This window comes from Streptomyces sp. NPDC046870 (assembly GCF_040704595.1).
In the GTDB taxonomy this organism is placed as follows: domain Bacteria; phylum Actinomycetota; class Actinomycetes; order Streptomycetales; family Streptomycetaceae; genus Streptomyces; species Streptomyces argyrophylli.
Genome location: NZ_JBEYXM010000009.1, coordinates 112,755 through 168,617, shown reverse-complemented (window position 1 = coordinate 168,617; position 55,863 = coordinate 112,755). Strand labels below are relative to the sequence as shown.

The 55,863-nt window shown below is 73.3% G+C and carries 51 protein-coding genes, 1 tRNA gene, 1 pseudogene and 1 riboswitch (2 of these 54 running past the window's edge); of the genes and pseudogenes, 22 read left to right on the top strand and 31 right to left on the bottom strand.

What is annotated here, in order from left to right:
* Positions 1–389: the 5' portion of a sigma-70 family RNA polymerase sigma factor gene (locus AB0946_RS21475; RefSeq protein WP_366762223.1), read on the bottom strand. The gene continues 250 nt to the left of window position 1, outside the view; 389 of the gene's 639 nt are visible here — the first part of the coding sequence; the start codon lies at positions 387–389; its stop codon lies beyond the left edge, outside the window.
* Positions 386–1,819, bottom strand: a complete 1,434-nt coding sequence (locus AB0946_RS21470; protein ID WP_366762222.1) for a S8/S53 family peptidase — start codon at positions 1,817–1,819, stop codon at positions 386–388. Before AB0946_RS21470 ends, AB0946_RS21475 begins: the two co-directional genes overlap by 4 nt.
* Before the next feature lie 76 nt (positions 1,820–1,895).
* Here AB0946_RS21470 and AB0946_RS21465 point away from each other — a divergent pair, with 76 nt between their 5' ends.
* The gene (locus AB0946_RS21465; RefSeq protein ID WP_366762221.1) at positions 1,896–4,508 is read left to right on the top strand and encodes a CHAT domain-containing tetratricopeptide repeat protein; all 2,613 of its coding nucleotides are present in this window, start codon (positions 1,896–1,898) and stop codon (positions 4,506–4,508) included.
* A 107-nt stretch (positions 4,509–4,615) separates the two neighbouring features.
* Here AB0946_RS21465 and AB0946_RS21460 read toward each other — a convergent pair whose 3' ends face one another.
* Positions 4,616–6,340 carry a LuxR C-terminal-related transcriptional regulator gene (locus tag AB0946_RS21460; RefSeq protein WP_366762220.1) on the bottom strand — a complete coding sequence of 575 codons (1,725 nt, stop codon included), beginning with the start codon at positions 6,338–6,340 and terminating at the stop codon, positions 4,616–4,618.
* Positions 6,341–6,434: 94 nt separating this feature from the next.
* Between AB0946_RS21460 and AB0946_RS21455 the strand changes: the two genes are divergently transcribed.
* Positions 6,435–7,520: a M12 family metallopeptidase gene (locus AB0946_RS21455; RefSeq protein ID WP_366762219.1), complete on the top strand. Its 1,086-nt coding sequence runs from the start codon at positions 6,435–6,437 to the stop codon at positions 7,518–7,520.
* Between the two features lie 311 nt (positions 7,521–7,831).
* Here AB0946_RS21455 and AB0946_RS21450 read toward each other — a convergent pair whose 3' ends face one another.
* The 10 genes from AB0946_RS21450 to AB0946_RS21405 all read right to left on the bottom strand — a co-directional run bounded on the left by AB0946_RS21450 (position 7,832) and on the right by AB0946_RS21405 (position 17,186).
* Positions 7,832–8,923 carry an LLM class flavin-dependent oxidoreductase gene (locus tag AB0946_RS21450; RefSeq protein WP_366762218.1) on the bottom strand — a complete coding sequence of 364 codons (1,092 nt, stop codon included), beginning with the start codon at positions 8,921–8,923 and terminating at the stop codon, positions 7,832–7,834.
* Complete coding sequence (locus AB0946_RS21445) at positions 8,920–10,314, bottom strand: NtaA/DmoA family FMN-dependent monooxygenase (RefSeq protein WP_366762217.1); 1,395 nt, start codon at positions 10,312–10,314, stop codon at positions 8,920–8,922. The genes AB0946_RS21450 and AB0946_RS21445 overlap by 4 nt, the downstream gene beginning before the upstream one ends.
* Positions 10,315–10,340: 26 nt before the next feature.
* Positions 10,341–11,543: an LLM class flavin-dependent oxidoreductase gene (locus AB0946_RS21440; RefSeq protein ID WP_366762216.1), complete on the bottom strand. Its 1,203-nt coding sequence runs from the start codon at positions 11,541–11,543 to the stop codon at positions 10,341–10,343.
* Between the two features lie 120 nt (positions 11,544–11,663).
* Complete coding sequence (locus AB0946_RS21435; protein ID WP_366762328.1) at positions 11,664–11,777, bottom strand: putative leader peptide; 114 nt, start codon at positions 11,775–11,777, stop codon at positions 11,664–11,666.
* A gap of 14 nt (positions 11,778–11,791) precedes the next feature.
* Positions 11,792–12,601 carry a GNAT family N-acetyltransferase gene (locus tag AB0946_RS21430; RefSeq protein WP_366762215.1) on the bottom strand — a complete coding sequence of 270 codons (810 nt, stop codon included), beginning with the start codon at positions 12,599–12,601 and terminating at the stop codon, positions 11,792–11,794.
* 47 nt (positions 12,602–12,648) lie between these two features.
* The gene (locus tag AB0946_RS21425) at positions 12,649–13,668 is read right to left on the bottom strand and encodes an ABC transporter substrate-binding protein (protein ID WP_366762214.1); all 1,020 of its coding nucleotides are present in this window, start codon (positions 13,666–13,668) and stop codon (positions 12,649–12,651) included.
* A gap of 112 nt (positions 13,669–13,780) precedes the next feature.
* Positions 13,781–14,572: an amino acid ABC transporter ATP-binding protein gene (locus tag AB0946_RS21420; protein ID WP_366762213.1), complete on the bottom strand. Its 792-nt coding sequence runs from the start codon at positions 14,570–14,572 to the stop codon at positions 13,781–13,783.
* Positions 14,569–15,552, bottom strand: a complete 984-nt coding sequence (locus AB0946_RS21415) for an amino acid ABC transporter permease (RefSeq protein ID WP_366762212.1) — start codon at positions 15,550–15,552, stop codon at positions 14,569–14,571. The genes AB0946_RS21420 and AB0946_RS21415 overlap by 4 nt, the downstream gene beginning before the upstream one ends.
* Positions 15,553–15,906: 354 nt before the next feature.
* A riboswitch (SAM riboswitch) is annotated at positions 15,907–16,017 on the bottom strand.
* Between the two features lie 77 nt (positions 16,018–16,094).
* Positions 16,095–16,982: a glutathione S-transferase C-terminal domain-containing protein gene (locus AB0946_RS21410; protein WP_366762211.1), complete on the bottom strand. Its 888-nt coding sequence runs from the start codon at positions 16,980–16,982 to the stop codon at positions 16,095–16,097.
* An 81-nt stretch (positions 16,983–17,063) separates the two neighbouring features.
* A complete protein-coding gene (locus AB0946_RS21405) occupies positions 17,064–17,186 on the bottom strand; it encodes a putative leader peptide (RefSeq protein WP_366762210.1) in 123 nt (40 codons plus the stop codon).
* 141 nt (positions 17,187–17,327) lie between these two features.
* On the opposite strand from AB0946_RS21405, the gene AB0946_RS21400 reads away from it, so the two are divergent.
* From AB0946_RS21400 to AB0946_RS21370, 7 genes are all read left to right on the top strand, one after another.
* Positions 17,328–18,488, top strand: coding sequence for an FAD-binding oxidoreductase (locus tag AB0946_RS21400; RefSeq protein WP_366762209.1), 1,161 nt, complete (start codon positions 17,328–17,330; stop codon positions 18,486–18,488).
* Entirely contained in the window at positions 18,485–18,787 is a 303-nt protein-coding gene (locus AB0946_RS21395; protein ID WP_366762208.1) for a (2Fe-2S)-binding protein, read from the top strand. Before AB0946_RS21400 ends, AB0946_RS21395 begins: the two co-directional genes overlap by 4 nt.
* Complete coding sequence (locus AB0946_RS21390) at positions 18,780–20,177, top strand: FAD-dependent oxidoreductase (protein WP_366762207.1); 1,398 nt, start codon at positions 18,780–18,782, stop codon at positions 20,175–20,177. Before AB0946_RS21395 ends, AB0946_RS21390 begins: the two co-directional genes overlap by 8 nt.
* Before the next feature lie 75 nt (positions 20,178–20,252).
* Positions 20,253–21,152, top strand: a complete 900-nt coding sequence (locus AB0946_RS21385; RefSeq protein WP_366762206.1) for a dihydrodipicolinate synthase family protein — start codon at positions 20,253–20,255, stop codon at positions 21,150–21,152.
* A gap of 13 nt (positions 21,153–21,165) precedes the next feature.
* The gene (locus AB0946_RS21380; RefSeq protein ID WP_366762205.1) at positions 21,166–22,167 is read left to right on the top strand and encodes a proline racemase family protein; all 1,002 of its coding nucleotides are present in this window, start codon (positions 21,166–21,168) and stop codon (positions 22,165–22,167) included.
* 22 nt (positions 22,168–22,189) lie between these two features.
* Positions 22,190–22,876, top strand: coding sequence for a GntR family transcriptional regulator (locus AB0946_RS21375; RefSeq protein ID WP_366762204.1), 687 nt, complete (start codon positions 22,190–22,192; stop codon positions 22,874–22,876).
* Positions 22,877–23,053: 177 nt separating this feature from the next.
* Entirely contained in the window at positions 23,054–24,487 is a 1,434-nt protein-coding gene (locus AB0946_RS21370) for an amino acid permease (RefSeq protein WP_366762203.1), read from the top strand.
* Positions 24,488–24,509: 22 nt separating this feature from the next.
* On the opposite strand, the gene AB0946_RS21365 is transcribed toward AB0946_RS21370, so the two are convergent.
* The 4 genes from AB0946_RS21365 to AB0946_RS21350 form a co-directional block, all read right to left on the bottom strand.
* Positions 24,510–25,727, bottom strand: a complete 1,218-nt coding sequence (locus AB0946_RS21365; RefSeq protein ID WP_366762202.1) for a histidine kinase — start codon at positions 25,725–25,727, stop codon at positions 24,510–24,512.
* Positions 25,728–25,761: 34 nt separating this feature from the next.
* The gene (locus tag AB0946_RS21360; protein ID WP_366762201.1) at positions 25,762–27,516 is read right to left on the bottom strand and encodes a cation acetate symporter; all 1,755 of its coding nucleotides are present in this window, start codon (positions 27,514–27,516) and stop codon (positions 25,762–25,764) included.
* Between the two features lie 49 nt (positions 27,517–27,565).
* Entirely contained in the window at positions 27,566–27,976 is a 411-nt protein-coding gene (locus AB0946_RS21355) for a hypothetical protein (protein WP_366762200.1), read from the bottom strand.
* 76 nt (positions 27,977–28,052) lie between these two features.
* Positions 28,053–28,832: a LytTR family DNA-binding domain-containing protein gene (locus AB0946_RS21350; protein WP_366762199.1), complete on the bottom strand. Its 780-nt coding sequence runs from the start codon at positions 28,830–28,832 to the stop codon at positions 28,053–28,055.
* A gap of 183 nt (positions 28,833–29,015) precedes the next feature.
* On the opposite strand from AB0946_RS21350, the gene AB0946_RS21345 reads away from it, so the two are divergent.
* Positions 29,016–29,468, top strand: coding sequence for a MerR family transcriptional regulator (locus AB0946_RS21345; RefSeq protein ID WP_366762198.1), 453 nt, complete (start codon positions 29,016–29,018; stop codon positions 29,466–29,468).
* Between the two features lie 13 nt (positions 29,469–29,481).
* Positions 29,482–30,549 carry an NAD-dependent epimerase/dehydratase family protein gene (locus AB0946_RS21340; RefSeq protein WP_366762197.1) on the top strand — a complete coding sequence of 356 codons (1,068 nt, stop codon included), beginning with the start codon at positions 29,482–29,484 and terminating at the stop codon, positions 30,547–30,549.
* 92 nt (positions 30,550–30,641) lie between these two features.
* On the opposite strand, the gene AB0946_RS21335 is transcribed toward AB0946_RS21340, so the two are convergent.
* Positions 30,642–30,715 (bottom strand) — tRNA-Pro (locus tag AB0946_RS21335).
* A 45-nt stretch (positions 30,716–30,760) separates the two neighbouring features.
* Positions 30,761–32,191, bottom strand: a complete 1,431-nt coding sequence (locus tag AB0946_RS21330; RefSeq protein ID WP_366762196.1) for an MFS transporter — start codon at positions 32,189–32,191, stop codon at positions 30,761–30,763.
* Between the two features lie 242 nt (positions 32,192–32,433).
* Between AB0946_RS21330 and AB0946_RS21325 the strand changes: the two genes are divergently transcribed.
* A complete protein-coding gene (locus tag AB0946_RS21325) occupies positions 32,434–33,012 on the top strand; it encodes a helix-turn-helix domain-containing protein (RefSeq protein WP_366762195.1) in 579 nt (192 codons plus the stop codon).
* Positions 33,013–33,022: 10 nt separating this feature from the next.
* Here AB0946_RS21325 and AB0946_RS21320 read toward each other — a convergent pair whose 3' ends face one another.
* Entirely contained in the window at positions 33,023–33,538 is a 516-nt protein-coding gene (locus AB0946_RS21320; protein WP_366762194.1) for a hypothetical protein, read from the bottom strand.
* Positions 33,539–33,668: 130 nt separating this feature from the next.
* Here AB0946_RS21320 and AB0946_RS21315 point away from each other — a divergent pair, with 130 nt between their 5' ends.
* A complete protein-coding gene (locus AB0946_RS21315) occupies positions 33,669–34,013 on the top strand; it encodes a cupin domain-containing protein (protein WP_366762193.1) in 345 nt (114 codons plus the stop codon).
* A gap of 24 nt (positions 34,014–34,037) precedes the next feature.
* Here the strand turns inward: AB0946_RS21315 and AB0946_RS21310 are convergent, their stop codons facing one another.
* Positions 34,038–35,045: a LacI family DNA-binding transcriptional regulator gene (locus AB0946_RS21310; RefSeq protein ID WP_366762192.1), complete on the bottom strand. Its 1,008-nt coding sequence runs from the start codon at positions 35,043–35,045 to the stop codon at positions 34,038–34,040.
* A gap of 127 nt (positions 35,046–35,172) precedes the next feature.
* Between AB0946_RS21310 and AB0946_RS21305 the strand changes: the two genes are divergently transcribed.
* Positions 35,173–36,333, top strand: coding sequence for a Gfo/Idh/MocA family oxidoreductase (locus AB0946_RS21305; RefSeq protein WP_366762191.1), 1,161 nt, complete (start codon positions 35,173–35,175; stop codon positions 36,331–36,333).
* Here the strand turns inward: AB0946_RS21305 and AB0946_RS21300 are convergent.
* Complete coding sequence (locus tag AB0946_RS21300) at positions 36,314–37,345, bottom strand: LacI family DNA-binding transcriptional regulator (RefSeq protein ID WP_366762190.1); 1,032 nt, start codon at positions 37,343–37,345, stop codon at positions 36,314–36,316. The genes AB0946_RS21305 and AB0946_RS21300 overlap by 20 nt on opposite strands.
* Positions 37,346–37,455: 110 nt before the next feature.
* Here AB0946_RS21300 and AB0946_RS21295 point away from each other — a divergent pair, with 110 nt between their 5' ends.
* From AB0946_RS21295 to AB0946_RS21285, 3 genes are all read left to right on the top strand, one after another.
* Positions 37,456–38,622, top strand: coding sequence for a phytanoyl-CoA dioxygenase family protein (locus AB0946_RS21295; RefSeq protein WP_366762189.1), 1,167 nt, complete (start codon positions 37,456–37,458; stop codon positions 38,620–38,622).
* Between the two features lie 8 nt (positions 38,623–38,630).
* Positions 38,631–39,407 carry an SDR family oxidoreductase gene (locus tag AB0946_RS21290; RefSeq protein ID WP_366762188.1) on the top strand — a complete coding sequence of 259 codons (777 nt, stop codon included), beginning with the start codon at positions 38,631–38,633 and terminating at the stop codon, positions 39,405–39,407.
* Positions 39,408–39,502: 95 nt separating this feature from the next.
* The gene (locus tag AB0946_RS21285) at positions 39,503–40,507 is read left to right on the top strand and encodes a Gfo/Idh/MocA family oxidoreductase (RefSeq protein WP_366762187.1); all 1,005 of its coding nucleotides are present in this window, start codon (positions 39,503–39,505) and stop codon (positions 40,505–40,507) included.
* A 49-nt stretch (positions 40,508–40,556) separates the two neighbouring features.
* Here the strand turns inward: AB0946_RS21285 and AB0946_RS21280 are convergent, their stop codons facing one another.
* The 5 genes from AB0946_RS21280 to AB0946_RS21260 form a co-directional block, all read right to left on the bottom strand.
* Complete coding sequence (locus AB0946_RS21280) at positions 40,557–40,751, bottom strand: hypothetical protein (protein WP_366762186.1); 195 nt, start codon at positions 40,749–40,751, stop codon at positions 40,557–40,559.
* 170 nt (positions 40,752–40,921) lie between these two features.
* Complete coding sequence (locus tag AB0946_RS21275) at positions 40,922–41,830, bottom strand: sugar phosphate isomerase/epimerase (RefSeq protein ID WP_366762185.1); 909 nt, start codon at positions 41,828–41,830, stop codon at positions 40,922–40,924.
* A gap of 2 nt (positions 41,831–41,832) precedes the next feature.
* Entirely contained in the window at positions 41,833–42,744 is a 912-nt protein-coding gene (locus AB0946_RS21270) for an ATP-binding cassette domain-containing protein (RefSeq protein ID WP_366762184.1), read from the bottom strand.
* A 3-nt stretch (positions 42,745–42,747) separates the two neighbouring features.
* Entirely contained in the window at positions 42,748–43,824 is a 1,077-nt protein-coding gene (locus AB0946_RS21265; RefSeq protein ID WP_366762183.1) for an ABC transporter permease, read from the bottom strand.
* Complete coding sequence (locus AB0946_RS21260) at positions 43,824–44,843, bottom strand: sugar ABC transporter substrate-binding protein (RefSeq protein ID WP_366762182.1); 1,020 nt, start codon at positions 44,841–44,843, stop codon at positions 43,824–43,826. Before AB0946_RS21260 ends, AB0946_RS21265 begins: the two co-directional genes overlap by 1 nt.
* A gap of 176 nt (positions 44,844–45,019) precedes the next feature.
* Between AB0946_RS21260 and AB0946_RS21255 the strand changes: the two genes are divergently transcribed.
* The 5 genes from AB0946_RS21255 (at position 45,020) to AB0946_RS21235 (ending at position 51,312) form a co-directional block, all read left to right on the top strand.
* Positions 45,020–45,811: a GntR family transcriptional regulator gene (locus tag AB0946_RS21255; RefSeq protein WP_366762181.1), complete on the top strand. Its 792-nt coding sequence runs from the start codon at positions 45,020–45,022 to the stop codon at positions 45,809–45,811.
* Positions 45,812–46,080: 269 nt separating this feature from the next.
* On the top strand, positions 46,081–47,394 hold the full coding sequence (locus AB0946_RS21250; RefSeq protein WP_366762180.1) for an extracellular solute-binding protein: 1,314 nt from the start codon (positions 46,081–46,083) through the stop codon (positions 47,392–47,394).
* Between the two features lie 8 nt (positions 47,395–47,402).
* On the top strand, positions 47,403–48,383 hold the full coding sequence (locus AB0946_RS21245; protein WP_366762179.1) for a sugar ABC transporter permease: 981 nt from the start codon (positions 47,403–47,405) through the stop codon (positions 48,381–48,383).
* Positions 48,380–49,267 carry a carbohydrate ABC transporter permease gene (locus tag AB0946_RS21240; RefSeq protein ID WP_014676266.1) on the top strand — a complete coding sequence of 296 codons (888 nt, stop codon included), beginning with the start codon at positions 48,380–48,382 and terminating at the stop codon, positions 49,265–49,267. The genes AB0946_RS21245 and AB0946_RS21240 overlap by 4 nt, the downstream gene beginning before the upstream one ends.
* 26 nt (positions 49,268–49,293) lie before the next feature.
* Positions 49,294–51,312 carry a beta-galactosidase gene (locus AB0946_RS21235; RefSeq protein ID WP_366762178.1) on the top strand — a complete coding sequence of 673 codons (2,019 nt, stop codon included), beginning with the start codon at positions 49,294–49,296 and terminating at the stop codon, positions 51,310–51,312.
* Positions 51,313–51,343: 31 nt separating this feature from the next.
* Here AB0946_RS21235 and AB0946_RS21230 read toward each other — a convergent pair.
* From AB0946_RS21230 to AB0946_RS21215, 4 genes and pseudogenes are all read right to left on the bottom strand, one after another.
* Positions 51,344–51,818: pseudogene (locus AB0946_RS21230) on the bottom strand (aldo/keto reductase); the annotation flags it as partial.
* Between the two features lie 213 nt (positions 51,819–52,031).
* The gene (locus AB0946_RS21225; protein ID WP_366762177.1) at positions 52,032–54,416 is read right to left on the bottom strand and encodes a glycoside hydrolase family 3 N-terminal domain-containing protein; all 2,385 of its coding nucleotides are present in this window, start codon (positions 54,414–54,416) and stop codon (positions 52,032–52,034) included.
* The gene (locus AB0946_RS21220; protein WP_366762176.1) at positions 54,413–55,231 is read right to left on the bottom strand and encodes a carbohydrate ABC transporter permease; all 819 of its coding nucleotides are present in this window, start codon (positions 55,229–55,231) and stop codon (positions 54,413–54,415) included. Before AB0946_RS21220 ends, AB0946_RS21225 begins: the two co-directional genes overlap by 4 nt.
* Positions 55,228–55,863: the 3' portion of a sugar ABC transporter permease gene (locus AB0946_RS21215; RefSeq protein ID WP_366762175.1), read on the bottom strand. Its footprint extends 321 nt past the window's final position; only the last 636 of its 957 coding nucleotides appear in the window; its start codon lies off the right edge, out of view — the gene reads right to left on this strand; it ends in the stop codon at positions 55,228–55,230. The genes AB0946_RS21220 and AB0946_RS21215 overlap by 4 nt, the downstream gene beginning before the upstream one ends.

Below are 55,863 nucleotides of genomic sequence, written 5' to 3'. Positions count from 1 at the left end.
GTCCGGTCCTCGCTGGCCCGGTCCAGCACCCGCGGATCGTCCGTCAGGGTCAGCCGCGCCAGGCCCTTGAGCACCTTCAGGCACTCGTGCCGGGCCGTACTGGCCAGCCAGGCACCGGCCTTGTCCGGTTCCCGGATGCGGCCGAGGTGCTGGGCGAAGCGGAACCAGGTGGTCTGGAAGACCTCGTGTCCGTCGGCGTCCGACAGCCGGTGTGCCCGCACCACCGACCACACCAGCGGACTCATCCCTTCCACCAGTGCCTTCCAGGCCGCGGCGTCCCCGTCGACGGCGGACTGGACCAACGCGCCGACCTCTGTTCGGTCCACGGCTCCACCCCTTGTGTACGGCCTGTCATCGTACGCCGCGGAGCGGAGCGTTCCGGCCGTCATGCGGGCAGCGCCGGGAGCACGACGGGGACGGGTCGCCAGGTGGGCGGCCGGAGCGCCGCGACCCGCACCCCGCGCACCTCGGCCCCCTCCGCGTCCGCCGCCAGCAGCCCGGCGCCGGCCGCGCGCGGGTCGCGTTCCCGGTACGCCGTCATCCGGGCGGCGACGAGCCCCGCGGCCACCGGGGTGGCGAAGGAGGTGCCGCTCCACTGCGCGAGGCCGTCGAACATCACCTGGTCCGGCTTGGCGCCGGTGCTCTCCCGTCCCTCGCTCAGCACACCGGTGTGGCGCGGGAACTGGCAGGTGCAGGCGTAGTCGGCGTCGCCGAACCGGCAGGCGTCGTAGGTGGAGTGCTGGTAGACGTACGGCACGGGCGCGGTGAAGCCGGTGAGGGCGCTGGTGAGGCGTTCACCGGGGGCGTGGACGCGCACCCAGGGGCCGTGGTTGGTGAAGCAGGCCCCGGACGCGCCGTCCGCGCGGAGGGCGCCGACCGAGAGCACGCAGTCGGCGAACTCGGGCAGGCCGGCGTAGGCGGCGGGCCAGAACGGGACGTCACTGCCGTTGTTGCCCGCGGCGGCCACCAGCAGGGTGCGCTGCTCCCGCAGTTCCGCCATGAACGCGTCCAGGCCGATCAGACCGTCGGTGTCCGTGCTGGGCGTGCCCGCGGAGAGGCTGATGATGTCCGGCCAGCCGCCCCGGTCGACCGCGTCGAAGAGCAGGGCGCCGAACTCCGACTCCAGGACGGCGCCGGCGTCGTTGAGCGTGCCGCGCACGGTGATGTCGGTGTTGGGGGCGACGGCCGCGAGGACCCCGGCGATGAACGTGCCGTGGCCGACGTACTGGCGCAGCACACCGTCGGCGTCGGTCTCGGTCAGCTGGGCGTCGCCCGTGGTGTGGGCGAGCAGCGGGTAGGAGCGGTGGTCGTGCACCAACCCGGTGTCGATCACGAGGACGCCGACCGCCGTGGCCGGGTCGTGGCTTCCCTCGGCGGGCGCGGGGTTGGCGGTCTCCGTGCGCGGGACGGGCACGGGTTCGTCGCCGGGGCAGGCGTTGACGTTCCCCGCGATGTGCACCACGTGGTTGCGGCCGGCCAGCCGGCGGCCCTGGCGGTCCTCGGCCTCCCGCACCGCGCGCAGGGCGTGCGGGACGCTGTCCTCGCCCTCGGCCGGGTCGCCGACCCGGATGCGGGTGACACCGGTGCGGCCGGCCCGCGGACCCACGCGGCGCACGTGGTCGGGGACGAGCCCCCGGGTCTCGGTGAAGTGCGTGCGCACGGCGTCCTCGACGAACTGGGCCTCCTCGCCGTCCCGGACGAGGACGACGCCCTTCTCGTAGAAGTACCCGGCGGAGTCGTCCGGCCCCATGGTGAGGGGGACGTCCGGCAGGGAGCGCTGGATGTGGTGGAACTGCTCGTGGAATCGGTGTGGTGCCATGTGGTGTCCTCCCCCTCAAGACGGTGTCCGACAGTGAGAGCCGCGGGACCGCCGTCTGATACAACAGGCCACTACCATGCGAGACGTGACAGCGGGAAGCGAGCCGGTTCTCGAGCTGCTGCCCATGGTGTTCGCCGATCCGGGCGAGGCCCGGGCACGTGCCGAACACGTCCTGCGCGCCGCTCCGTCACCGCTCCACGGGAGCGTCGCCCACCAGGTGCTCGGCATCTGGCAGCGGGACTTCGGGGATCTGCGGATCGCGCTGAGGCATCTGCGGCGGGCCCGGGACCTGGCCGCGCGGGCCGAGTCGGCCGACCGGGAGGCCGATGTGCTCGCGACCCTCGGGGTCGCACTGGTGCACGCGGGGCGCACGCGGCAGGGGCTCGCGTCCTTCGAGCGGGGGGTCGCCCGGGGCAGCGGGCACACCCGGGCGCGGGTGCTGTACCGGCGGGCCTACGTGTGGTGGGTGCTGGGGCACCACCGCGAGGCCCTGGAGGACGTACGACGGGCCCTTCCCGTCCTACGGCAGCTCGCCGACGACATCTGGACGGCGCGGGCGCTGACCCTGCGGGCCACCGTGCACCTGGCGCTGGGCGCCGTGGACCGGGCCGTCGCCGACTTCACGGCGGCGGAGCGGCTGTGGGACACCACCGGCCAGGAACACGACAAGGCCGACGCGGTGGAGAGCCGGGGCCTGGCCGCGTTCCGCTCCGGGGACATCCCGGCGGCGCTGCGGCTGCTGGACGAGGCCGAGGAGCGCTACGCCAAGCTGGGCACCCCGACGTACAACCTGTCGATCCGGCGCTGCGAGGTGCTGATGGCGGCGGGGCTCGCCCCGGAGGCGCTGGCCGAGGCGGACGCGGCGATCGCGCTGCTGGACCGGATCGGCGGGCAGTCGACCCGCAAGGCCGAGCTGCTGCTGGCCGCCGCGCGAGCCGCCCGTTCGGCCGGGGAGGCGCAGACCGCGATAGCCCGCGCGGCCGTGGCCGTACGGCTGTTCGCGGCGCAGCGCCGCACGTGGTGGGAGACGCACGCCCGGCTGGTGCTGATCGAGGCGCGGGTGGCGGCCGGGCGCCGGTCGGGGCGGATGGTCGCGGACGCGGCGGCGGTCGCCGAGCGGCTGGCCTCCTTCGGCTCCCCGGCCGCACCCGAGGCCTCCCTGCTCGCGGGCCGGATCGCGCTGGCGCTGGGCTGGACGGCGGACGCGGAACGGCACCTGGCGGTCGCCGCCCGCAGCCGGCACGGCGGGCCGCCGCCGGCCCGGATGACGGGCTGGGCGGCGCAGGCGCTGCGGGCGCGCGCGGCCGGCTCCCGGCGCGGTGTGCTGGAGGCGTGCCGGCGCGGCCTGGACGTGCTGGACGACCACCGGATGACGCTGGGCGCCTCCGAGCTGCGCGCCCACGCGACCGCGCAGGGTGCCGAACTGGCCGCGCTGGCGCAGGAGGTGAGCCTCGCCGAGGGCAGTCCGCGGCGGCTGCTGGGGTGGAGCGAGCGGTGGCGGGCGACCGTGCTGTCCGCGCCGCCGACCCGGCCGCCGGACGATCCGGCGCTGCTGAGCGGGCTGACCGCCTACCGGGAGATCGCGGCCCGCGCGGAGGCGGCCCGGATGGAGGGCCGTCCGGTGCCGGCGCTGGAGCGCGAACAGCGGCGCCTGGAGAGGGAGATCCGCTCGCGCACCCGGCACATCGGCGGGGCCGCCGCCGACGCGGGCGACCGTCTCGACGTGGGCCGGCTGCTGGACCGGCTCGGTGACGGGCGGCTGGTCGAACTGGCGGTGGTCGACGGCCGGGTGCACGTCCTGCTGTGCGGGCAGGGGAAGGTGCGCCGGTTCGCCGGTGGCTCGCTGGCGGAGGCGGTGGCCGAGGCCGAGCATGTGCAGGCCGGGCTGCGGCGACTCGCGCACCCGGGTGCCGAGGCGCGGCTCCCTGTGGTGGAGGCGGCCGGCCGGCGCCTGGAAGAGCTGCTGCTGGCCGGGGCGGCACGGCACCTCGGGCCGGGCCCGGTGGTGATCGTGCCGCCGGGCGCGCTGCACCGGGTGCCGTGGGCGCTGCTGCCCGCGCTGCGGGAGCGGGTGCTCAGCGTGTCGCCGTCGGCGGGGAGCTGGCTGCGCGCACGGGAGACGGCGCCGCCGCCGGACGGCCGGCCCGTGCTGGTGCGTGGCCCCGGGCTCGCGACGGGCGGCGCGGAGGTGCCCGAACTGGCGGACCGGTACGGCACGGCGACGGTCCTGGAGGGCGACGACGCGCAGGTGCCGCGGGTGCTGGCGGAACTCGACGGCGCGGGCCTCGCCCATCTCGCGGCGCACGGCACGTTCCGCGCCGACAGCCCCCTGTTCTCCGCCCTGCGCATGGCCGACGGACCGCTGATCGTCCACGACTTCGAGCGGCTGGCGCGCAGCCCGTACCGGATCATCCTGTCCAGCTGCGACACCGCCCGCCTCGCCTCGGTCGGCGCCGACGAACTCCTCGGCCTGGTCACGGCGTTGCTGCCACTGGGCACGGCCGGGGTGGTGGCGAGCAGCGCCCCGGTCAACGACGCGGCGGTCGTCCCGCTGATGCTGGCCCTGCACAAGGGCCTCGGCGCGGGCCTCTCCCTGGCCGAGGCGCTGCGGGACGCCCGTGCGGCCCTGCCGGGCGACGCGGTGCACCAGGCGACGGGCTGGGCGTTCGCGGCGTTCGGCGCGGCGTGAGCGAGGGCGCGTCTCCCGTGACACGCGTGCCGGGTGTTTGAACAGGTGAGGGCCTTCCGGGGGCCTCGACGGCACCGCTCCTCGTGGCCGACCTGACGGCCACGGCCTCAGGCCGTCTCCCTCTCCGGTACGTCCACCAGCCAGGGCAGCGCGCCCCGGTCCCCCGTGCCGAGCCGCGTGTACGCGCTGTACAGGTGGTTGCCGACCGTCCGTACGGACAGGGTCAGCCGTTCGGCGATCTCCCGGTTGCTCAGCCCGGCCGCGGCCAGCGTGACGATCTGCCGCTGCCGGGCGGTGAGTTCACCGAGGACCAGTCCGGCCAGCGCGGGTGTGCGCGCCCCCTGGCAGCGGCGGGCCAGCGCGACGGCCCGGGTGCGGGACAGCCGGGCGGCCCGGGGGTCGCGGTGGGCCCGTACCGCTTGCGCGTGCGCCTCCGCCGCGTACAGCAGGAACCCCCGCTCGGCCAGTGCCTGCGCCGCCCGGTCGAGCGCGGCCCCGTCGCCGCGCGCCAGCGCGTCCGCGTGCCGGGCGAACACGCTGCCGGCCGGCAGCCGCCCGGCCGCCCGCCCGGGCTCACCGAGGCGTACGGCGTCGTAGAGCGCGTGGACGCCGTCCGGGTCTGCCACCTCACCCGGCGCCCCTTCGGCCAGGGCGAGTTCCCTCCGGCACCCGTCGTGCGACGGAGTGTGCCGCAGTCCCTCCCTCGCCCACGCCGCCGCCTCCCGCAGCTCGCCCCGCAGCCGCGCGAACCGGGCGCGGACCTCGGCGTACCCGGCCGGCAGCGGGCCGCCCTCCGCGACCAGCCACTCCCCCACGGGCGTCGGCACCGGCCGGACGTCGAACCGGTCCATCCGCCGGGCCAGGGCGCGCCGTTCGGCCTCGAGCGCGGGGCCGTGCGCGAAGGGCGCGCGGGCCAGCCGGCGGGCCCGCAGCCGGCCGGCCGTGGCCCGCAGCGCGGGGCCGTGCAGGGGGTGGGCGAGGGTGACGGCGCCCTGGTCGTCGACGTCGATCAGGCCGTCCGCCTCCAGGCGTTCGAGGACGTCCAGGTCCAGCTCGTCCACGGGCAGCGGCAGCGGCTCGGCGAACGCGAGGCGTTCCAGCGCGTCGCGTTCGCCGGGACCGGACCGCTCCAGGGCGGGGGCCAGCCGCTCGCGGACGGCCGGGGTGACCGGCAGCGGTCCGCGCCAGGCCCGTTCGCCGGTGCCGGGGACGAGTTCCGGCCGGCCGGAACCCGTGAGCGCGGTCACCAGGTCGCGCAGGAGCCGCAGATCGCCCAGGCACGCCTGGTGCAGGCGGCGCACGGTGAGGGGTTCCAGGCCGGCGCCGGCGAGCAGCTGGGCGGTGTCCTCGCGGGACAGCGGGTCGAGGGCCAGCCGGGGCAGCAGGTCCCCGGTCCACAGCCGGGACACCGCGCCGGGCGCGGGCGGGCCGTCCGCCGCGGCCACGACCAGGCGGGTGCGGCCCTGCACGGCGAGCTGGTGGACCAGGGCGGCGGAGGTCTCGTCCAGCAACTGGGCGTCGTCCACGACCAGGAGCCGTACGCCGGACAGCGCGCGGACCGCGCGGTGCAGCGAGACGGTGTCGGGGAGCAGGTGCGCGAACGCCGCGAGGGGCAGGTCCCGGGCCTCGGGCGTGCCGGTCACCCGGGCGTGGTCCGTGCCCCGGACCGCCTCCGTGATCAGCCGGGTCTTGCCGCGGCCGGCGGGGCCGGTCACCACGATGCCGGGCCGGCCGGCGGTCAGCGCGCCGCGCACGAGAGTCAGTTCGTCGGCCCGGCCGGTGAACGGCCAGGGCAGTTCCAGGGTCTTCGCGTCCTGTTCGTAGTTCCTCACACCATGGTGAGCGCGCGTACTCAGGTTTGATACAGGGCGACTTGAGTAGCCCCCGACTCAGGCGTGCGGCCGGGGCGGCGGGCACGCTGGCCGCATGACCCGACGCCTCTGCTCGCTTCCGCGGCAGCCGGCCCCGTCGTTCGCACCGGGGCTGACCGCCGAGCGGCTGGGCGCGCTGCTCGCCGGGCGGCGGATGTGGGTCAACGGCACCGTCCTGCACTACTGCTTCCTGGACGCCCGCACCGACGCCTCGGTCGTCCCGGTCCCCGGGACCGGGGAGCTGCGCCGGGTGCCGTGGGCGGGCGGCGAGGAGCAGCGGGACGTGGTCCGCGGGTGCTTCGCCGAGTGGCAGGACCTCGGCATCGGCGTGACGTTCGCCGAGGTCGGCGACCGGCACGAGGCGGAGCTGCGGATCGGGTTCCAGAGCGGTGCCGGGTCCTGGTCGGCGGTCGGCCGGGAGGCGCTGTCGGTGGGCCGGGGCGAGCGCACCATGAACCTCGGCTGGGACGTGACCGCGCCCGGGGAGCGCGGGGCCGTCCTGCACCAGATCGGGCACGCGCTCGGCATGGTGCACGAGCACCAGAGTCCGTTCGCCGGGCTGCACTGGGACGACGAGGCCGTGTACGCCGAACTGGCGGGCCCGCCGAACTTCTGGAGCCGGGAGACGACGCACACGAACGTGCTGCGGCAGCTGGACGCCTGTGAGGCGGGCGGCTCGGTGTGGGACCCGCAGTCGGTGATGACGCTGCCGCTGGGGCCGGGGCTGGTGCTGGAGCCGGAGCAGTACCGCGGGGGGCTGCGTCCGCCCGGCGCTCCGTCGCCGGCCGACAAGGAGTTCGTGCTCCGCTGGTACCCGCCCGCCGCACCCGGCGGGCCGGCCGGGCTGGTGCCGTTCCGGTCCGTGCCGCTCGGGCTGGGGCCGGGCGAGCAGGCCGACTTCACCGTCGAGCCGCCGGAGACCCGCGAGTACACCGTGGGCGCGTTCGGCGACGCCGACACCGTGCTGGTGGTCTTCGAGCAGCGCGACGGGGAACCGCGCTTCCTCGCGGGCCACGACGACGGCGGCACGCCGGACAACGCCGCCGTCCGGGTCCGGCTCGTCAAGGGCCGCCGCTATGCCGTCCGGGTCCGTCTGTACTCCACGTGGGGGTCGGGGGAGACGGCAGTCATGTGCTGGTGACGGCACACGGACGGCACAGAGCCACTGTCCGGCACCGGGGGAGCGGGCGTGGACGTCACCTACGGGGGAGGTGACGTCCACGCCCACGCCGGTGCCCAGGCGGCGCGTGACCTGGTGGTCCGGCCCGTCTCCCCGGCACGCCGTGCGGACCGCGGGACGACGCCACGGTGGGCAGGCGGCCTCGGCCCCAGGCGGACTGCCGCCACCGCGCTCGCATGGACATCCGCCCGATCCCCGGCCGCCCGCACTCCTGCGGGGCACGATGACGGCAAGGACCCGGCTGCGACGGGCGCCGGAGCGCGGGCGGTTCCTCAGTGGTCGGCGGGTACGGGCTCGGGCGCCTGCCGCGGCAGGACCGGTGCCCAGGGGAACGGCGGGTCCGGGATGTCCCTGCGCAGGACCGGCGCGACGGCCGACTGGAACAGTTCCAGCGAGGCGCGGTGCCGGGCGGCGGGCAGGCCGCCGGCGTCCGCGGTCACGTGCAGCACGGTGTGCCCCAGCCGTTCGTGGTAGCGGTGCACCTTGTCGACGACCTGCTCGGGGCTGCCGATCAGCGCCGAGCTGCGCGCCACGAAGTCCTCCAGGGTCTCGAAGACCACGGGCAGCCCCGCCGACCGCTGGAAGGCCAGGTTGCTCTCGAAGACCGGGCGGTACGCCGCCAGCGCCTCCTGCGAGGTACGGGCGACGTACAGTCCGGCCGAGCCCGCGCCCACGGCGATCGCCGCCGGGTCGTGGCCGTAGTGCTGCCAGCGTTCCCGGTAGTGCCGGACCAGCGCGGCGTACGGCTCGACGGGATGGGTGACGTTCGCCGAGAACAGCGGGTCGCCGTAGCGGGCGGCGAGGTCCACGGACTCCTCGCTGGTGGCGCTGCCGTGCCAGACGCGGACCGGCCGCTGGTACGGCCGCGGCCAGGTCTCGGCGTCCTTCAGCGGTGGCCGGAACCGGGTGTCGGCGGTCACCCGGTCCTGCCGCCACAGTTGCCGGAACACCTCGTAGCTCTCGGCGTTGCGGTCCCACTGGTCCTCGGGGGTGACGTGGAACAGCTCGCGCTGCGCGGTGCCGTTGCCCTTGCCGATGATCAGGTCGAGGCGCCCGTCGGAGAGGTGGTCCAGGGTGGCGTAGTCCTCGTAGGCCCGGACCGGGTCGAGCAGGCTGAGGGTGGTGACGGCGGTGAAGAGCCGGATGCGACGGGTGAGGGCGGCGACATGGCTGAGCACGACGGTCGGCGCGGAGGAGAGGAACGGCCGTTCGTGCCGCTCCCCCACGCCGAATCCGTCGAAGCCCAGCTCCTCCGCCAGCACCGCGTTGTCGAGCACCTCGCGGAACCGCTCGTGCGTCGGCACCAGGACGCCGGTGACGGGGTCCGGCCGGTGCACGATCAGGGTGATGGCGAGGAACCTCACGACGCGGCCCGCTCCGACGAGGCGCTGCTGCGGGTGCCGGCCTCGGCGTCGGGGTGGGCCAGACCCAGGTGGTCGCGCAGGGTCGTGCCCTCGTAGTCGGCGCGGAAGACGCCCTGTTCCTGGAGCAGCGGGACCACCTTGTCGGCGAACGGGTCGAGTCCGCCGGGGGTGATGTGCGGCACGAGGATGAAGCCGTCGGAGGCGTCGGCCTGCACGAAGTCGTTGATGGTGCGCGCGACGGTCCGGGGCGAGCCGATGAACGTCTGCCGGTTGCCGGTGTTGATGACCAGGTCCCGGATGGACCACTTGTTGGCCTCGGCGAGCTGCCGCCACTCGCGGGCGATGGCCACCGGGTCGCGGTACATCCGTACCTGGGCGCGGCCCCGGGAGATGTGGTCCTCGCTCACCACCGGGTCCACCTCGGGCAGCGGGCCCTCCGGGTCGTACGCCGACAGGTCCCGGTTCCAGACGAACTCCAGGTGCTTGATGGCGGTGGCGCCGCTGACCTGCTGCCGGCGCACCTCGCGGGCGAGTTCGGCGGCCTCCTGGTCGGTGTCGCCGAGGACGAAGGTCGCGGCGGGCAGGATGAGCAGCTGGTCGGGGCGGCGGCCGTACGCGGCGAGGCGGGACTTGACGTCGGTGTAGAACGCCTGGCCCTCCTTGAGGGTGGCGTACCGGCTGAAGATCGCGTCCGCGCTGGAGGCGGCGAACTCCCGGCCCTCGTCGGAGTCGCCGGCCTGGAAGACGACCGGGCGGCCCTGCGGGGAGCGCGGTACGTTGAACCGGCCGTGGATGTCGAAGTGCTGCCCCTGGTGCACGAAGGCGCCGGCCTTGGCGTCCCGGAGGAAGGTCCCGGTGGCCTGGTCGGCGATGATCTCGTCACCGCGCCAGGAGTCGAACAGTTCGTTCGCGGTGGCGAGGAACTCCTTGGCGCGGGAGTAGCGCTCCTCCTGCGGCAGGAAGCCGCCGCGCCGGAAGTTCTCGCCGGTGAAGGCGTCCCAGGAGGTGACCACGTTCCAGGCGGACCGGCCGCCGGAGAGGTGGTCGAGGCTCGCGAACTGGCGGGCCACCTCGTACGGTTCGTTGAACGTGGAGTTGATGGTGCCGGTCAGGCCGAGCCGGTCGGTGACGGCGGCCAGCGCGGCCAGCACGGTGAAGGTGTCGGGGCGGCCGACCACGTCCAGGTCGTAGATCTTTCCGCCCTGTTCGCGCAGCCGGAGTCCCTCCGCGAGGAACAGGAAGTCGAACTTGGCGCGTTCGGCGGTCCGCGCGAAGTGCGCGAAGCTGCTGAACTCGATGTGGCTGCCGGCGGCCGGGTCGCTCCACACGGTGGTGTTGTTCACGCCGGGGAAGTGGGCGGCCAGGTGGATCTGCTTCAGCGGCTTGCTCATGGCGGTACGGTCGTCCTCTCCGGCGTTCAGGCTGCTGCGTAGCGGTTGGCGGGGCGGGCGAGACCGAGGAGGCCGCGCAGGGTGCCGGCCTCGTAGGCGTCCCGGAAGCGGCGGCGCCGCCGCAGCTCGGGTACCAGGTCCCGGGTGATCCGGGGCAGGTCGTGGCCGGCGACCGCGGGCCGCAGGCGGAACCCGGTCAGCCCGCCCGCCGCCAGCTCCTCCAGCAGGTCGGCGAGTTCCGCGGCCGTACCGGTGAAGATCCGGGCGTCGCTGGTGTACGGCTCGCCCGCGAGGGTGTCGAGGCGGTCGCGGCGGGCCTCGGCCCCGGCCCGGCTGTCGTCCAGGAAGACGACCAGGTCGCCGAAGACGTGCAGCGTCTCCCCGGCGCGTCCCGCCGCCTCCTGCTCGGCGCGGATCTCGGCGACGATCGCCCGGGCCTGGTCCGCGTCGTGCGGGGTGACGTAGCCGACGTCGGCCTGACGGGCCACGAGCCGGTACGGAACGGTCTGGTGGGCGAGGGCGGTGACCAGGGGCTGGCCCTGCGGCGGGCGGGGCGTGATGGAGGGGCCCTTGACGCTGAACCAACGGCCCTCGAAGTCGATGTAGTGCAGCTTGTCCCGGTCGATGAAGCGGCCGGTCGCCGCGTCCCGGATCTCGGCGTCGTCCTCCCAGCTGTCCCAGAGCCGGCGGACCACTTCCACGTGGTCGGCGGCCTCGTCGAACAGGTCGTTGATCGTCTCCCGCGCGTCCGGGCTGTCGAAGCCCTCGATCCGGGGGATGGTGCGGCGGCCGAAGTGCGCGGCCTCGTCCGGGCGGAAGTCGGTCCGCACCCGCAGGCCCGCGCGTCCCGTGCTGACGTAGTCGAGGGTGGCGATCGCCTTGGAGATGTGGAACGGCTCGGTGTGCGTGGCCACCACGGTGGGGACCAGGCCTATGTGCCGGGTGACCGGGGCGACGCGGGAGGCGATGAGGACCGCGTCGAGCCGGCCGCGGACCTGGTCGGTGCGCTCGTCGGGTGCGAGGAGGTGGGAGGACTGCGGGCCGAGGCCGTCCTCGATGGTGACGAAGTCGAGCAGGCCGCGTTCGGCCTCGGTGATCAGGTCGGTCCAGTAGCCGGCGGTGAACAGGTCGCGGGGGCGGGCGACCGGCTCGCGCCAGGACGCGGGATGCCATCCGGTGCCGTCCAGGGCGACGGCGAGGTGCAGGGGTGCGGCAGGGGTCGAGGACACGTCGGTGCCTTCCTTGATGTCCGTACGGGGACGCCGGCCGGCGGGGCCGACGGCGGGCGGCGTCGGCCGCGGGCGGGCGCGGCGGGGGGAGCCCCGGGCCGGGGTGGGGCCGGGGAGAGGTCAGTGGCGACAGAGCGCGGCGGACACGCGCTGGAGGTCTATGTGCGGCCGGGAGTGCAGACGGACGGACCGGTACGGGCGCGGGGCGCGCGGCGGGCGGATCCGCTGGGGCACCGGGGTCACGGCCGTCACCTCCGTCCGTCGGGCGCGGCGGGCCGGGTCGGCGTCCGCCTGGCGGATCTCGTCGAGACGTCCAACGTCCGGCCGGCCGCCGTTGTTCCCGGGCTGCGCAGTTGCACGATGCGGGAGCGGCGGCGCAGGGTGAACCCGATCGACTCGTAGAGCCGGATCGCGGGCGTGTTGTCGGCGGCGGCGTGCAGGAACGGGGTGTCCCCGCGGTCCCGGATGCCGGCCGCGACCGCGCGCACCAGCCGGGTGGCCAGTCCCCGGCCGCGGTACGCGGGGTCCGTGCACACGGCGCTGATCTCGGTCCACCCGGGCAGGCGCAGCCTCTCCCCCGCCATGGCGACGAGCCTGCCCCGGTGCCGGATGCCGAGGTAGGTGCCCATCTCGACGGTCCGGCGCAGGAAGGGGCCCGGCCGGGTACGGGCCACCAGATCGAGGATCTCGGGGATGTCGTCGGCTCCCAGGCGGACCGCCTCCGGGTCCGGTCCGGCCCGCAGCGCGGTGTCCACGAGCTGGACTCCCGTGCCCTCGCCGAGCACCTCCCAGCCGTCGGGGACCCACTCGACCGGCTTGACCCGTACGGGGTTCCCCGGACCGACGAGCGTGTGCAGGTCGGCCCAGGCCGCCGGGTCCGCCGGGTCGGCGAGCGCCGCGAAGGCGTAGGTCTCCGGCCGGTAGCGGGCCGCGCGGCCGTACCGGTCGGCGAGCCGGGCGTGCGGGCCGGTGAGGGCGGCCCAGACGGCGTTGTCCAGGACGGGGTCCGCGGGCGGGAGCGGGGTCGCGCCTGGGCGGACGCCGGTCGGACGGGCCACGGGAGCGACCCCCTCTCTTGTCTCCATGTCGATGGATCGACGACCCGTCAGGAGTTGTCCAGCGGCAGCCCGGGCGGGTTGACCTCCGCCTTCGCCACGGACTCGTTGGACAGGCCCCAGGCGGCGAGCCACTTGCCGTACTGCCCGTTCTCGATCAGGTGGTTGAGGGCGTCGGCGAGCGGCTTGGCGAGTCCGCTGTCCTTCTTCGCGGTCGCCGCGATCAGGCCCTGGAGCGTCTCGCCGGCACCGGAGAAGGTGCCCGCGTTGCGGGTGGCGTTGGGGGTGTTCGCGGTCTGCCGGGCGCGGTAGGCGACCGCGGGGTTGGGACCGAGGTAGGCGTCGATCTTCCCGCTGCTCAGCGCCAGGTTGATGGCGTTCTGGTCCGGGAAGTACTTGACGGTGAGCTTCTTGCCCTCCTTGGCCAGCTTGGCCTTCCACTCCAGGAGGATCTTCTCCTGGTTGGTGCCGGCGCCCACGCTGACCGTCTTGCCGGCGAGCTTCTTGTAGTCGCCGTCGAAGTTCCAGGGGTTCTTCTTCAGCACCTCGAAGGCCAGGTTGTCCTTGCGGTAGGAGGCGAACTCGTACTTCCGCTTGCGTTCCTCGGTGACGGTGACGTTGGAGAAGGCCACGTCGACCTTGCCGCTGTCGACGCCGACGAAGAGGTTCTCCCAGGTGGAGTTCCTGATCTCGGGCTTCAGGCCGAGGACCGCGGCCACCAGGCGGCCGAGATCGGGTTCGGAGCCGGTGAGGGTCTTCTGGTCGCTGCCCACGAAGTTCAGCGGCGCGGAGCCCGAGGGCAGGGCTCCGACGCCGATGACGAGCTTGCCGCTCCTGCGCACGGAGGCGGGCAGTTCGGCGCTGATGGACTTCACCTCGGAGACCTTCAGCGCGGTCTCCTTGGCGGCTCCGTTGGACAGCCGCCCCACGGTCACCGTGCCGGCGGTGTCGGTCTTGGTGACGGCCTCGCTGTCGCCTCCGCAGGCGGCGAGCCCGGTGGCGAGGGTGGCGACGGCGGTCGCGGCGGTGATGCCGCGGATCACGGCGCGTCGGGAGAGGTGGGTAGGCATGGCGTGGCTGTCCTTGTCTCGCTGATGAGGGTGAGCGCTGAGAGTGGGGTGGGGGGTGGGTCTTGGAGGGCCCGAGCGGCGGGGGCCGCGGCACCCTGTCGTGGCGGCGCGGTCAGAGGACCTTGCCGAGGAACTCCCGGGTCCGTGCGTGCCGGGGCCGGTCCAGCACCTCGCCGGGCGGGCCCTGTTCGACGATCCGGCCGCCGTCGATGAAGACGACCCGGTCCGCGACCTCGCGGGCGAAGCCGATCTCGTGGGTGACGATGACGAGGGTGGTGCCGCTGGTCGCCAGATCCTTGATGACGGCCAGCACCTCGCCGACGAGTTCGGGGTCGAGCGCCGAGGTCGGCTCGTCGAAGAGGATGATGCCGGGCCGCAGGGCGAGGGCGCGCGCGATGGCGACGCGCTGTTGCTGTCCCCCGGACAACTGCCGCGGGTAGGCGCCGGCCTTGTCGCCGAGACCGACGCGTTCGAGCAGCTCCCGGGCGAGCTCCTGGGCCGCCGCCCTGGTCAGCCTGCCGGTGGCGGCGGGGGCCGCGGCGACGTTCTCCAGGACGGTCAGGTGCGGGAAGAGGTTGAAGTTCTGGAAGACGAAGCCGATCCGGCCGCGCTGGGCCAGGATGGCGCGCTCGCTGAGTTCCTTCAGCCGGTCCCCGTGCCGTTTCACCCCGATCAGCTCGCCGCCCACGCTGACGTGGCCTATCTCGGGCTTCTCCAGGTGGTTGACGACCCTGAGCAGCGTGGACTTGCCGGAGCCGGACGGCCCGAGGATCACCGTGACCTCGCCGGGGCGGACGGTCAGGTCGATGCCGTCGAGGACGCGGTGGGTGCCGTACCACTTGTGGACGCCGTGTACTTCGAGCGCGGCGGGGGCGGCCTTCGGCAGGGCCTGGGCGGTGGTCATACGGCGGCCTCCCGGCTCAGCCGGGCCCGCAGACCGGCGAGGCCGGCCCGGGCCTTCTGCAAGGGGGTCGGCGGCAGGGTGCGGGTGGCGCCCCGGGCGTAGTGGCGCTCGACGTAGAACTGGACGACGGACACGGCGCTGGTGAGGATCAGGTACCAGACGGTGGCGACCATCAGCAACGGCACCACGTCGCCGGGGTAGGTGCTGCCCATCGACTGCACCGCGCCGAACAGGTCGAGCAGCGACACGTAGAAGACCAGGGACGTGCTCTTGATGAGACCGATCAGCTGGTTGACGTAGTTCGGGGTGATGGACCGCAGGGCCTGCGGGAAGACGATCCGGCGGAACTGGTAGCCCTTGGGCAGGCCCAGGGCGGCGGCCGCCTCGTGCTGTCCCTGGTCGACGGAGAGGATCCCGCCGCGCACCACCTCCGCCGCGTACGCCGCCTCGTTGAGGCTGAGGCCGATGACGGCGATCGTCATGTCCGTGGCCAGCCGGGACTCGTCGAAGGTGACGAAGGCGGGCCCGAACGGCACCCCGAGGCTCAACGTCCTGTACAGGGCACTGAAGTTGTACAGGAAGATCAGTACGACGATGAGCGGCACGGAGCGGAACAGCCAGGTGTAGGTCCAGCTGACCGCGCGCAGCACCAGGCTCCCGGAGAGCCGGGCGAGCGCCAGCAGAATGCCGCCGAGGAGCCCCAGGACGGCGCTGAGCGCGGCGACTTCGAGGGTGACGAGGAGGCCGTCGAGGACGGTGGGGCGCAGGAACCAGTAGCGGAAGCGGTCCCACTGGTAGAAGGGGTTCGTGACCAGTCCGTGCAGGATCTGCGCGACGAGTACGAGGACGGCGGCGGTGACGATCCACCGGCCGGGCCGGCGCAGCGGCTGAACACGCTGCGCCGACAGAGGTTTTGACGGGGTGTCGGCGATGGCCGGCGCCTCGGCTAGGGAGACGGCGGCGCCTGGGGGTTCACTCATGGCGGGCTCCGGCGGAGTCGGTCACCCCGGGGCCGCGCGGGAGCGGAGGTGGGCCACGACGGCACTGCGGCACGAGGCGGCGCACGGACGGGCGCGGAACCGGGAGCTGGGCGGACAACGGCACACCGGACGGACGGTGTGCGGTGGGAACGCGGGGGCTGGGAGGAAGACGTCAGCCCTGACAGCGGGCAGAGCCCGGTGCGGTACACAGTGCGCTGTTCACGCGGAGCAGATCGACGGCGCGGTCGGCGACGAGGAGACCGGCGTACGACGGTACGCAGCCCTGGGGGCGGCTCACGGCCGTCCTGGGAGCTGCGTACATGGCGTCACCTGTCACTGTTCCGGCCCCGTGGGGCCTCGCGCTTACCGAAAACGTCGTCCGGTCCGGTCGTCACCTGGGGCACCCCACCGCGGTGCGAGGGTTGCCGGTCAGCGAGCCAGGGCTTGGCGCTGACGCTCATGACCGTTCTGAGCGGTAAGTAAGGCAGTTGCCCGTTCGAATGTCAACGGACGTCCGCCAAGTGGACATCGGCGGCCCGCTCTCACCTGCGGGAAGTGTCCGGGGTGTCCGCGGCGTGGCCTGCCCAGTCCAGGATCTGGACAGCGGCTCCCGCGGCCTCCAGGCCCTGGCAGCGGCCGTGGTGGCGGCGGGCGATGCCGTCCAGGTCGAGGTGGCGGCCGAAGGCGGGGTGGGCGGCCAGGCGGCGGGCGTAGGCCCACAGGGCGCGGTGGTCGGCGATGCGCTGCACGGCGGAGGCGTCGAGGTGGCAGCGGTGGACGGTGTCGAGTTGCACGAGGGTGACCCACAGCTCGATGTCCGCGGCGGTGAGCCGGTCGTCGGCCAGGTACTCCTCGCCGCTCAGCCGTCGCTCCAGGCGGCCCAGGGTGTCCAGCAGCACGTCGAGAGCGGCGGCCCGTTCGTCGGGGCCGGCCCCGGCGCGTCCGGCGCGCTGCGCGGCCTCCTCGACGCCCTCGGCGCACATCCGCTCGACGGCCTCGATCACGGACTCCAGGCCGCGGGGGTACAGGCGGGCGTCGCCGTTCGGCCGGAACAGGTCCAGGTCGCGCAGGATGTCGGGGGTGTGGGTGCTGACGATGCGTCCGGACCAGTCGTCGCTGAGCACGGGTGCGAGCGCCGGGCCGGTGTAGTGGTGGGCGCTCGCCTCGTAGAGCGGGCGGAGCGCCGCGTGGCCGCCGCCGGGACAGTCCGGGACGGCGGGCAGGAGGGTGACGGGACAGCGGGCGTCCAGGCCGAGCAGGCTGTGGCCGACGGCGAGGCGCAGCCCGTCGGGGCAGGCCGTCGACAGGTGGAGCCGGTAGCGGTGCGGTACGGCGTAGTGGCCGCTGCGCGCGTCCCGGCCGATCCGGCCCCGGAAGGCGGGCGCGGTACCACGGGTGGACGGAACGGCGGCGAGCGGAGTGATGGACATGCGTCTCCCCGGGTGGTGGGTGTGCGGAGGGGCGCGCCGGCGCGGGCGTCACCGTCGGCGGCGGCGGAGGGGCGGCCCGGCTCAGCGGTGAGGGCGGATCGCGCTGCAGACGCGCTGCAGGTCGATGTGGCGGCGGGAGGTGAGCAGGGGTGCGCGCAACGGCGTGCGGCCGGTCCGGCCCGTGCCCGTTTCGCCGCGCGCCATGATTCCCTACCTGTTCACTAGGATTCCCTCCCTGGAGTGTCGATCGGGCTCCGTACGACGTCAAGAGGGCGTCCACGCCTGGGGGACCGGGGTCGGCGCCGGGTACTCCTCAGCGAGAGAAACATGTGACATAGTACTGGCGTGGCGAAGCGACTGACCTGCGATGTCGTGGTCGTCGGGGCCGGAATCACGGGCGCGGCCTGCGCCCTGTACGCCGCGCGCGCCGGACTCGACGTACGGCTGGTGGACCGGGGCCCGGTGGCCGGCGGCACCACCGGAGCCGGCGAGGGCAACCTGCTCGTCTCCGACAAGGAGCCGGGCCCGGAGCTCGAACTCGCACTGCTGTCCGCCCGGTTGTGGGCCGGGCTGGCGGAGGAGCCGGGCGCCGCGATCGAGTACGAACCCAAGGGCGGCCTCGTGGTCGCCTCGGATCCCGGCACCCTGGCCGCGCTGCGGGCCTTCGCCGCGGAGCAGCGGACCGCCGGCGTCACCGCCGTACCGGTCGACGCCGGTCGACTGGCCGGGCTGGAACCGCACTTGGTGCCCGGCATGGCGGGCGCGGTGCACTACCCGCAGGACGCCCAGGTGATGCCCGCGCTGGCCGCCGCCCACCTGGTCCGTGCCTCCGGCGCCGCCCTGCACACCGGCCGTACGGTGACCGGGGTGCTGCGCACCGCGCGGGGAGCGGTGCACGGCGTCCGCACCGACCGGGGCGACATCCACGCACCGGCGGTGGTGAACGCGGCCGGCACCTGGGGCGGCGGCCTCGCCTCGCTCGCCGGCGTCCGGCTGCCGGTACTGCCCCGGCGCGGTTTCGTGCTCGTCACCGAGCCGCTGCCGCGCATGGTCCGGCACAAGGTCTACGCCGCGGACTACGTGGCCGACGTGGCCAGCGACTCGGCCGGGCTGCGCAGCTCACCGGTCGTGGAGGGCACGGCCGCCGGTCCCGTGCTGATCGGTGCCACCCGGGAACGGGTCGGCTTCGACCGGTCGCTGTCGCTGACCGCGACGCGGGCGCTCGCCGCCGGGGCGATCGGGCTGTTCCCGTTCCTCGCACGGGTCCGGGCGCTGCGCGTGTACGCGGGCTTCCGGCCGTACCTGCCGGACCACCTGCCGGCGATCGGGCCCGATCCGCGGGCGCCCGGTCTGTTCCACGCCTGCGGGCACGAGGGCGCCGGCATCGGACTCGCCCCCGGCACCGGACTGCTGATCGCGCAGGCGCTCACCGGGAAGGCGCCGGAACTGGACCTCACACCGTTCCGGCCGGAGCGGTTCGACAGCGAGGGAGGCGACGCCCGGTGAATCCAGGGGAGTTGACGCGGGCCCGGCCGGGGCCGCCCTGCACCGTGACCTTCGACGGCCGGCCCCTTGAGGCGCTGCCGGGCCAGACGGTCGCGGCGGCGCTGTGGGCGGCGGGCGTGACGGCCTGGCGCAGCACACGGGGCGCCGGGCGGCCCCGCGGGGTGTTCTGCGGGATCGGGGTGTGCTTCGACTGCCTGGTCACCGTCAACGGCCGCCCCAACCAACGGGCGTGCCTGGTTCCGGTGCGTCCGGGCGACGACATCCGCACTCAGCGGGGGACGGGCCGGGACGATGACTGAACGACCGCGCCTCGCCGTCGTCGGCGCGGGCCCCGCCGGGCTCGCCGCGGCGCTGGCGGCGGCCGCACGGGGGGTCCGGGTGACGCTGGTCGACGCCGCCGACCAGGCCGGCGGACAGTTCTACCGGCAGCCCGCCGCCGCCCTCGGCGCCCGCCGGCCGCAGGCCCTGCACCACCAGTGGCGCACCTGGGTACGGCTGCGCGAGGGCCTGGACCGGCACCGCGAGGCCGGCCGGATCACCCACCTGAGTGACCATCATGTCTGGTGTGCGGCACGGGACTCCGACTCCGGTGCGCTCGCCGTGCACGCCCTGCTCGGCCCCGCGCAGGAGGACGGTGTCACCGTGCACGCCGACGCGGTACTGCTCGCCACCGGCGGGTACGAACGGGTGCTGCCCTTCCCCGGCTGGACGCTGCCCGGGGTCGTCACGGCGGGCGGCGCGCAGGCCATGCTCAAGGGCGGCCTCGTACTGCCCGGCCGCACGGTGGTGGTGGCCGGGACCGGGCCGCTGCTGCTGCCGGTGGCCGCCGGGCTCGCCGCGGCCGGCGCACGCGTCGCCGCGCTGGTGGAGTCCGCCGGCCCCGGCCCGCTGCTCCACCGGGCACCCGCCCTGGCCGCCCAGCCCGGCAAACTCGCCGAGGGCGCCGGCTACGCGGCCCGGCTGCTGCGGCACGGTGTGCGCGCCCTGACCCGGCACACCGTCGTGACGGCGCACGGCACCGACCGGCTGGAGGCGGTGACGGTGGCCGCGCTCGGCCGGGACGGGCACCCGCGGCCCGGCAGGACCCGGCGCATCGCCTGCGACACCCTGGCCGTGGGCCACGGCATGCTGCCGCACACCGACCTCGCCGAGACCCTCGGCTGCACCCTGTCCGGCACCGCCGTACGGGTCGACGCCGAGCAGCGCACCGACGTGCCCGGCGTCTGGGCCGCCGGGGAGGCCACCGGGGTCGGCGGCGCGGCGCTCGCACTCGCCGAGGGGCACATCGCCGGGTGCTCGGCCGCCGCCCGGCTGCGCGGCACCACCCCCGACCCGCACGGCTGGGCCGCCGCAGCCCGGGCCCGCGGCCGGCTGCGCGCGTTCGCCACGGCCCTGGACGAGGTCTACGCCCCGCCGGCGGGGTGGGCGGACCGGATCCCGGACGCGACGGTGGTGTGCCGCTGCGAGGAGGTGACCGCCGGAGAGGTGCGCGGGGCCGTGGAGTCGCTCGGCGCCGGGGACCTGCGCACGGTGAAGCTGCTGACCCGGGCCGGGATGGGCTGGTGCCAGGGGCGGATGTGCGCACCCGCGGTGGCCGGCCTGACGGGCTGTCCGCTCACCGCCGGACGGCGGCCGTTCGCCCGCCCGGTACCGCTCGGCGTCCTCGCCGCCCTGCCGGAGCCGGAGTGAGGCGACAGCCCGCCGCACTCCGGGCCGGCCTTCCGCTCAGTAATATGTCACACCCCATTGAATGAGGGACCAGTCATGACCCACCCTGAGCACCACCGCCCCTGGCGCGGCATCCTCGTCGCCACCGCCCTCCCCCTGCGCGCCGACCTCTCGGTCGACCACGACCGCTACGCCGAGCACTGCGCCTGGCTGGTCGCCAACGGCTGTGACGGCGTCGTGCCGAACGGCTCGCTCGGGGAGTACCAGGTCCTCACTCCCGAGGAGCGTGCCCGGGTGGTGGAGACCGCCGTGGCCGCGATCGGCGGGGAGCGGGTGATGCCGGGCGTCGCCGCGTACGGCTCGGCCGAGGCCCGCCGCTGGGCCGAGCACGCGGCCGAGGCCGGCTGCGCGTCGGTGATGCTGCTGCCGCCCAACGCCTACCGCGCCGACGAGCGCGCGGTCCTCGCCCACTATGCGGAGGTCGCGAAGGCGGGCCTGCCGGTGGTGGCGTACAACAACCCGATCGACACCAAGGTCGACCTCGTGCCCGAACTCCTCGCCCGGCTGCACGGCGAGGGGCTCGTCCACGCCGTCAAGGAGTTCTCCGGCGACGTCCGCCGCGCCTACCGCATCGCCGAACTCGCGCCGGAACTGGACCTGTTGACCGGCGCCGACGACGTGCTGCTGGAGCTGGCGGTGGCCGGTGCCAAGGGCTGGGTGGCCGGCTACCCGAACGCGCTGCCGCGCGCCTCGGCGCAGCTGTACCGGGCCGCGCTGGCCGGTGACCTCGCCACCGCGCTCCCCCTGTACCGGCAGCTGCACCCGCTGCTGCGCTGGGACTCCAGGACGGAGTTCGTGCAGGCGATCAAACTGTCCATGGACGTCGTCGGGCGGTACGGCGGCCCGGTGCGCCCGCCGCGCGTCCCGCTGCTGCCCGGGCAGGAGGCCGCGGTCCGCGCGGCCACCGAGAAGGCCGTCGCCGCCGGCCTGGCGTGAGAGGAGCCGGACCATGCGCAGCACACTCGTCCTGCACGCCGTCGACTCGCACACCGAGGGCATGCCGACCCGCGTGATCACCGGCGGGATCGGCACCATCCCCGGCGCGACCATGAACGAACGGCGGCTGTGGTTCCGCGCACACCGCGACGACGTCAGACAGCTGCTGATGAACGAGCCGCGCGGGCACGCCGCGATGAGCGGCGCGATCCTCCAGCCGCCGGCCCGCCCGGACTGCGACTGGGGCGTGGTCTACATCGAGGTCTCCGGCTATCTGCCGATGTGCGGGCACGGCACGATCGGCGTGGCGACCGTGCTGGTGGAGACCGGCATGGTGGAGGTCACGGAACCGGTGACCACGATCCGGCTCGACACCCCGGCGGGAGTCGTGATCGCCGAGGTCGCGGTGGAGGACGGCGCCGCGCGGCACGTGACGCTCAGGAACGTGCCGTCGTTCGCCGTCGCCCTGGACCGCGAGATCACCCTCCCGGACGGCCGTACCGTCGGCTACGACCTGGCCTACGGCGGCAACTTCTACGCGATCCTGCCGCTCGACGCCTTCGGGCTGCCCTTCGACCGCGCCCGCAAGGACGACATCCTCGCGGCCGGCCTGTCCCTGATGGACGCGATCAACGCGGAGGCGGAGCCGGTGCATCCGGAGGACCCCTCGATCCGGGGCTGCCACCACGTCCACCTCTACGCGCCCGGCGCCACGGCCCGGCACTCCCGGCACGCCATGGTCATCCACCCCGGCTGGTTCGACCGCTCCCCGTGCGGCACGGGGACCAGCGCGCGCATGGCGCAACTGCACGCGCGCGGCGACCTCCCGCTGCACACCGAGTTCGTGAACGAGTCGTTCATCGGCACCCGCTTCACCGGCCGGCTGCTGGGGACGGCGGAGGTCGGCGGAGCGCCGGCCGTGCTGCCCAGCTTCACCGGCCGTGCCTGGATCACGGGGACCGCGCAGTACCTGCTGGACCCGGACGATCCGTTCCCGCGCGGGTTCGTCCTCTAGACTCACACCGGTGATGCGTGACATGGCACAGAACACCCAGGGCGCCGAGATGCCCGCGCTCCCCCGGCTCGGCGGCCGGCGGAGCAGCTACCGCGAGCGGGTCGCGGACGCCCTGCGCGCCGCGCTGATCGCGGGCGAGCTGCGGCCGGGCGAGGTCTACTCGGCGCCCTCGCTGGCCGCCCGGTTCGGCGTCTCGGCCACCCCGGTGCGGGAGGCGATGCTCGACCTGGCCAAGGAGGGGCTGGTCGACACCGTGCCCAACAAGGGCTTCCGGGTCACCGCCGTCTCCGACCGGCAGCTGGACGAGTACACGCACATCCGGGAGCTCGTCGAGATCCCCACCGTGGTGGACCTCGCCCGCACGGCCGACCGCGTCTCCCTGGAGGCGCTGCGCCCGGCGGCCCGGGAGATCGTCACCGCCGCCGCGGCCGGTGACCTGATCGCCTACGTCGAGGCCGACACCCGCTTCCACCTCGGACTGCTCGCCCTCGCGGGCAACGCCCACCTGGTCGAGGTCGTCGCCGACCTGCGCAAACGCTCCCGTCTGTACGGCCTGACCGCACTGGTGGAGGCGGGCCGGCTGCTCGCCTCGGCCGAGGAGCACCTGGAGCTGCTGGACGCCCTGCTGGAGCGCGACGAGAAGGCCGTGCGCACGGTCATGACCCGGCACCTGGGGCACGTGCGCAGCCTCTGGGCGGCGACGGACTGATCGCCTCCGGCGCCGGACATCTCACGGCCGGGCCTCCGCGCCGCGACGCTTTTTGCAGCATCCGGCGGCCCACACGGGACAAAAAGCGGCGATTTTGAGCCACATCGGTACATCCCCGACCATGGGACGCGTCCCGGTGATCCCGGGAACGTCAGTTCCATGAGAGGCGCACCACCCATGCACAACACCGGAACCGTCCCGCAGTCGGCTCCGGCCCCCGCGGAGATCCCCGCGGAGACCCCCACGGCTCCCGCCGAGGACCCGCACGGCGACAGCGGCAGGCATGCCCGCCGGTTCGGCCTGCCCGTCGCCACCGCGCTGGTCATGGGCAACATCATCGGCGGCGGCATCTTCCTGCTCCCCGCGTCCATCGCCCCCTACGGCACGGTCAGCCTGGTCGCCTTCGGCGTGCTGACCGTCGGCGCCATCGCACTGGCCCTGGTCTTCGGCCGGCTCGCCGCGCGCGACCCGCGGACCGGCGGTCCCTATGTGTACGCACGCGAGGCGTTCGGCGACTTCGCGGGCTTCCTCGCGGCCTGGTCGTACTGGATCACCACCTGGGTGTCGAACGCCGCGCTCGCCGTGGCCGCCGTCGGCTACCTCGACGTGCTGGTCCCGGTGAACCAGCACCGCTGGACCGCCTGCCTGGCCGCGCTGGTCCTGCAGTGGCTGCCCGCCCTCGCCAACTTCGCGGGCACCCGGTACGTGGGTGCGGTCCAGCTGGTGTCCACCGTGCTGAAGTTCGTTCCGCTGCTGCTCGTCGCGGTCGGCGGCCTGTTCTTCTTCGACCCCGACCGGCTCGGCCCGTTCAACTCCAGCGGTCAGGGCGCGGTCGGCGCGGTGTCGGCCTCCGCCGCCCTGCTGCTCTTCTCCTACCTCGGGGTGGAGTCCGCCGCGGTCAGCGCGGGCGAGGTGCGCAACGCCCGCCGCAACGTGGGGCGCGCCACCGTGATCGGGACCGCGGGCGCCGCGCTGGTGTACCTGCTGGGCACGCTGTCGGTGTTCGGCACGGTCGCGCACGACCGCCTGGTGACCTCCACCGCCCCGTTCTCGGACGCCGTGAACACGATGTTCGGCGGCAGCTGGGGCGGTACGGCCGTGGCGCTCGCCGCCCTCGTGTCGATGACCGGCTGCCTCAACGGCTGGACCCTGCTGAGCGCCCAGACACCGTACGCGGCGGCCCGCGACGGGCTGTTCCCGAGCGCCTTCACGCGCCGGCGGCGGGGCGTGCCCACCGTCGGGGTGGGCGTGACGGTCGTCCTCGCCTCGCTGCTCACCGTCTACAACTACTTCTCGGGCTCGAGCCGGGTCTTCGAGGTCCTGGTCCTGGTCACCACGTTCACCGCGACGGTCCCGTACCTGCTGGCCGCCGCCGCGCAGATCTTCCACCTCGTGTCCGGCCGTCCCGGGGCGGTCGACCGGTCCCGGCTGGTGCGGGACTGCGTGGTCACCGCGGTGGCCGCCGTCTTCTCGGTGTGGCTGATGGCGGGCGCCGGCTACGCGGCGGTCTACCAGGGCGTGCTGTTCCTGTTCGTCGGGATCATCGTCTACGCCGTGATGGCGGCGCGGCGGCAGCGCAAGCAGGCACCGTCCCCGGCGACCGGTCGCTGAGGTCCCGGCCGGCCGGTCTCCCTCAGGCGCTGCCGGACGCCGTGCGCGGGGGCGTGCTGTGCACGCCGGGCCGGTACTTGGGGACGCGGATGGTGATCTTCATGCCGGCTCCGACGCCGGTCTCGATCACCAGCCCGTGGTCGTCGCCGTAGACCTGCCGCAGCCGCTCGTCCACGTTGCGCAGCCCGATGCCGGCCGACGGGCTGCCCTCGCCGCGCAGGATCCGGCGGAGCCGGTCCGGTTCCATGCCGACCCCGTTGTCCTCGATGACGATCCGGGCCAGCGCCCCCTCGTCCAGCGCGGTGATGCCGATCCGGCTGCGCTCGACGCTCTCCTCCAGCCCGTGCTTGACGGCGTTCTCCACCAGCGGCTGGAGGCACAGGAAGGGCACCGTCACGGGCAGCACCTCGGGAGCGATCTGGAGGGTCACGCGCAGCCGCTGCCCGAACCGGGCGCGGACCAGTTCCAGGAACTGCTCGACGGAACGCAGCTCCTCGGCCAGGGTGGTGAACTCGCCGTGCCGGCGGAAGGAGTAGCGGGTGAAGTCGGCGAACTCCAGGAGGAGCTCGCGTGCCCGCTCGGGGTCGGTGCGGACGAACGAGGCGATCGCCGCGAGGGAGTTGTAGATGAAGTGCGGGGAGATCTGCGCGCGCAGCGCCCGGATCTCCGCCTCGATCAGTCCCGTGCGGGCCCGGTCGAGCTCGGCGAGTTCGAGCTGTACGGACACCCAGCGCGCCACCTCCCCGGCGGCCCGCAGGAGGGACGCCGACTCCCGCGCACCGAGCACGACGAGGGCGCCGAGCACCCGCCGTTCGACGGTGAGCGGGACGGCGGCGCCCCAGCGCACGGGACAGTCCGGGTCGGGGCAGCCGACGGCGAAGGTCTGGGCGCGGCCGGTGTCCAGCACCTGACGGACCCGGTCCGAGACGGTGTCCTCGTGGTGCCGGCCCGGTCCGTCCCAGGCCAGCGGCCGGTCCCGGTCGGTGAGGCCGAGCGTGGCCGTGCCGAACAGCGGCCGGAGCCGTCGTACCGCCTTGCGGGCCGCGTCCTCGGTGAGCCCGGCGCGCAGCGGTGGCGCGGCCAGCGACGCGGTGTGCAGGGTGTGGAAGGTGGCGCGTTCCACGGGGGTGCCGGGGTCCGTCCCGCCCTCGGCGGCGCGCCGGGCCAGCAGGCGTCCGGCGGCGAGGCCCCCGGCGAACAGCAGCGGGGCCCCGGCGGCGAGGAGGGCGAACCCGTTCACGCGCGGGCCTCCTCGGCCGCGGGCCGGTGGGTCGTCATGGGGTGGTCACTCCTCGGTGGGTGGTGGGCGCGCCCCGGCCGGCGGGGCGTTCGGGCAGGTGGAGGCGGGCCATGGCGGCCTCGGTGCCGGCCGGGATCCGGTGCCGGGTGGCCAGGGACGTCACGATCATGGTCAGGAAGCCGAGCGGTACGGACCACACGGCCGGCCACGCGAGCAGGGTGTGCGCCCAGCCGTCGGTCAGGGGCCCGGCGATCGTCAGGGTGACCGCGACGAGGGCGCTGCCGCCCCCGGTGAGCAGTCCCGCGATGGCGCCGGGTGCGGTGAGGCCGCGCCACCAGATGCCGAGCACCAGCAGCGGGCAGAAGGAGGAGGCGGCCACCGCGAAGGCGAGGCCGACCGCGTTGGCGACGGGGAGGTTGCCCGCGGCCACGCTCACCGTGACGGGCACGGCGACCGCCAGCAGCGTCGCCAGCCGGAAGTGGCGCACGCCGAGCGAGGGCAGCACGTCCTGGCTGAGCACGCCCGCGACGGACAGGGTGAGTCCGGAGGCGGTGGACAGGAAGGCCGCGCAGGCGCCGGCGGCGATCAGCGCGCCGAGCAGGTCGCCGCCGGCACCGCCGACGAGCCGTTCCGGCAGGACGAGCACCGCGGCGTCCGTGGTGCCGGTGAGCAGCAGGTCGGGGGCGTAGATCCGGCCGAGCAGGCCGTAGAGGGGCGGCAGCAGGTAGAAGCCGCCGACCAGGGCGAGCACGATCACGGTGGTGCGCCGGGCGGCGCGGCCGTCGGGGTTGGTGTAGAAGCGGACGAGGACGTGGGGCAGCCCCATGGTGCCGAGGAAGGTGGCGAAGATCAGCCCGTACGTCGTGTACAGGGGGTGGTCGTCCTTGCCGCCCGACAGGGGCGCCGCCCAGCTGGAGGCTCCGGTGCGCCGTCCGTCGTCGGACGCGCGCTCGGGCACCGGCGAGTCCGGCGGGAACCGGAGGGTCGTCCCGGCGCGGACCTGGTGCACCCCGGGGTCCAGCAGCAGACGGCCGCCGTCGTAGCGCTGTCCGTCCACGGAGCCGGTCACCACGGCCCGCAGCGGCGTCTCGATCCTGATGCGGACGGTGGTCTCGACGGTGACCTGGGTGTGCCGGCGGAAGGTCGGCGGCTCGTCCAGGGCGTCGGCGGGGCGCGGGTCGCCGTGCCAGGCGACCACCAGGAAGATCGCGGGCACGAGGAGCGCGGTCAGTTTCAGGCAGTACTGGAAGGCCTGGACGAAGGTGATGCTGCGCATGCCGCCGGCGGCCACGGCCAGGGTGACGACGACGGCGACGAGCACCCCGCCGAGCCAGCGCGGCGCGCCGGTGACCAGGCCCAGGGTGAGGCCCGCGCCCTGGAGCTGGGGCAGCAGGTAGAGCCAGCCGACGCCGACGACCAGCACGCTGGCGACGCGCCGGGCGGCCCGCGACTCCAGCCGCGCGTCGGCGAAGTCGGGCAGGGTGTAGGCCCCGGAGCGGCGCAGCGGGGCGGCGACGAACACGAGCAGCACGAGGTAGCCGGCGGCATAGCCGACGGGGAACCAGAGCATGTCGACGCCCTCCGCGGCGACGAGTCCGGCGATGCCGAGGAAGGAGGCCGCCGACAGGTACTCGCCGCTGATGGCCATGGCGTTGAGGTACGGCGGGACGGTACGGGAGGCGACGTAGAAGTCGGAGGTGGTGCGGGAGATGCGCAGCCCCGCCGAGCCGATCACCAGCGTCGCGACGACCGCCGCGGACACGGCCACGATGCCGTACGTCTGGTTCACCCGGCGGCCCCCGCGCGGCCGGGCCGGTGTCGTCGGGCCTCGGTCACCGTCAGGCCCTTTCGGCGAGGTCCGCGGTGTCCCGTTCGTTGCGTTCGGCGCGTACGACGTACCAGCGGCCGAGGACGACGAGCGCCGGGTAGACGGCGACGCCGAGTACGGCCCAGACGATCAGGGCGGCGCCCGGCCGGGCTCCCGTGTCCGGCAGGGCCGTGAAGACGAGGGGCAGCGGCCCGAGCAGGACGACGAGCAGACCGAACGCGAGGAGCCCCAGCCGGAGTTGACGGCGTATCAGGGAGCGCAGGGCAAGGGATTCGACGGCCGGAGGCTCCTTCCTCCCCCGGACGGCACCGGGGCGGGCGTCACCTCGGACCGCCCGGCTCCCCCGGCCCGCGGGGTCCACGCGGGCGGCACGCGGAGTCCCCGTGACCACTTCACGTCGAGGAGTCCCAGGTGCACCCATGCCGCGTCCTCCGACCGCGATGATCACACTTCGCAGTGGAGTGTACGCACCAGGGAACCAAAGCGACAGCTTCCGGTCAGCGACCGTTGCCGGGCGGGTCCGTGGTGGCCTTCCCGAACAGCAGGTCCCGCAGTTCACGGGCGCAGCGACGGCTCACGACCAGCACCGACGCGCCGATCCTGACCGTCAGCCTGCCCCCGTCGACCCGTAGCGTGTCGATGCGGGCCAGGGAGACGAGATGGCGCCGGTGGATCCGCACGAAACCTCTCGCCCGCCAGCACTCCTCCAGCGTGGACAGCGGGATGCGCACCAGGTGGCTGCCCTGGCGGGTGTACAGCCGCGCGTGGTCGCCATGGGCCTCGGCACGGGTGATGTCGGCGACGGGCAGGAACCGTGCGCCGCCCTCGCCGTCCACCGTGACACCGTCGGCGAGCGACCGGGCCCCGGGCGGGTGCCCCGGGTGGGGGGCGCGGTCGGCCGCGAGCCGCCGGACCGCCTCGGCCAGGCGCTCGCGCCGCACCGGCTTGAGCAGCCAGTCGACGACCCGGAGCCCGGGCGCCCGGAGGGCGTACTCCTCGTGCTCCGCGTGCGCGGTGACGAAGACGACGCGGGGCGGCTCGGCGCGGCCGGCGAGCAGCCGGGCGAGGTCCAGGCCGCCCAGACCCGCCATGCGGATGTCCAGGAACACCGCGTCGACGTCCGCCGCGCCGTCCGGCCCCCGCGGGCCCAGCCGCCGCAGCGCCTCGGCCGCTCCGAGGACCCCTTCGGCCGACCGCACCCGGGGATCGGCCCGCAACAGGAACAGCAGTTCGGCGAGCGCCGGTTCCTCGTCATCGACGGCCAACACCCGAAGCACGGCGACTCCCCCCGGCGGACGGACGGGAACCGCGGGTGCGGTGTCCCCGTGCCGGAGCACGGGGTGCGGGGCCGGCGGGTTCAACGGGGCCTGCCTCCGGCTTGCCCCCTGCGGGGTGACGCGCGTCGCATCGCCGCGTTCCGGTTTGACCTCAAGCGCTTGAAGTGCCGGAGGCTTGACCACATGGCAGGAAGCACAGACCGAGCGACGGGTCTGACCATCCAGGAGATGGCCCGGCGATCGGGTTTCACCGAGCCCACACTCCGCTACTACGAGAAGATCGGCCTGCTGGGCAGGGTCGCCCGCGACGAGTCCAGCGGCCATCGCCGCTACGACCCGGCGACCGCGGACCGTGTCGAGGCGCTGGCCTGCCTGCGGTCGGCGGGGATGACGGTCAGCGGCATGCGCCGCTACCTGGATCTGCTCGCCCGGGGCGACTCCGCGGCGGCCGAGCAGCGGGAGCTGTTCGCCGCACAGGCGGAGAAGCTGGCCGCCGACATCGAGCGGCTTCGGCTCCGCCTGGCGTACCTGCGCGGCAAGGCAGACCTCTGGGACGCCCGGGTCCGTGGGGACCCCGACGCCGAGAAGCGGGCGATCGAAGACGTCACGCGCGTCATGGACCAGTTCACCGACTGAAGGACCGAGCAGAATGAACACGCACAAGGCCGTAGACCCCGCCTCGGAACGCGGGACGGTACTCGTCACCGGTGGTACCGGCCTCGTCGGCAGCCACTCGATCGCCCGGCTGATCGACGAGGGGTACCGGACCCGTGTGACCGTCCGGGAATCCGGACAGGAGGCCCAGGTCCGCGCGGCGCTCCGGCGGGCCGGGGTCGATCCGGCGGACCGGCTGGAGTTCGCCGTCGCCGACCTCGGCGCCGACGGGGGCTGGGCGCAGGCCATGGACGGTGCCGGGCACGTACTGCACCACGCCTCGCCCTTCCCCACCACTCCGCCGAAGACGGAGGACGACGTCATCCGCCCGGCCCGTGACGGTGCGCTGCGGGTCCTCTCCGCGGCCCGGAAGGCCGGCGTCCCCCGCGTGGTGATGACGTCGTCCTTCGCCGCGGTCGGATACACGGTGAAGCCCGGCAACCGCTACTCGGAGGAGGACTGGACCGACCCGGACACCGAGGGCCTGCCCGCCTACCACAAGTCCAAGGTGCTCGCCGAGCGCGCGGCCTGGGACCACGTCCACGAGCACGGGGACATCGAGTTGACGGTCGTCAACCCCACCGGCATCTTCGGTCCCCCACTGGGCGACCGGCCCTCCGGTTCCGTCGGTCTGGTCGCCGGCATGCTGACCGGGCGGATGCCCGTGGTGCCGGTCATGTACTTCGGCGTCGTCGACGTACGGGACGTGGTGGACCTGCACCTGCGCGCCATGCTGCACCCGAAGGCGGCGGGAGAGCGTTTCATCGCCGTCGGCGGACCGTCCGTCAGCCTCTTCGGGATAGCACAGGTCCTGCGGGAGCACTTCCCCGCCGCGGCCGGTGTGCTGCCCCGCGAGGAGTTGACCATCGAACAGGTGCGGGAGGCCGCGAAGACGGAACCGGCCCTGCGCGACGCCGCGGCCCTGGGCGGCCGCGTCCCCGTCATCAGCAACGACAAGGCCCGTTCCGTGCTGGGGTGGGAGCCTCGCGACATCGTCGAGACGATCGTGGCGACCGCGGACGGCCTGATCCGGTCGGGACTCACGCTGCCCGAGGCCGGCTGAACCACCGCGCTCCGGGCGGTCCGGGCCCCGGGCACAAGACAGGGCCGGTTCCGGAAGACTCCGGAACCGGCCCTGACCACGACTCTCACGAGTCGGGACGACAGGATTTGAACCTGCGACCCCTTGACCCCCAGTCAAGTGCGCTACCAAGCTGCGCCACGTCCCGCCGCGGTCTCACGCGGAGCGTTCCGCGTGATCACGCAGGTCAACCCTACCGCACCTGAGCGGGTGCCCGTGTCGGCCCCGGTACGGCGTCGGGGGCGGCCGGGCGGCGGGTGCGGCGGACCGGGACGAGGAGGGCGGCGCCGGTCGCGGCCAGGCACAGGACGGCGAGCAGGGCCCAGCCGTGGGTGTAGCCGGAGGCGTAGGGCAGGCCCGAGGGCTGGAGCCGGCCGGTGACCAGGACGCTGGTGAGCGCGGCGCCGACCGAGCCGCCGATGGTGCGGATGTTGGCGTTCATGCCGGTCGCGGCGCCGGTCTGCTCGGCCGGCACGCTGCCCACGATCAGGTTGGCCATCGAGGCGAAGGCGAGTCCGATACCGAGGCCGAACAGGCCGGAGACGACGGCCACCTGCCACTGCTCGTCATGCCACAGGGTGAGGAAGCCGCAGGCCAGCGCGCCGAGCGCGGCACCCGTGGTGAGCAGGGCCTTCGCTCCGACGCGGGGCTCCAGGCGGCCGGACAGGACGCCGGAGAGGAACATCGCGACCAGCATCGGCAGCATGAGCAGACCGGACGCGGTGACGCTGGCGCCGAAGCCGTAGCCGGCCGCGGACGGCGTCTGGACGAAGCCCGGCAGGAAGGACCAGATGGAGTACATGCCGGCGCCGAACAGCAGCGCGGCCGTGTTGGTCGTCCACACCGCGGGCAGCCGCAGCACCCGCAGATCGATGAGCGGGGACCGCGAGCGGGCCTCGGTCGCCAGCCACACGCCGAACAGCACGACGGCGGCGGCGAACAGACCGAGCACCTTCGCCGAGCCCCAGCCCCACCGGCCGGCCTGGCTCAGCGGCAGCAGCAGGGCCACCAGCCAGCCGGAGAGCAGCACGGCCCCGCTCCAACTGACCTTCCCCTCCGCCCGCTTGGGCGACTCGGGGACGTAGCGCAGCGCGATCAGGACCGTCGCGGCGACGATCCCCACCGGGATCCAGAACAGCCAGCGGTAGTCGAGCGCGGACACGATCGGGCCGGCGGCCACGATGCCGACCCCGCCGCCGGCGGCGATCACGGCGGAGAGGTTGCTGATGCTGCCGCTGACCTCGCCGGGGGCGAACTCGTCACGGATGACGCCGAAGGAGAGGGGGAAGAGGGCACCGCCGACGCCCTGGACGACCCGGGCGATGATGAGCACGCCGATGTTCGGGGCCAGCGCGGCGACGAGACAGCCCGCGAGGACGGCCAGCAGGACGGCGACGAGGGTCCGCTTCTTGCCGACGAGGTCGCCGACCCGGCCGAGGATCGGGGTGAAGACCGAGGCGGACAGCAGATAGGCCGTCATCACCCAGGTCGCGGTGGACTGCGAGGTGTGCAGGGCGTGCTGGACGGTCGGCAGGGCCGGCGCGATCAGCGACTGGAGCATGGAGAACACGCCGGCACCGGTCGCGAGGACCGCGAAGGTGAGGCGAGTGGACGCGCGGGGCATGAGGAAGCCTCTCCGGAATCAGGGATGCGGAGGGAGAACAGGGACGTGGAGGGCGGTACCGGGTGGGCCGGATACCGAGGGGCGCGGTCGTACGGGCCGCGCCGCGGGGATGCCCGGAGCCGGCCCCGCGGGCCGCGTCCGGCCACGGCGGAGCCGACCCCGCACTGTTAAAGTGGAGGTGTGCCTCCACTGTAGCGGAGGTAGACCTCCGGTTCCAGTCGATTCCCTCCCGGGAGGCAGCAGTGACGGCCACGCCGTTCCCCGTCGGCGAGATCGTGGCGGCCCGCCGGCCGCACCGTAAGGACGCCGCCCGCAACTACGACGCCCTGCTCGACGCCGCCCGCGAGGCGTTCGCGGAGCACGGCGCCGACGCCTCCCTGGAGGACATCGCCCGCCGCGCGGGGGTCGGCATCGGCACCCTGTACCGCAACTTCCCGACCCGCCGCGACCTGTTCGAGAGCGTCTACGCCGACGAGGTCAACGCCCTGTGCCGGGCGGCCGTGGAGCTCGCGGACCGGGAGCCGTGGGAGGCGCTGACGGCCTGGCTGAACCGGTTCGCCGGGTACATGGTCACCAAGCGCGCCGTGCGCGAGGCGCTCGACGGCGAGTCCGGAATCTTCCAGTCCTGCCGTGACTCGATGTACGCGGCCGGCGGCCCCCTGCTGGAGCGCGCGCAGCGGGCCGGTGTCGCCCGGGCGGACATGGACTTCGGTGATCTGCTGCGGATGGTCGCCGGGATCACCGCGACGGCGTTCGAGGACGACGCCCAGCGCGACCGGGTCCTCGCCATCGCCCTGGACGGGGTGCGCGCGTCCCGCTGAACCCCGCCCCCTACTTGATGACCGCGTTCGCCACCACCACCACGACCCCCAGGCACGCGTCCCCCAGTCCCATGAGGACGGCGGTCGGCCAGCGGCGCGCCGACCAGCGGGCGGTGACGAGGCCGATGCCGAAGAGGATCACGATGTTGAGGACGAAGGCCGCGTACTCGACGCCCTTCGCGGGCCACCACCCCCAGCGCGCGCCCGCGAGCAGGAAGACCGTCGGCAGCACGGCCGTGACCAGCGGCCACTCGTTGCGCATGGCGAGCAGGACGTCCCACCGGCCGTGCGGGGTGCGCTCGGCGATGTAGTGGGCGTACCCGTGGGCGAGGGCGGAGGCGCACGCGGTCACCAGCACCCACGCGGCGTCGTAGCCGCGGACATCGGCGGACGTGTGCCCGTACTGGGTGAGCGCCGCGACCATGGAGCTGGCGAGGACGGCGCCGTACACCCCGCCGAACAGGACGATCTCCCGTGTGCCGTGCTGCCGGGGCGGCGCCGGGCCGGCCGCCGTGGAGTCAGCCATGCCCCCACGATCACCCGGGCCCCGCGCCCCCGCCAGCCGGCGCTCCCCGACGAAGTGTCCCGCGACCAGGCCCGATGCCCCACACCCTGTCCATGGCGGCGCGGCCGGCGCACCGGACAGGGTCGGCTGCATGACGCACAGTTTCGCGCTCCGCATCCCCGACGCCGACCTCGAACCCGAACCCCTGGACCCGGGGCGGATCGTGGCCGGGAACCCCGAGGTGACGGGGAAGGTGCTGTGGGAGTCGGCGGACGGCCGGCAGCTCCGCGGGATCTGGCAGATCACGCCGGGAGTGGTCACGGACACGGAGGCGGACGAGCTGTTCGTGGTGATCAGCGGCTCGGCGACCATCGAGGTCGAGGACGGGCCGACGCTGACGGTGGGGCCCGGCGACATGGCGGTGCTCCACGCGGGCGACCGTACGACGTGGACCGTGCACGAGACGCTGCGCAAGGCCTACGCGATCAGCCTGTGAGGCCGTCTGCCGACGTGCGGCCGGTCAATCCGTGAGGCCGTCCCCGGGCGGCCCCGTCGTCCCCCGGATCTCCAGCGTCGGCGCGGCCAGCCGTACCCGCCCCTCGCCGCCCGGCCGTTCGAAGCGGTCCAGCAGACAGCGGGCGGCGCGCCGGCCCACCTCGTGCGGAGCGGTGTCGACGGTGGTCAGCCAGAGGTGCCGCAGCCGGGAGACGCCGGTGTTGTCGTACCCGGTCACCGACAGCTCGCCGGGCACCCGCACCCCCAGCTCGCCGGCCGCCGACAGCGCTCCCACCGCGGCCATGTCGTTGACGGCGAAGAGCGCGGTGGGCCGCTCGCGGCGGCTGAGCAGGCGGACGGTCCCGCGGTAGCCGCCCTCCTCGGTCAGGTCACCGGGTTCGACGAGCGGCTCGGCGCCGTGCGCCCGCATCGCCGCCTCGAAGCCCCGCCGGCGCAGCGCGCCGACGGCGCCGTGGCCGGCGAGGTGCGCGATCCTGCGGTGGCCGAGCCCGAGCAGGTGCTCGGTGGCGAGCCGGGCGCCCCGCTCGTCGTCCCCGGCGACGACGTCCACGCCCGGCGGCTGTGCCTCGCGCGCGCCCGCCACGACCACCGGCATCCGCGGCGCGAGCGCGCCGAGGCCGACCGCGTCCGGGACCGTGCCGACCACCACCAGTCCGTCGACGCCCAGGTCCAGGAAGGGCTCGGCGAGGTCGTGGCCCATCCGGCGGCCGAGGCGGGCATCGGCGAGGAGCATGTGCAGACCGGCCGCGTGCAGCAGGGAGTTCAGCCCCTCGAGCAGCTCCACGAACCAGGGGTTGCGCAGGTCGTCCAGGAGGACACCGATGGTGCGGGTGCGCCGCTCGCTCAGGCTGCGGGCCGCCGCGTTCGGCCGGTAGCCCAGCTCGCGCACGGCTCGCAGGACCGCCTCCCGCTTCTCGGGGCGTACCGGACCGGAGCCGCGCAGCACCAGGGAGACGAGCGACTTGGACACGCCCGCCCGTTCGGCGACGTCACGGATCGTCGGCGGTCTCATGGGATGGACCGTTCCATGCGCCGCGCCGCGCTGTCAAAGGGTTGACACGCTGGTCATGTCCGAACAAAGGTGGCCGCGGATCGTACCTGGACCGGTCCAACCGCCGGTCCGAGAAAGAGGGGCTGTCATGGTGGACGCGCTCGGTGTCGCCGTCATCGGGTTCGGCTGGATGGGCCGGGTGCACACCCAGGCGTACGCCCGTCTCCCGCACCACTACCCCCGGCTGCCGCTGCGGCCCCGGCTGGTCACGGTCGCCGAGGAGGTGCCGGGGCGGGCGGAGGAGGCCGCCGAGCGGTTCGGGTTCGCCTCGGCGACCCGGGACTGGCGCGAGGTGGCCGCCGACCCGCGCGTGCAGGCGGTGAGCGTCACCGCGCCGAACTTCCTGCACCGGGAGATCGGGGTGGCGATGGCCGAGGCCGGCAAGCACCTGTGGATCGAGAAGCCGGTGGGCCTGACCGCCGATGACGCCCGCGCGGTCGCCGATGCCGTCGCCCGGGCCGGCGTGCAGGGCACGGTCGGCTTCAACTACCGCAACGCGCCCGCCGTCGAGGCCGCACGCGAGCTGATCGCCTCCGGTGACATCGGCACGGTCACCCACGTCCGCATCCGCCTCTTCAGCGACTACGCGGCCCACCCGGACGGCGCCCTGACCTGGCGCTACGAGCGCGAGCGCGGCGGCAGCGGGGTGCTCGGCGACCTCGCCTCGCACGGCGCCGACCTGGCCCGCTTCCTGCTCGGCGACATCGCCTCGCTCACCGCGGACACCGCGGTCTTCGTCCCGCAGCGCGCCCGTCCGAGCGGCGCGACGGCCGGCCACGCCCGGGCCGCCGGCGGCGAGCCGGGCCCGGTCGAGAACGAGGACTACGTCAGCTGCCTGCTCCGCTTCGCCTCCGGCGCCCGGGGCGTCCTGGAGGCCTGCCGGGTCTCGGTCGGCGAGCAGAACAACTACGGCTTCGAGGTGCACGGCACCCGGGGCGCGGTGTTCTGGGACTTTCGCCGGATGAACGAACTGAAGGTGAGCCGGGGCACGACGTACCAGGACCAGCCGGTGAGCACGGTGTACGTCGGCCCGGGTGCCGGCGAGTTCGCCGCGTTCCAGCCGGGCGCGGCCAACGCGATGGGCTACGACGACCTGAAGGTGATCGAGGCCTGCCGCTTCGTGCGCTCCATCGCCGAGGGCACCCCGTACGGCACCACGCTCGCGGACGCGGTGCACAGCGCGACCGTGCTCGACGCGATGGCGGAGTCGGCCGCGAGCGGGGCGTGGGTCACGCTGCCGGGGGCGTAGGCATGTTGTAGGGCGTGACCACCTGGATCGCGGACGGCAGGACCGGCCCGGCCGGCGGCAGCGCGCCGTGGAAGCGCATCACCTCGTGGCAGGCCTCGCGCAGGTCGTGCCGCAGATCGTGGTGGAGCACGGCGGACAGGCGGTGCTCGCGCAGCAGCCGGGTGTTGTCGTGGTCGAGGTCGTGCGCGACGAACACGGCGCACTCGCGGCCGAGGTCGGCGAAGGCCCGCAGGGTGGCGTTGTTGCCGCCGCCGATGGAGTACACCGCCCGGATCCCCGGGTCGCGTTCCAGGGCGGCGCGGACCAGGTCGTACTGCGTGGCGTCCAGGCCCTGCCCCTCGGCGATCTCCACCAGCGTCCGCTCCGGGTGCCGGGCCCGCATGACGCCGCGGAAGCCCATCTCGCGCTCCTCCTCGTTGCGGAAGAAGCCGCTGCTGAGGCTGGTGAGGACGTTGCCGGGCCGGTCGCCGAGCCACTGGCCCGTCAGATAGGCGGCGGTGGCCCCGGCCGCCCGGTTGTCGATACCGACGTAGGCGACGCGTCCGCTCGCCGGCAGGTCGGTGACCAGGGTGACGACCGGTACCCCGGCGGCGGTCAGCCGGCCGACGGCCGCGGTGACCTCGGGGACGTCCGGCGCCTTGAGGATCACGCCCTGCGAGCCGCGCCGGGCGATCCGGTCGAGCGTGCCGACCAGCTCCCGGACCGGGCCCGTCTCACGGAAGTGGAAGCGCGAGCGCACCACGGCCGGGTGCAGGGCGGGCAGTTCGGCCTCCAGGGCGGCGCGCACGGCGGTGGTGAACCGCTCGGGCGCCTGGGCGACGATGTCGACCATGAAGGTACGGCCGACCAGCCGGACCTGCGTGCGCTGCCGGTCCAGATCGGCGATGGCCCGGTGCACCTCCCGCGCGGTGCTCTCCCGCACCCCTCCCCTGCCGTTCAGCACGCGGTCCACGGTGGCCTCGCTGAGGCCGGCCTGACGTGCGATCTCCCGGATCGGGAACGGGTGGCCCATGGACCGTCTCCTTGAGGGGTTTTTGATGGTCGTGTGCTGGTTGTTCGAGGGGTTTGTACTGACAAGAATGACAGGGCCGCGCCGCCGCCGAGACCGAAAGAGGGACACCGATGTCCGTCGCCGCCGTGCCAGGTCGCGCCTGGCTGTCCGAGCAGGACTGTGATCTCGGCGCGTTCCGAGCCCTGGTGGAGCGGACCACGGACGCCGCCGGCTATCCGCACGCCGCGTCCGTCGTGGACAACGTCCTCGTGTACGAGGGCGAGCGGCTGCGGACGGCCGGCGACCGGACCGCGCTGCGGGCCGAGCTGGTGCGGGCGCTCGCCGAGGGTCCCGGGATCGTCGTGGTCCGGGGTGCCTTCCCGGAACCCGACGTCGTCGACCGGGTCACGGCGGTGTTCGAGGCGCTGATCGCCGAGCAGCGGGCCGCGGGCGCGACCGCGGGCGACCACTTCGCCGCGCCGGGCGCCAACGACCGGGTGTGGAACGCGCTGGAGAAGACGGCCCTGTACGACGCCGAGGCGTTCGCCGACTACTACGCCAACGACGTCCTGGCGCTGCTCGCCACCGCCTGGCTGGGCCCCGGCTACCAGGTCACCTCCCAGGTGAACGTGGTCAATCCGGGCGGCGCCGGGCAGACCCCGCACCGGGACTACCACCTCGGCTTCCTGAGCAACGCGGCCGCCGCCGCCTACCCCGCGCACGTGCACCGCCTCTCCCCCGCGCTCACCCTCCAGGGCGCGGTCGCCCACTGCGCCATGCCGGTGGAGTCCGGACCGACGCTGTACCTGCCGTACTCCCAGCTCTACGAGCCGGGCTACCTGGCCTGGCGGCTCCCGGAGTTCCGGGACCACTTCGCGGCCCACCACGTGCAGCTCCCGCTCGACAAGGGCGACGCCGTCTTCTTCAGCCCGGCGCTCTTCCACGCCGCCGGCACCAACCGGACGGCGGACGTCCGGCGCACGGCCAACCTGCTGCAGATCTCGTCCGCGTTCGGCCGCGCGATGGAGACCGTGGACCGCGAGGCGGTGACCAACGCGGTGTTCCCGGTGCTGCTGCGGCGCAAGGCGGCGGGCGCGTCCGAGGAGTGGCTGGACAACGTGATCGCCGCGAGCGCCGAGGGCTACCCCTTCCCCACCAACCTGGACAGCGATCCGCCGGTCGCCGGACTGGCCCCGCCGGCGCAGGCGGACCTGGTGCGGCGGGCGCTGAGGGAGACATGGCGGCCCGCGCGGCTGCGCGAGGAACTGCGGACGGCGGCGGAACGCCGGGAGAGCTGAGGCGGGGCATGGGACTTCTCGACGACAAGGTCGTCCTGGTCAACGGCGGCAGTCAGGGCGTGGGGGCCGCGGTCGCGCGGGCCGCCGTCCGCGAGGGCGCCGTCGTCGCGGTGAGCGGGCGGCGCCCGGAGCCGGGCGAGGCACTGGTGGCGGAGCTGTCGGCGGCCGGCGGCGAGGCCAGGTACGTGCGGGCCGACCTGGCGGACGCCGGACAGGCCAAGGCGTCGGTCGCCCAGGTCGTGGACGCGTACGGCCGGATCGACTGCCTGGTCAACTCGGCCGGGCTGACCTCGCGGGGCACGCTGCTGGACACCACGCCGGAACTGTTCGACGCGCACATCGCGGTCAACCTGAAGGGCCCGTTCTTCGCGATGCAGGCGGCGGTCGCCGACATGACGGCCCGCAAGGCGCCCGGCACGATCGTCAACGTCATCACCTCGTCGGCGCACGGCGGACAGCCGTTCCTCGCGCCGTACGTCGCCGCCAAGGCCGGCCTGGCGGGCCTGACCCGGAACGCGGCGCACGCCCACCGCTGGGACCGCATCCGGATCAACGGGCTCAACATCGGCTGGACCGCGACCGAGGGCGAGGACGCCACCCAGCGGGCCTTCCACGGCGCCGGCGACGACTGGCGGGAGCAGGCGGCGGCCCGGCTGCCGATGGGCAGGCTCGGCCGGCCGGAGGAAATCGCGGACTTCGTGGTCTTCCTGCTGTCGGAGCGGTCGGGGGTGGTCACCGGCTCGGTGATCGACTGGGACCAGAACGTGCTCGGCGGCCTCGACTAGGGTCTTCCGTTTTGATCAGGCCGGATCAGCGAGCCCGGCATGATCCAAACGAGAGGCCCTGGATCCTCAAGCACCAACACTAGGAGCAGCACCGCATGCGTATCGGAATCCTCGGCCTCGGCCGCATCGGCGCCTTCCACGCCGAGACCCTCTCCGGGCTGGACGCCGTCGAGTCGCTCGTCGTCGCCGACCCGTTCGCGGACGCCGCCAAGGCCGCCGCCGAGCGGTTCGGGGCACAGGTCGCGGACTCGCCGGAGGCCCTCCTCGCGGCCGGCGTGGACGGCCTGGTCGTCGCGGCGGCCACCGACGCCCACCCCGCCCTGATCCTGGCCGGCGTCGAGGCCGGCGTCCCGGTCTTCTGCGAGAAGCCCGTCGCCAGGACCATGAGCGAGGGCGTCGAGGTCCTCAAGGCCGTGCAGGGCAGCGGCGTGCCGATCCAGATCGGCTACAACCGGCGCTTCGACGCGGGCTTCGTCGCCGCGCGGGCCGCCGTGCGGGCCGGCGAGCTGGGCATGCTGCACACGGTCCGCTCCACGACCCTGGACCCGGCGCCGCCGCCGGCCGCCTACGTCGCCGCGTCCGGCGGGATCTTCCGTGACTGCTCGGTGCACGACTTCGACATCATCCGCTGGGTGACGGGCCGTGAGGTCACCGAGGTGTACGCGGTCGGCGGCAACCGGGGCGCCGACTACATCAAGGCGGCCGGCGACGCCGACACCACCGGCGCCGTCCTGACCCTGGACGACGGCACGATCGCGGTGGTGTCCAACTCCCGGCACAACAAGCGCGGTTACGACGTGCGCATGGAACTGCACGGCTTCGCCGACTCCATCGCCGTCGGTCTGGACGACAAACTGCCGCTGCGCTCGGTCGAGCCCGGTGTCACCTTCCCCGCCGGCACCCCGCACGACTTCTTCATGGACCGCTTCACCGACGCCTACCGCGCCGAGCTGACCGCGTTCACCGAGGTCGTGGCCGGCACCCGGACCTCGCCGTGCACCGTCGAGGACGCCCTGGAGGCCGGCTGGATCGCCGAGGCCTGCACGCTGTCCCTGCACGAGCACCGGCCGGTGACGCTCGCGGAGGTACGGGCGGCCTGAGCGCACGGCGACGGCGCCGGGCACGTGCCCGGCGCCGTCGGCGTGTCGCTCAGCCGCAGTACCGGATCAGCCACTCGTCCGGGTTGTAGGTGTCCCGCGCCGGGTCCGGAGCCGTCGCCGGCTTCGTCTCCACCGTGTCCTGCGGGCGTATCCGCTCCGGCAGCGCGCCGTAGCGGTCGCGGCGCCGGGCGGCGGCGTCGGCCGGGTCCTGGTCCGTGGTGTGGGCGTCCGTACGGTGTGTCATCTCGTCCTCCCGTCCGCGCGGGCGTTCCCCGTGGTGGGTCAGACGTCCGCGTGTCCCCGTTGGTTCCCGGCCGCCCGGCGGGCGAATCCCCCGGAACAGCGCAGGAACCGGGGCGCGGTCGTCGGCACCGCGGCCCGGTTCCGGTGGAGCGGGCGGCCCCTCAGCCCCCTTCAGGCCCCGCAGGACCGCAGGAAGTGCCGGGTGCGTACCGCGATCGGCAGCGGCTTGTCCGGCTCGCACGGGTACATGTCCTGCTCGACGATCGCGAACAGCTCCACGCCCAGCTTCTGCGCCGCCTCCAGCACCGGCCCCAGCTCCGGGACGCCGGAGGGCGGTTCGCACATCACCCCGCGCTGCACGGCCGGCCCGAACGGCACACCGCCCGCGACCACCTCGGCGAGGACGTCCGGGTCGACCTGCTTGAGGTGCAGGTACCCGATGCGCTCGCCGTAGGTCTCGATCAGCTTGACGCTGTCCCCGCCGCAGTAGGCGTAGTGCCCGGTGTCCAGGCAGAGGTTGACCAGCTCGCTGTCGGTCGAGTCCAGGAAGCGCTCGACGTGCTCCTCGGTGTCGATGTGGGTGTCGGCGTGCGGGTGCACGACGATGTCGAGGCCGTAGGTCTCCTTGACCTCGTGGCCGAGCCGTTCCATGCCCTTGGTCAGGTGGGCCCACTGCCCGGCGGTCAGCTCGGGCGGCTCCAGGATCTCGGCGGTCTTGTCGTCGCGCCAGAAGGAGGGGATGACGACCAGGTGCCGGGCGCCCATCGCCTGGGTGAGCGCGGCGACCTGGCTGACGTGCGCCCAGGTCTCCTCCCAGACGGCGGGGCCGCGGTGCATGCCGGTGAAGACGGTGCCCGCCGAGACCTTCAGGTTCCGCTTGGCCACCTCGTCGGCGAGCCGTGCCGGGTCGGTGGGGAGGTAGCCGTAGGGGCCGAGTTCGATCCAGTCGTAGCCGGCCTCGGCGACCTCGTCGAGGAAGCGTTCCCAGGGCACCTGCCGGGGGTCGTCGGGGAACCAGACGCCCCAGGAGTCGGGGGCGGAGCCGACCCGGATGCGGTCGAGCGGGGTGGGGTGCGCCATGATCAGGGGGTTCCTTCCGGGGAGGTCGCCACGGGTGCGCCGAGGTCGCCGTCCTCGGGCAGTTCGTCCACGTCGACACCGCGCACCTGGGCCAGCTCGTGCTTGAGCGCGGCGAGTTCGGCGCCGCCGGCCATGTGGTTGGTCAGCTCTTCGAGGCCGATGTCGCTGCGTTCGGCGCTCAGCTCCAGGGTGCCGAGGCGCAGGACGCTGAAGTGGTCGCCGACCATGTAGGCGTGGTGGGGGTTGTGGGTGATGAAGATGACGCCGAGGCCGCGGTCGCGGGCGGCGGCGATGTACTTCAGCACCACACCGGACTGCTTGACGCCGAGGGCGGCGGTGGGCTCGTCCAGGATGAGGACGCGGGCGCCGAAGTAGACGGCGCGGGCGATGGCGACGCACTGGCGCTGGCCGCCGGAGAGGGTGCCGATGGGCTGTTCCAGGTCGTCCAGGACGATGCCCATGTTGCGCAGTTCCTGGTCGGCGGTCTCCTTCATGCGGGCGATGTCGAGCCGGCGCAGCGGCCAGGGGCCCTTGGTCATCTCGGAGCCGAGGAAGAAGTTCCGCCACACCGGCATCAGCGGGACGGTGGCGAGGTCCTGGTAGACGGCGGCGATGCCCTTGTCCAGGGCCTCGCGCGGGGTGCTGAAGCGCACCGGTTCTCCGTCGACGAGGAACTCGCCCTCGGTGTGCTGGTGCAGCCCTGAGATGATCTTGATGAGGGTGGACTTGCCGGCGCCGTTGTCGCCGAGCACGCAGGTCACCCGGCCGGCGTGGACCTTCAGGTCGACGCCGTGCAGGGCGCGGATGTTGCCGTAGGACTTGCCGGCGCCGCGGAGTTCGACCAGGAGCCCGTCGGGGGCGGGGGCGCCGTCCTGGAGGACGGCGCCGTGGGTGCCCGTGGTGTTGTCGGTCATCGCTTACCTCCGGGTCGCCGTGCGCTGGACCCACAGATTGATCAGGACGGCGCCGAGGAGCATCACGCCCAGGAAGGCCTTGAACCAGTCGGGGTTCCAGCCGGCGTAGACGATGCCCTGCTGCACCATGCCGAACATGAAGGCGCCGAAGACCGGGCCGATCGCGGAACCGTAGCCGCCGGTGAGCAGGCAGCCGCCGATGACGGCCGCGGCGATGTAGATCAGCTCCTGGCCGACGCCCTCGCCGGACTGCACGGTGTTGAACGAGAACAGGTTGTGCATGCCGACGAACCAGGCGCCGAAGCCGACCAGCATGAACAGGGTGATCTTGGTGAACCTCACCGGGACGCCGACCGCGCGGGCGCTGTCCTTGTTGCCGCCGACCGCGAAGATCCAGTTGCCGTACTTGGTGCGCAGCAGCACCCAGGTGGCGAGGGCCGCGAAGACCAGCCACCAGATCACGGTGATCTTCACCTGGACCCCGCCCACGTCGAAGGAGGAGGCGAAGATCTTCCGGGCCTGGTCGAAGCCGTCCATGTCGCTGATGTCGTCGGTGGCGACGTTGCCGGTGACGAGCTTGGTGACGGCGAGGTTGGTGCCCTGGAGGATCAGGAAGGTGCCCAGGGTGACCAGGAAGCTGGGCAGCCCGGCCTTCACCACCATCCAGCCGTTGAAGGCGCCGATCGCGAGGGACGCGATCAGGGCGACGATCACGCCGGTCCACACGTTCACGGTGAGCTGGTAGCTGAGCATGCTCGCGGTGAGCGCCGAGGAGATCACGGCGACGCCGGAGGAGAGGTCGAACTCCCCGCCGATCATCAGCAGGGCCACCGGGAGGGCCATGATGCCGATGGTCGAGGACTGGTAGAGGATGTTCGCCATCGAGCTGCCGTCGCGCACCGGCGGCGCCGCGATCAGGAAGAAGACCAGGACGGCGACGGCGCCGAGGAAGACACCCACCTCGGGCCGGGCCAGCAGCCGGAGGGCCGGCGGGCGCCGGGCGGTGCGGCCGTCGGTCTGCTTCGGGCCGGACGCCGGCGGCCCGCCGACCGCCGGCTCAGCCTGCTGGGTCATGCTCATCACCGGGTGCCCTTCGCGGCGAACCCGGCGACCTTGTCGACGTTGGACTTGTCCACGAAGGCCGGGCCGGTGAGCACGGCCTGCTCGCCGCCGCCGCTGTAGTTGCCGTTGTTCTTGTAGAGCCACAGCGAGTCGACCGCCAGGTAGCCCTGGAGGTAGGGCTGCTGGTCGACGGCGAACTCGATGGTGCCCTTCTGCACCGCCTTGACCAGTTCCTTGTTGAGGTCGAAGGTGGCCACCTTCGCCTTGCTGCCCGCGTCGCCGACCGACTGCACGGCGGTCAGCGCGAAGGGGGCGCCGAGGGTGACGACCGTGTCGACGGACTTGTCCTGCTTGAGCTTGGCCGTGATGGTCGACTTCACCGACGGCATGTCGGTGCCGTTCACGTACAGGGTCTCAGTGGTGCCCTTGAACGTCTTCTTCACGCCGTCGCAGCGCTGGGTGAGGCCCACGTTGCCCTGTTCCTGGATCACGCAGACGATCTTCTTGGCGCCGGTGGTGTTGAGCTTGCTGCCGAACGCCTCGCCCGCCACGCTCTCGTCCTGCCCGAAGAACTCCAGCAGGCCGAGCTTCTTCCAGTCGCTCAGTCCGGAGTTGAGGCCGACCACCGGGATGCCGGCCTGCTCGGCCTTGGCGATGGCGCCCTTCATCGCGTCGGGCTTGGCCAGGGTGACCGCGATGCCGTCGACCTTCTGGTCGATGGCGTTCTGCACGTAGTTGGCCTGGGTGCCGGCGTTCGGGTCGGCGGAGTAGATCAGCTTGATGTTGTCCTTGGCCGCCGCGGCCTCCGCACCCTTGCGGACGGTGTCCCAGAAGGTGTCGCCGGGCGCCTGGTGGGTGACGAGGGCGACGGTCATGCGGGGGGTGTCGGCCTTGCCCGCGGAGGGGTTCGCCGCCTCCTCCTCGGCCTTCTTGCCGCCGGAACCGCTGGAGCAGCCGGCGAGGGTGAGGGCTGCCGCGGCGGCCACCGCCACGAAGGGGGCCAGTCTGCGGGAGCGGGGACGAGAAGAGCGGTCCATCTTTCCAGCACCTCACTGTGCGTGCGACGGGGCAAGGACGCTGTTGCGTTGGGACGGGATACAAGCCTCTGTCGAGCCCGCTGTCAATACTTTGTTAAGACATCATTTCACAAGCAGGTCCGAATGTAAGTACAAAGCATTGACACCTTCGGCGCCGGGACATACACCTGGGAGCCATGAGCCCAGTACACCGCACCCCGCAGCGAACGGCACCGGGTGATCGCGCGCTGGATCCCGTGACCTTCGCCCTGGACCGGTCGAGCCCAGTTCCGTTGTACTACCAGCTCGCCCGGCAGCTGGAGGCGGCCATCCAGCGCGGCGTGCTGGTGCCGGGAAACCTGCTCGGCAACGAGGTCGACCTGTCGGTGCGGCTCGGGCTGTCCCGGCCCACCGTCCGCCAGGCGATCCAGTCCCTGGTCGACAAGGGACTGCTGGTGCGCCGCCGCGGGGTCGGCACGCAGGTGGTGCACAGTCAGGTCAGACGCCCGCTGGAACTCAGCAGCCTCTACGACGACCTGGAGTCGGCCGGACAGGGCCCGACCACCCGGGTGCTGCGCAACGAGCGGATCGAGGCGCCCGCCGACGTGGCCGCCGCCCTCGGGCTCCCGGAGGGTGCCGAGGTCGTCGTACTGGAGCGGCTGCGCAGCACGCACGGCCGGCCCGTGGCGTTCCTGCGCAACCACCTGCCCGCCTCGCTGCTCGAACTCGAGACCGGGCGGCTGGAGTCCACGGGCCTGTACCGGATGCTGCGCGCGGCCGGGATCGTCCTGCACAGCGCCCGCCAGTCCATCGGCGCCCGCGCCGCGAGCGCCGAGGAGGGCGCCCTGCTGGAGGAGCCGGAGGGAGCGGCCCTGCTCACCATGTGGCGCACCGCCTATGACGACGCGGGCCGGCCGGTGGAGCACGGCAGCCACGTCTACCGGGCGTCCCGGTACGCCTTCGACTTCCAACTGCTGGTCAGGAGCTGAAACGGAACGATCTGTTTCACACACGCCCCCGCGGCCGCCCGAGCCGTGGGGGCCGCTGCGTCCCGTCGCCGTCAACAGCGCAGGTGACGGTGACGATTACGTTTCGGGCAAGAGACACCTCAGTGCGACCGGAGCTATTGACGCATGAGCGGACATGGGGCTGTTATTACGCCCACGATGTTCGGTCGAGTTGGTTTCTGAGCGGTTTCGAACTTTTCGGTGATCAACTCATCCCCTTGGCCGAACCCTGGTATGCATCAGGAGCCGCCATGCGCCTCTCGCCCTCCGGTCTCTCCGTCCCGGGTCCCAGCCGCCGTTCCCTGCTGCGCGGAGCGGGCGGTGCCGCCCTGCTCGCAGGCGCCGGCATACCCCTGCTGTCCGCCTGCGGAGGCAGCGGTTCCGGGTCCGACCCGAAGGCCGTCTCCCTGGGCTCGAACGCCTCCGACGCGGTGCCCAAGAAGGCCTACGAGAGCGTCTACGCGGCCTTCAAGAAGCAGTCCGGCATCAGCGTCGACGTCAACACCAAGGACCACAACACCTTCCAGGAGCAGATCAACTCGTATCTGCAGGGCACGCCGGACGACGTGTTCAACTGGTTCGCCGGATACCGCATGCAGTTCTTCGCGGCCAAGGGCCTCGCCAGCCCGATCGACGACGTGTGGGCGAAGATCGGGGACAACTTCCCCGAGGCGATGAAGAAGCTGAGCAAGGGCGCGGACGGCAAGTACTACTTCGTGCCGCTGACCACCTACCCGTGGGCGGTCTTCTACCGCAAGAGCGTCTTCCAGCAGCACGGTTACAAGGTCCCGGCCACCTGGGACGACCTGGTCGCCCTGTGCAAGCAGATGAAGAAGGACGGCCTGGTCCCGATCGCCTTCGGCGACAAGGACGCCTGGCCGGCGATGGGCACCTTCGACCAGATCAACTTCCGCCTGAACGGCTACGACTTCCACGTCCAGCTGATGGCCGGCAAGGCGTCCTGGACCGACGCCAAGGTGAAGGACGTCTTCGACCACTGGGCCGAGATCCTCCCCTACCACCAGGACGGCTTCATGGGCCGCACCTGGCAGGACGCCGCGCAGACGCTGGTGGCCAAGAAGGCCGGCATGTACCTCCTCGGCTCCTTCGTGGCCCAGCAGTTCACCAACAAGGCCGACCTGGACGACCTCGACTTCTTCGCCTTCCCGGAGATCAACTCCGCGTACGGCCAGGACACCGTCGAGGCGCCGACCGACGGCTTCATGGTGAGCAAGTCCCCGAAGAACCACGCGGGTGTGGTCAAGCTGCTGGAGTACCTGGGCAGCCCGGCGGCCGAGGAGCTGTACCTGAAGACCGACCCGAGCGTGGTCGCCGCCTCCGGCAAGGCCGACACCTCCTCCTACTCGGCGCTCCAGAAGAAGGCGTTCGAGATGATCGGCAGCGCCAAGAGCCTCACCCAGTTCATGGACCGCGACAGCCGCCCCGACTTCACCTCCACGGTGATGCAGCCGGGCCTGCAGAAGTTCCTCCAGAACCCCAAGGGCGTGGACGGTCTGCTGTCGTCCATCGAGCGCCAGAAGAAGACCATCTTCGCGTCCTCGTGAGCGGCCCGATGAGCACCGACACGACGACGAAGACCCCGGAGCCGGCGGCCGTGCCGGCTCCGGGGGCCGCGCCCGAGAAGAAGCGGGTCTCGCGGGGCCACCGGCGCCTGCTGACCCGCCGTGACCGGTTCACGCTCGCCCTCATGGCGGGCGTGCCGACCGTCCTGCACGTGATCCTCGTCTGGTTCACGGCCCTCGCCTCGATCCTCCTCGCCTTCACCACCTGGGACGGCATCGGGTTCGACTCGATCAAATGGGTCGGCCTGGACAACTTCCACCAGCTCTTCAGCGACAACCCGCAGTTCTGGCCCGCCGTCCAGCACAACGTCATCTGGTTCGTCGTGCTGATCCTCATCCCGACGCCGTTCGGCCTGTTCCTCGCCGTCCAGCTCGACAAGCGGATCCGGTTCAGCCGCGTCTACCAGACCGCGTACTTCCTGCCCGTCGTCATCTCGATGGCGTGCATCGGCTTCGTCTGGCAGCTGGTCTACAACCCGGACACGGGCCTGATCAACAGCATCATCGGCGCCAACAAGCCCGGTCACTACATCGACTGGATCGGCGACCCCGACCTCAACCTGTGGGCCGTCCTGATCGCCGCGTCCTGGCGGCACACCGGCTACATGATGATCCTCTACCTGGCCGGTCTGAAGAGCGTCGACCCGTCGCTCAGGGAGGCGTCCGCGCTGGACGGCGCCAACGAGTGGCAGACGTTCAAGAACGTCATCTTCCCGACCCTGCGCCCGACCAACACGGTCGTCCTCGTCGTCACCATCATCGAGGCACTGCGCGCCTTCGACCTGGTCTTCGTCTTCAACAAGGGCGCTCAGGGCACGGAGTTGCTGTCGATCCTGGTCACCAACAACATCATCGGCGAGTCCAGCCGCATCGGATACGGCTCCGCCATCGCCGTCGTCCTGCTGGTGATCTCCCTCGCCGTCATCATCCCGTACCTGATCGCCACCTTCCGGAAGGAGCGGCGCGCATGAGCACCGTGAGCGCCCTGGGGAAGCGGCGTACCCCCGTCCGGCCGGCCCGGATCCTGCTGCACGTCTTCCTCGCCGGCACCGCCCTCGCCTGGCTGGCGCCCCTGCTCTGGGCGGTCTTCTCGGCCCTGCGCCCGTACAGCGAGACCAGCGCCAAGGGCTACGTGTCCTGGCCGGACACGCTGAACTTCGACAACTTCACCAACGCGTTCCAGCAGTCGGACATGCTGCACTACTTCGGCAACACGCTGATCATCGCGGTGCCGGCCGTACTGCTGACGCTGTTCCTGTCGTCGATGGTCGCCTTCTACGTCAGCCGCTTCGACTTCCGGGTCAACCTGGCGCTGCTGCTGGTCTTCACGGCGGGCAACCTGCTGCCGCAGCAGGTCATCATCACCCCGCTGTACCGGCTGTACCTGCTCACCGACCTGCCGGGCATCACCGCGAGCGGCAAGCTGTACGACTCCGCGCTGGGCCTGGTCCTGATCCACGTGGCGTTCCAGTCCGGCTTCTGCGCGTTCGTGCTGAGCAACTACATGCGCTCGCTGCCGCACGAGCTGACCGAGGCCGCGCTGGTCGACGGCGCCTCGGTGTGGCGGCTGTACTGGCAGATCACGCTGCCGCTGTGCAAGCCGGCGATGGCGGCCCTGGCGACCCTGCTGTCCATCTGGATCTACAACGACTTCTTCTGGGCCCTCGTGCTGATCTCCACCGGCGAGAACATGCCGATCACCTCGGCGCTGAACAACCTCTCCGGGCAGTACTTCACCGACCCCAACCTGGTCGCCGCCGGCGCCCTGCTGACCGCGATCCCCACCCTGGTCGTGTACTTCGTGCTCCAGCGCCAGTTCGTCAGCGGCCTGACCCTGGGCTCCAACAAGGGCTGACGGGCCCGCACCCGAAAGAGAACACCGTGAAGCGCACCCTGTCCGTCCCCGGCATCGCCTACGGCGGCGACTACAACCCCGAGCAGTGGCCCGAGGAGGTGTGGGCCGAGGACATGCGCCTGATGCGCGAGGCCGGGGTGAACCTGGTCAGCGTCGGCATCTTCTCGTGGGCGCTGCTGGAGCCGTCCGAGGGCGTGTACGACTTCTCGCGTCTGGACAAGATCCTGGACCTGCTGCACGAGAACGGCATCGCCGCCGACCTGGCCACGCCCACGGCGGCGCCGCCGGCCTGGTTCTTCCGGGCCCACCCGGAGGCCCTGCCGGCCGACCGGGACGGCCGTACCCTCTCCTACGGCAGCCGCCAGACGTTCTGCCCGTCCAGCCCCGCCTACCGGCAGGCCGCGCTGCGCATCGCGGGCGCGCTCGCCGCGCGGTACGCGGACCACCCGGCCGTCCGCATGTGGCACGTGCACAACGAGTACGGCTGCCACAACGCCGCCTGCTACTGCGACACCAGCGCGGCGGCCTTCCGGCGCTGGCTGCGCGACCGCTACGGCGACGACCTGGCGGCCCTCAACCACGCCTGGGGCACGGCGTTCTGGTCCCAGTGGTACTACGACTGGGAGGAGGTCCTGCCGCCGCGCGCCACCGGCGCCGTGTCCAACCCGACGCACCAGCTGGACTGGCGGCGGTTCTGCTCCGACGAACTGCTGTCGCTGTACACGGCGGAACGGGACGTGCTCCGGGCGGCGGCGCCCACGGTGCCGGCGACCACCAACTTCATGGTGAACTTCAGCTTCGACGCCCTGGACTACTGGCGCTGGGCCCCCGAGCTGGACCTCGTCTCCAACGACCACTACCTGCGGTCCACGGACCCCGAACCGCAGATCGACATCGCGCTCAGCGGCGACCTGACGCGTGCGCTCGCGAACGGCCCGTGGCTGCTGATGGAGCACTCGACCGGCGCGGTGAACTGGCAGCCCGTCAACCGCGCCAAGAATCCCGGCCAGTTGCGCCGGGACGCGCTCGCCCACGTGGCGCACGGGGCGGACGGCATCGCCTACTTCCAGTGGCGCCAGTCGAAGGCGGGTGCCGAGCAGTGGCACTCGGCGATGGTGCCGCACGCCGGGACGGACAGCCGGATCTGGCGGGACGTGGTCCGCCTCGGCGCCGACCTGAAGGCACTGGCCGAGGTGCGCGGCAGCACCGGCACCGCCGAGGTCGCGATCGTGTGGGACTGGAACGCCCGCTGGGCCCTGGAACTCCCCTCCCAGCCGAGCGGCGAGCTGTGCTACCTGGACCTGGTGCGGGCCTGGTACGAGCCGCTGTGGCGGTCGGGCGTGGCCGTGGACTTCGTCCGGCCGGAGGCGGACCTGACCGGCTACCGGCTGGTGCTGGCACCCAACCTCTACCTGGTCGACGAGGCGGGCGCCGCCAACCTCACCTCGTACGCCGACGGCGGCGGCACCCTGGCGGTCGGCTTCCACAGCGGGGCGGTCGACGAGAACTGCCATGCCCGGCTGGGCGGTTACCCCGGGGCGTTCCGGGAGGTGCTGGGCGTCCGCTCCGACGAGCCGTTCCCGCTGCTGCCCGGGGAACCGGTCGCACTGACCGGTGCCGTGCCGGACGGGGCGACCGGCTCCCTGTGGTCGGAGCGGCTGCGGCTGACGGGCGCCGAGGCGGTCGCCTCGTACGCCGACGGGCCCCTGGCGGGCGTCCCGGCGGTGACCCGGCTGGCGCACGGCACCGGGTCCGCCTGGTACCTGGCCACCCTGCCGGACCCGGCCACCCTGGCCGCGCTGCTGGACCGCGTCCGCGAGGAGGCGGGCGTGGCTCCGGTGCGGACCGCCCCGCCCGGGGTGGAGGTGGCCCGCCGGCGTGGCCCGGAGGCGGACTACCTGTTCGTCATCGACCACAGCGGGCAGGGCGCCGAAGTCGCGGTGGCGGAGGGCTCGTTCGAGCTGCTGACCGGCAAGGAGACGTCCGGCACGGTCACCGTCGCACCCGGTGACGTGGCCGTCGTGCGCGAACCGCGCGGCCGGTGAGCCGCGCCTGACGTCCGGGAGGCGGCGCGGCTCAGTGGGCCGCGTCCAGCCGGGCGCGCTGTTCCCCGGTGAGTTCCAGGTCGACGGCGGCGAGACTCTCCTCGAGCTGGGCCACCGAGGAGGCGCCGACGAGCGGGATCACGGGCAGTTCACCGCTCAGCTGCCAGGCGAGCACGACCTGGTTGACGGTCGCCCCGGTCTCCCGGGCCACCTCGCGCAGCACCGCGAGCCGGGCCGGGGTGCCGGGGTGGTCGTAGTCCGGCGGCAGCGGCTTGTCGGCGCGGGTGTAGGCGCCGGTGAGCAGCGGTGAGCAGGCCACCAGGGGCAACTGCGGCTCAGACCGCAGGTAGTTCAGCAGCTGGGCGTCGGCGCCGCCGAGGCTGCCGTCCGGGCCGCCACACGGCGTGGTTGCTGACGCCGAGCAGGCCGACGGTGACCTCGGCGACGAGCGCGCCGAAGCCCTCGACGGTCTCCGCGAGCGGGACGGCGGGGTCCTCTATGTGCGCGGAAGTGCACACGACGTCAGGGAGGGACCGGGCGGGACGTCCCCCGGCTCACCGACCGGGTCGGACGGGTGCTCACCCCGCACGGCTGGAACGTCGAGGCCAGGGCGCACCCGGGCGAGGAGGTCCTGTCCGCCGTCGCCTCGCCCGGCGGTGTTGACAGCGCCGTGGCCCGTTCCCCGTCGGTTCGGGGAGCGGGCCACGGCGCGGGGCGCGTCAGAGCGCGGGGTGCGCCGGCTCCTGCTCGAAGAGCGCGTGGAACCGGCGGGTGTGGTCCACCTGGCGTGCGGCGCCGGTCAGGGTGACCTTCGCCGTCAGCCGGGCGTCGCTGCTGGAGGCCGCCAGCCGCAGTTCCAGTTCGCCCGGTTCGACCACCCGGCGCCCGTCGCGGCCGGTGAAGGAGGCCAGATCGGCCGGCACGGTGACGCGCAGCCGGCGGGCCTCGCCCGGGGCGAGCGGGACGCGGGCGTAGCCGACGAGGCGCTGCACCGGCTGGACGACGGAGGCGACCGGGTCGTGCAGGTAGAGCTGGACGACTTCGGTGCCTTCCCGCTCGCCGGTGTTGCGCACGGTCAGGGCGAGCAGGAACGCGCCGTCCGTGTCCGCCTCCGGCCGGTCCACCGTCAGCCCGCCCCACTCGAAGGACGTGTAGGACAGGCCGTGTCCGAACGCGAAGGCCGCCGTGGGGTCGATGTTGGACACGTCGCTGGCCTGGGCGAGCCGGGCGCCGAGGTAGCCGGCGGGCTGGCCGCCGGTACCGCGGGGCACGCTGACGGGCAGCCGTCCGGACGGGTTGGTCCGGCCGCTGAGCACGCCGGCGATGGCCGTGGTGCCCTCCACCCCGGGGAAGAAGGACTGCACGATCGCGGCGGCCTCGTCCACGGCACGGCCGAGGGCGTAGGGCCGGCCGGCCAGCAGGACCGTCACCACGGGTGTGCCGGTGTCGAGCAGCGCGTCGAGCAGGCGCTGCTGGGCGCCGGGCAGGGCCAGGGACTCGGCGTCGCAGCCCTCGCCGCTGGTGCCCCGGCCGAAGAGGCCCGCGCGGTCGCCGAGCGCCGCGACGACGACGTCGGCCCGGCGCGCGGTGTCGACGGCCTCGGCGATGCCGAGGACGTCACCGTCGTCCACGCCGGTGCCGCGCACGACGGTGAACTCCGCGTCGGGGAACTCGCGCCGCAGGGCGTCCTCCAGGGTCGGCAGGTCGATGCCGGGCGGGGTCCCGGGGTGGTGCACGCCGACGTGCTGGGGGAAGGAGTAGCAGCCCAGTACGGCCGTGGCCTCGGTCGCGTTGGGGCCGATCAGGGCGATGCGGTGCGGCCGGCCGAGGGGCAGGGTGCCGTCGTTGCGCAGCAGGACGACCGCTTCCTCGGCGACCGTGCGGGCCAGTTCCCGGTTCTCGGCGGTGTCCAGGTCGACGGTGCCGCGCAGGGCGTCGGGGTCGTCCAGGTCCGCTCCGCCGAGGGCGGCCGGGACCGGGTTCCAGTCCGCGTCGAGCAGGCCCAGCCGGGCCTTCTGCAGGAGGACCCGGCGCAGCGCGCGGTCGATCAGCGCCTCCGGGACCCGGCCGGCGGCGACGGCCTCGGCGAGGGGCGCGCCGAACGTCTTGACGGTGGGCAGTTCCACGTCGACGCCCGCGCGCAGGGCCGTGCCCGCCGCGTCCGCCCAGTCACCGGCGACGCCGTGCAGGGTGCTGAGGAAGGCGATGCCGAAGTAGTCGGCGACGACCGTCCCCTCGAAGCCCCAGGTGTCCCGGAGCAGCCCGGTGAGCAGGTCCTCGTCGGCGGCCGAGGGCATCCCGTCGGTGTCGGTGTAGGCGTGCATGACGGAGTCGGCGGCGCCTTCGCGCACCGCCATCTCGAAGGGGGGCAGCAGGACGTCCGCCCGTTCGCGCGGGCCCATGCCGACAGGGGCGAGGTTGCGCCCGGCGCGGGAGGCGGAGTAGCCGGCGAAGTGCTTCAGCGTGGCGACGACTCCGGCGGACTGCAGGCCCTGGACGTAGGCGGTGCCGATGCTGCCGACGAGGTAGGGGTCCTCGCCGATGGTCTCCTCGACGCGGCCCCAGCGGGCGTCCCGCACCACGTCGAGGACGGGCGCGAGGCCCTGGTGGACGCCGACGGACCGCATGTCGCGGCCGATGGCGGCGGCCATCCGGCGGATGAGGGCGGGGTCGAAGGTGGCGCCCCAGGACAGCGGGACGGGGTAGGCGGTGGCGCCCCAGGTGGCGAACCCGGCCAGGCACTCCTCGTGGGCCAGGGCGGGGATCCCGAAGCGGTTCGCGGCGGCGATCCGGGTCTGGGTGCGCAGCAGCGAGAGCGCGCCGAGCGCGGGGTCGACGGGCGCCGTGCCGAAGGGGCGGGTCAGCTGGCCGAGCCCGGCCGGCAGGAGCGCGTCGAGGTCGACGGCCTCCTCCATGTCGTGCTGGTGCGGGGCGACTTCGCCGCCCTCGTCGGACGCGCCGACCCACACGCCGTACAGCTGGGCGATCTTCTCCTCGAGGGTCATCGCGGCGATCAGGGCGGACACCCGGGTGCCGATGTCCTGGGTCGGGTCGTTCCAGAGGGGGATCTCGGGGGTGGTCTCTACGGCCACGTTGGTGGTCACTTTCCTCCCATGCCCATCAGGCCCTGGACGAGGGCGCGGCGGGCGAACAGGTAGACGAGCAGGACGGGCACCATGGACAGCGTCACGGCTCCCAGCAGGCCGGGGATGTCGATCCCGTGTTCGGTCTGGAAGTTGTACAGACCCAGGGTGATGACCTTGGTCGAGTCGGACTGGGTCAGGACGAGCGGGAACAGGAAGCCGTTCCATGCCTGGAGCGCGGAGAACACCACGATCGTGGACAGGCCGCCGCGCGAGAGCGGCACGACGAGCTGGAAGAACATCCGCCGCGGGGTCGCTCCGTCCACCGTCATGGCCTCGAACAGCTCCGGGGAGATGTCGCGCATGGAACCGCTCAGGATCAGCGCGGACATCGGCAGGCAGAACGCGGCCGTGGGCAGGATGACGCCGAGGAGGTTGTCGTACAGGCCCGCCTCGCTGATCAGGTAGAACATCGGCACGATGACGGCCTGGGCGGGGATGGCGAGGCCCAGCAGGAACAGCCGGAAGATCTGCGAGGTGACACGGCTGCGGCTGCGTACGATCGCGTAGGCCAGGGGCGGTACGAGCAGCAGCACCACGGCGACGACGCAGACGGTGACGATGATGGTGTTGAGGAAGTACTGCCCGAAGCCCGAGTCGAACGCCCCGGTGTAGTTGTCGAGGGTGAAGTCGCCGGGGAAGGAGAGCGGGCCCTTCTTCGCGTAGTCCTGCCGGGTGCGCAGGGTCGCGGCGAGCATCACGTACAGCGGCAGTCCCACCAGGACGAGCCAGACGATCGAGCCCGCTCCGGCCAGGTGGTTGGGGCGGCCCCTCATGACACCCCCTCCATGTCGCTGCGCATCTTGTCGTAGCCGGAGACGCGGACGACGATCAGTGAGACCACCGTGGCGGCGACGACCAGGCACAGGGCGATGGCCGAACCGGCGCCGAAGTCGAAGCCCTTGAAGGCCTTCTGGTACATGTAGTAGGCGCTGATCGTGGTGTCGGTGCCCGGTCCGCCCTGGGTCAGGATGAGCACGGTCTCGAACGTGGTGAGCCCGCCGACGATCATCAGGATCATCGAGGTGACGATCGAGTTGCGCAGCTGCGGCAGGGTGATGTGGAAGAACTGGCGGTAGCGTCCCGCGCCGTCGATCTCCGCCGCCTGGTACAGCACCGGCGGGATCGCCCGGGCGGCGCCCTGGTAGATCAGCGTGTGGAACGGCGTGAACTGCCAGGTGCTGACGAAGGCCAGCACCCCGATGGCCGAGGCCTGCTCACCGAACAGGTTGCCGTCCCCGAACAGCCAGGTCATGCGCGCGGGGATGCCGAAGTTCGGGTCGAGCAGCGCCCGCCAGAGCACCGACACGGCGGTGGAGGACAGCAGCAGCGGGATGAAGTAGATCGCCGAGAGGACGGCGCGGTTGCGCTGGTGTCCCGCGGCCCAGACGCCGAGCACGATGCTCAG

What these genes read in the sequence shown, in the direction of transcription:
- AB0946_RS21470 (WP_366762222.1), bottom strand. Translation starts at nt 1,819, where the DNA reads ATGGCACCACACCGATTCCACGAGCAGTTCCACCACATCCAGCGCTCC.
- AB0946_RS21465 (WP_366762221.1), top strand. Translation starts at nt 1,896, where the DNA reads ATGCGAGACGTGACAGCGGGAAGCGAGCCGGTTCTCGAGCTGCTGCCC.
- AB0946_RS21455 (WP_366762219.1), top strand. Translation starts at nt 6,435, where the DNA reads ATGACCCGACGCCTCTGCTCGCTTCCGCGGCAGCCGGCCCCGTCGTTC.
- AB0946_RS21445 (WP_366762217.1), bottom strand. Translation starts at nt 10,314, where the DNA reads ATGAGCAAGCCGCTGAAGCAGATCCACCTGGCCGCCCACTTCCCCGGC.
- AB0946_RS21425 (WP_366762214.1), bottom strand. Translation starts at nt 13,668, where the DNA reads ATGCCTACCCACCTCTCCCGACGCGCCGTGATCCGCGGCATCACCGCC.
- AB0946_RS21420 (WP_366762213.1), bottom strand. Translation starts at nt 14,572, where the DNA reads ATGACCACCGCCCAGGCCCTGCCGAAGGCCGCCCCCGCCGCGCTCGAA.
- AB0946_RS21415 (WP_366762212.1), bottom strand. Translation starts at nt 15,552, where the DNA reads ATGAGTGAACCCCCAGGCGCCGCCGTCTCCCTAGCCGAGGCGCCGGCC.
- AB0946_RS21410 (WP_366762211.1), bottom strand. Translation starts at nt 16,982, where the DNA reads ATGTCCATCACTCCGCTCGCCGCCGTTCCGTCCACCCGTGGTACCGCG.
- AB0946_RS21405 (WP_366762210.1), bottom strand. Translation starts at nt 17,186, where the DNA reads ATGGCGCGCGGCGAAACGGGCACGGGCCGGACCGGCCGCACGCCGTTG.
- AB0946_RS21390 (WP_366762207.1), top strand. Translation starts at nt 18,780, where the DNA reads ATGACTGAACGACCGCGCCTCGCCGTCGTCGGCGCGGGCCCCGCCGGG.
- AB0946_RS21385 (WP_366762206.1), top strand. Translation starts at nt 20,253, where the DNA reads ATGACCCACCCTGAGCACCACCGCCCCTGGCGCGGCATCCTCGTCGCC.
- AB0946_RS21380 (WP_366762205.1), top strand. Translation starts at nt 21,166, where the DNA reads ATGCGCAGCACACTCGTCCTGCACGCCGTCGACTCGCACACCGAGGGC.
- AB0946_RS21375 (WP_366762204.1), top strand. Translation starts at nt 22,190, where the DNA reads ATGGCACAGAACACCCAGGGCGCCGAGATGCCCGCGCTCCCCCGGCTC.
- AB0946_RS21370 (WP_366762203.1), top strand. Translation starts at nt 23,054, where the DNA reads ATGCACAACACCGGAACCGTCCCGCAGTCGGCTCCGGCCCCCGCGGAG.
- AB0946_RS21355 (WP_366762200.1), bottom strand. Translation starts at nt 27,976, where the DNA reads ATGGGTGCACCTGGGACTCCTCGACGTGAAGTGGTCACGGGGACTCCG.
- AB0946_RS21345 (WP_366762198.1), top strand. Translation starts at nt 29,016, where the DNA reads ATGGCAGGAAGCACAGACCGAGCGACGGGTCTGACCATCCAGGAGATG.
- AB0946_RS21340 (WP_366762197.1), top strand. Translation starts at nt 29,482, where the DNA reads ATGAACACGCACAAGGCCGTAGACCCCGCCTCGGAACGCGGGACGGTA.
- AB0946_RS21330 (WP_366762196.1), bottom strand. Translation starts at nt 32,191, where the DNA reads ATGCCCCGCGCGTCCACTCGCCTCACCTTCGCGGTCCTCGCGACCGGT.
- AB0946_RS21320 (WP_366762194.1), bottom strand. Translation starts at nt 33,538, where the DNA reads ATGGCTGACTCCACGGCGGCCGGCCCGGCGCCGCCCCGGCAGCACGGC.
- AB0946_RS21315 (WP_366762193.1), top strand. Translation starts at nt 33,669, where the DNA reads ATGACGCACAGTTTCGCGCTCCGCATCCCCGACGCCGACCTCGAACCC.
- AB0946_RS21310 (WP_366762192.1), bottom strand. Translation starts at nt 35,045, where the DNA reads ATGAGACCGCCGACGATCCGTGACGTCGCCGAACGGGCGGGCGTGTCC.
- AB0946_RS21305 (WP_366762191.1), top strand. Translation starts at nt 35,173, where the DNA reads ATGGTGGACGCGCTCGGTGTCGCCGTCATCGGGTTCGGCTGGATGGGC.
- AB0946_RS21300 (WP_366762190.1), bottom strand. Translation starts at nt 37,345, where the DNA reads ATGGGCCACCCGTTCCCGATCCGGGAGATCGCACGTCAGGCCGGCCTC.
- AB0946_RS21295 (WP_366762189.1), top strand. Translation starts at nt 37,456, where the DNA reads ATGTCCGTCGCCGCCGTGCCAGGTCGCGCCTGGCTGTCCGAGCAGGAC.
- AB0946_RS21290 (WP_366762188.1), top strand. Translation starts at nt 38,631, where the DNA reads ATGGGACTTCTCGACGACAAGGTCGTCCTGGTCAACGGCGGCAGTCAG.
- AB0946_RS21285 (WP_366762187.1), top strand. Translation starts at nt 39,503, where the DNA reads ATGCGTATCGGAATCCTCGGCCTCGGCCGCATCGGCGCCTTCCACGCC.
- AB0946_RS21280 (WP_366762186.1), bottom strand. Translation starts at nt 40,751, where the DNA reads ATGACACACCGTACGGACGCCCACACCACGGACCAGGACCCGGCCGAC.
- AB0946_RS21275 (WP_366762185.1), bottom strand. Translation starts at nt 41,830, where the DNA reads ATGGCGCACCCCACCCCGCTCGACCGCATCCGGGTCGGCTCCGCCCCC.
- AB0946_RS21270 (WP_366762184.1), bottom strand. Translation starts at nt 42,744, where the DNA reads ATGACCGACAACACCACGGGCACCCACGGCGCCGTCCTCCAGGACGGC.
- AB0946_RS21265 (WP_366762183.1), bottom strand. Translation starts at nt 43,824, where the DNA reads ATGAGCATGACCCAGCAGGCTGAGCCGGCGGTCGGCGGGCCGCCGGCG.
- AB0946_RS21260 (WP_366762182.1), bottom strand. Translation starts at nt 44,843, where the DNA reads ATGGACCGCTCTTCTCGTCCCCGCTCCCGCAGACTGGCCCCCTTCGTG.
- AB0946_RS21255 (WP_366762181.1), top strand. Translation starts at nt 45,020, where the DNA reads ATGAGCCCAGTACACCGCACCCCGCAGCGAACGGCACCGGGTGATCGC.
- AB0946_RS21250 (WP_366762180.1), top strand. Translation starts at nt 46,081, where the DNA reads ATGCGCCTCTCGCCCTCCGGTCTCTCCGTCCCGGGTCCCAGCCGCCGT.
- AB0946_RS21245 (WP_366762179.1), top strand. Translation starts at nt 47,403, where the DNA reads ATGAGCACCGACACGACGACGAAGACCCCGGAGCCGGCGGCCGTGCCG.
- AB0946_RS21240 (WP_014676266.1), top strand. Translation starts at nt 48,380, where the DNA reads ATGAGCACCGTGAGCGCCCTGGGGAAGCGGCGTACCCCCGTCCGGCCG.
- AB0946_RS21220 (WP_366762176.1), bottom strand. Translation starts at nt 55,231, where the DNA reads ATGAGGGGCCGCCCCAACCACCTGGCCGGAGCGGGCTCGATCGTCTGG.